The sequence below is a fragment of the Gemella taiwanensis genome (assembly GCF_054054385.1).
The window spans coordinates 1-57,671 of the sequence record NZ_JBSMTL010000001.1 but is presented as its reverse complement, the minus strand read 5'-3'; the positions used below and the strand labels follow the sequence as shown (position 1 = coordinate 57,671).

The following is a 57,671-nucleotide window of genomic DNA, read 5'->3' as shown; positions in this document are numbered from 1 at the left end:
ATAATGACAATCCTATAACCCAAAACGCTGTTGTTACATCCAATTTGAACAACGCTATTGTAGCAAAAATAAAATAAACTATCCCCTGATACAGAGAAAAAATCGTATTATAATATTGATCTTTTACCATTCCAATATCATTATTTACAGTAGATAATAAATTTTTACTCTTTGTATCTAGTTTATTCTTAAGTAAACTACCCACAAGGGTTCTATGAATATTAAACCCAACTTTATTCAGATAAATAGTATCTAAAATCTGACGTAAATATTCACATATAAGCATTAGTATTATAATTACAGATAAATATATAATTTGATTGTAGAATAATTGCTCATTTTTAGTAGTAAGGGCATCGACAACATATTTAATTTGATATGAAAAATAAATATTAATCCCCGAGACTACTGTAATAAGAAATAAAACTACCGCAAATAAAAATTTTCTCATATTTCCCACTCCTAATTTGAGTCCTTCTATTTAAAAGTCCAGTTTTTATTTTATAAATAGCCTTTTAAAATCTAAATACAATAAAAAGAAATCAATTGCTCATAGAAGCTAATCAATTTCTTTCTTAATATTTGATATTCTAAAATAATTCAATCTATAGATTAACTTTCCACTCAACATAAAACCCAATTAACGTTTGTTAAATTATAGAAATTATATCAAATAAAAAATTGCTAGTCAATGTTATTTCTGAAAATTCAAGGTTGTTTTTAGAATTTATTAATTCTTAAATTAAATTCCAATTCAAATATAAAACTAAAAATTAACTTGAAACTAATCTTTTAACTGGAACTAAAAAATACATGTCTTCTCTTTTCTATACCTATATACATTTACAAAATTATTTCCTCATCAAAACCACTTTTTTGATATAATAACTTCAGTAAAACTATAGTAAATGAATTTTTTTAACATTCACTGTAACACTATATTTATCCTTTAAATTTATTATATTACGTATATTTATAAATTATTGATAATGACCATTTAATTTGATATAATCAAAATTGGAGAGAGAAGTTAGGGAGTGTAACACTTCCGATAAAGATGGTGGCTACTTCAATATGAAAGGGGATGGTGCTATGCTCGCATACACTAAAATCTTGACGAAAGGAGTAGCAAGTTGTCAGCTTACGAAATTGTACAGACGATTATTGGAATAAATCTATTGATTGTTTCAGTAGTTAGTGCATGTATTGTAGCATTAAAAAAAGACAATAAAAAATAACCATCTTTATGCTTTGGCAGGCTAGATGGTTATAAAATACCTAAACTAGAGCCACCGTCTTTAAAACGGCTCTCTCTTTTATGACTATATTTTAACATAGATGAAGTAGAAAAGCAAAAATTTTGAAATATTGATCTTTCTATAATTTTTCAAATTGTTTGCATATCAAATACTCTTATTCTAGAATTTTTCACCCATTAAAAATATTCCATACAAAAAAGCTAGGAAAAATTCCTAGCTTAACGTTCACATTTGAAATATAGGTAGTGAATCACCTTCCTTTATACTACTATATTTCTACTAGAAAATCAATTTTTTATATTTCGTTTTAGACCTTTTACTTCTTTAATACTCTCCTACAACCTTATATTTTCTCAGTATATATTTTAATTGTTCACCTGTAACATCTTCATATTTATAATCTATATTTTCAACTGCTAGATAATTCAATACTTTTCTAATACTAACATATCCTTTTTTAGCCACTACAATATGATCTAGCATTTCTATACCAACTACTTCACCAACTTCCATTAGATTTATCGTCGTTTTAATATCTTCTATAGAAGGTGTTGCATCTCCACTTGGGTGATTATGCACACAGACAATGCTTGAAGCACTATTTTTTATCGCTAGTTTAAATACTTCCCTTGGATGCACCACCGACATAGATAAACTACCTTTGAATACTTCTCTTTTTTCGATTATTTTACCTTTCGTATCAATATCTAATACTATGAAGACTTCTTGTGTTAAATTCTCTAAAGATGATTTTAGATAATTGGCTATTGACTGCGGGCTATCACACTTCACATCTAGGACATTCGTTGCATATATTCTTCTTGCAAACTCTATATTCGCCAGAATGTGTATCGCCTTTTCCTGACCTATCCCCTTATGTTTCATAAGTTCTGTTAAAGTTGTATCTCTTAACTTTGTAATGCCACCCATATCTTTCAGAATCATGTCGGAAAGCTCAATTACATTTTGATTTTTTGTCCCTGTTCTTAGTAATATTGCTAGAATCTCTTTATCGCTGAGAGCTAGAGCACCTAATTTTTTGAATTTCTCCCTCGGACGATCTTCCTCATTAAACTCTTTAATAGTATATGCTACCATAATAATCCCTCCCTTATTAATATTATTGTTAAATAACTAAGCGCTATGAATGGTACTAGTGGTAGTTTCGTTTTTCTTTTAACTTTTTTCAAAATAATTAACCAAATGGCGAAGAATCCTGCATATAAAAATGTGAAAATTAACAAATACACTCCTTCAAATAAGTTTAAATTTAAAGCTAATACACAAAAAACTTTTATATCGCCATAACCTAAACCACCTCTTGTAAAAATATATAGTATATGAAAGATAATAATAAGATAAATAAAATCTAAAAAATTGAATAAATAATAGTGTATATATATAGAAGAAAAATTTAATATAATTAGAAGATAAAACAACTCATCATTAACTTCAAATGATTTTATATCTTCTATTCCTAAAAAAATGAGAATAATAAATATACTAACTTCAAGATAACTAATAAAAACAAAATGATTTTGGAAAATAATAAATAATACTATAGTAATAAAAGTAAAAATTTCGTATAAAAATACATCTAATGGAATTTTTTGATTACAGTAACTACATCGTCCTTTTTTATATAAATAGCTAAAAATGGGAATTAAGTCCATACCCCTTAATTCTTTCTGACAACTAGAACAACAACTTCGTCTAAATAGGAACTCTCTCTTATTCTCACTATCTACTAAACACTTAATGGCACTAGCAAAAATTAGACTTAATATGATAATAAAAATATAACTTTCCATAAGTATCTCCCCCTACTGTATAACCCTTCAATTATATTCTATCACAATTATATATACAGAACTACATTTATCATTGTTGTATATATAATCACCTAATAATATTTTCTCATTTTTCCTATACAAAGAATTAACTTATATTACAATAGGATTTTATTTCTATTCAAATTATTTTCAATATATTTTAAACTTTTTTCATCTTATACTAATAATAAACTAATATCATGATGATATCTATTTTCAAAAGAATTTACATTTTTTCATTTTTGTAGTATAATATTGTTTATAGTTTTCCGAAGGCAAGATTTCTGCCTTAAGGAAAGTAGTTTTATATTCTTATTCTACACTATTATTTTTAGAGAAGGTGATTAAATGATTTTTAAAAAATTTTTGAGAAAAAGTCAAGAAGAGTTAGAAGCTGCGAATCAGCTTTCTCTTCAAGAAATTAACAATACAGTTGATGTTCCAAAAGAAGGAAGCTTTTTAAAGAAAGTCCTGGCTTATAGTGGACCGGGAGCATTAGTAGCAGTCGGTTATATGGATCCTGGTAACTGGATTACCTCTATCGCTGGTGGTGCTCAATATGCGTATAGCTTACTATTCGTTATACTTATATCGAATCTTATCGCGATGTTGCTTCAATCAATGTCTGTAAGATTAGGTATTGTAACTGGTATGGACCTAGCTCAAGCAACTAGAAAACATACTGGTAAGAAACTAGGTGTTGTCCTTTGGATTATTACCGAACTAGCTATTATGGCTACTGATATTGCAGAAATTATCGGAAGTGCCGTAGCTTTAAAATTGTTATTCGGTATTCCATTACTATTAGGAGTTATAATAACTATCTTCGATGTATTTTTACTATTATTATTAGCGCATTTTGGATTTAGAAAAATTGAGGCAATTGTGGCTGCACTTATTTTTACAATTCTTATAATATTCTTCTATGAAGTTTTATTATCTAATCCTAATACCGGAGAATTAATTAAAGGATTTATTCCAAACAAAGAAGTAATTAGTAATAAAGGCGCATTATTTATCGCCCTTGGTATCGTAGGTGCAACAGTTATGCCACATAATTTATACCTACATTCTTCTATTGTTCAAGCAAGACGATACGATAGAAAAGATAATAAAGTTAAAAGAGAAGCAATTCGATTTTCTACAATAGATTCTAATATTCAACTTACTATTGCATTCGTAGTAAACTGTCTACTATTAGTTCTTGGGGCAGCATTATTCCATGGTCATGGTGACAGCCTTGGACGTTTTACAGATTTATACAATGCTTTACAAGATAGTAATATTGTTGGATCTATTGCTTCGCCACTTCTTAGTATATTATTCGCAGTTGCTCTTTTAGCATCTGGACAAAATTCTACTATTACTGGTACATTATCAGGGCAAATAGTTATGGAAGGTTTCATTCATTTAAGGCTTCCTATGAGGCTTAGAAGAATGTTAACACGTGTAATTGCAGTATTACCTGTTGTTATCTGTTTAATAGTTTTCGGAGATAGCGAACAAGCAATAGAGAGCTTACTAATTTATACACAAGTATTCTTAAGTATTGCTCTTCCAATATCAATTATCCCACTAACACTTTATACATCAAATAAAAAACTTATGGGAGAATTTGTTATTAAACCATGGATGAAGATTCTTGCATGGATCTGTACAGTAATATTAATAATCTTAAATTTCTGGTTAATAATATCAACATTCATATAAACTAATTGGACTGATTTTTGTCAGTCCAATTTTTTATTTTCCAGTATATAAATTAAATTCACACTTTCTTTACTTTAAATAAACAAAAAAACAGCTCTTATGAGCTGCTTTTTTATTTATTTAATGAAATTATTTAACAGGTAATACTGCTCCATTCCATTTTTCTTTAATGAATTTTTGAGTATCTTCAGATTTTAAAGCTGCAACAAGTTTTTTAACAACAAGTTTGTCTTTATCACCTTCACGAACAACGACGATGTTAGCATATGGGTTATCATCTGTAGCTTTTTCTACTAAAACTGGTTCAGTTGCTGCATTTAATCCTGCGTCAACAGCAAAGTTAGCGTTGATTGAAACTAGGTCACCTTCACCATTTTGGTAGAATTTAACCATTAATGCTGGATCATTTTCGTAGCTAAATTGTAATTTTTTAGGGTTTTCAGCGATATCATCAAAAGTAGCTGTTACTGGATCTACACCATCTTTAACTTTTACTAATCCTTCAGAAGCTAGTAATTTAATTACGCGTCCCCATTCAGATTTGTTGTTACTTACTAATACTTTGGCACCTTCTTTAAGGTCTTTAACGTTTTTAACTTTTTTAGAGTATAATCCGATTGGCTCTAAGTGAATTGCACCAGCATCTTCAATTTTGTATCCATTTTCTTTAATAGCATTTTTTAAGAATGGTACGTGTTGGAAGTAGTTAATGTCGATATCTTTATCGTTTAACGTTTTGTTTGGTACGTAGTAGTCTTGGTATGTAACGATGTCTAATTTGATTCCTTCTTTTTCAAGTTGAGGAGCAACGTGCTCTAATAATACAGCGTGAGGTACGTTAGTAGCTCCAACTTTTACTGTTACAGGTTTACTAGGATCTAGTTTATCAACATCGATACCTTTTTTCTCAGTTTTTGATGCGCTAGAGCATCCAATTAATACGATTCCAAGTATAAAACTTGTTACTAAAAATAATAATTTCTTCATTATATAATTTTCTCCTTTTGATTTTTTTATTATTAATATTTAGGTTTTGTGAATTTTATGTAAAAAAAATCACCCCTACTCTCCTAAGAGAATAAGGGCGAAAACTAATTTCACGGTACCACCTTACTTTTTCGTAAAATACGAACTTTACCACTACATCGTCTATGCATCTAGAATATATCCGAGATAGTGTGCGTTTGTAACGTAACGCCTACGAAAAAAGCTTGTGTTTTAAAACTCACTTTTTTTACCATTCAAACCATTTTCCTCTATCATCTGCATTGTGTGCTTTCACCCATCCACACTCTCTGTAAAAGTTCCTATAAAGTACTTATTTGAATATTGGTAATTTTTAACTTGACTCTATGTTATCATTCAGAATTAAAAATGTCAACACTTTTTTTGAATTTTTTTAAAAAGTTTTTTGAAAATTCATGAATATTTACTTTTTCATTTACATAATAAAAAATTTTTAATTAAGGTTGTTAGTTTTCAACCATTTCTCTATTGCTTCTACAGTTTTGTCTCTAAATTTTGGAGCTTCGTACATATGATCCGAACCTTGTAATATTGTTAATGTAGAGTCTTTATATTTTTTTGCTGTTGCTTTTGCTATATTTGGGTGTACCATTTTATCTTCACTTCCAGTTATTACTAATACAGGCTCAGTTACTATTTCAAAATCAATATATGCACCTTTTTGCTTATCTAAAAAAGGTAATGCCATTTGGAAGTATGTAAATCCAGATTCTGGAACTAATTTAGAAAATTCTCTTTCCTTATCCGCTTCATCTTGATTATTCATACAATAATCATAGAAGGCATGTTTATAAGGTGGCATAGATTTTTTCCAGAACCCCCAACGTAGAAAATGTTTATAGAAACAAATTACCATACTTGGGTAAAAAGCGAAAATTCCTGCCGCTGGTGCAGTCCCCATTAAAATAAGCCCCTTAGTTTTTGTCTTCATAGCAACTTTCTGTGCAAGAAGCCCTCCTAACGAGTGCCCTAATACAATCGGAGCTTCATCTAGCGTTTCTATTAAATCTACAATATCATCAGCAAATTCATCTAAACTAACATCTGCTACCTTTTTTTCGACTTCTTCATAAGGTAAATCATGATATCTTAATGTTGGAGTATATACATTTAAACCTAATTTTTGCAGATCATCTGAGAATTCTCCCCACACAGTTCCATCACACCATGTACCATGTATCAATACTATATTCGTCATAAAAATTCCTCCTATCAATATTTAGTATTCTTTTTTTCACACTAATTATATAACTTATCATTTTATTTATCAATTGATAATGTAAAAAGAGCAGAATAAAAAACCGGTAAAAATTTTTTCTTCTACTCTTAGTACCATCACTTGAAAAATATCAAGGGATGATTTTCCTTTGGAGGGCTAATTTTAAAATTGTTCGTTCATTTCAAGAACTGTTTTTTCAATATTATCTGAATATGAAATTGCTGAAATAATAGACACACCATCGACATTTGTTTTCATAACATCTTTAATATGTTGTGTCTGAATACCACCGATTGCCACTAATGGCATCTGAGGTAATAATTTTCTCATTAATTCTAGTCCTTCATATCCTATCGCACCACCTGCATCATCTTTTGATTGTGTGACGTATACAGGTCCTACACCAACATAATCTACATATTCAACTTTTGATTGTTTAAGTTCTTCTTCATTTCCTATAGAAAGACCGATTATTTTATTTGACATCAGTTTTCTAATCTCATCAACACCAAGGTCATCTTGTCCTACATGAACCCCATCAGCATCTATTTCTAATGCCAACTCTATATCATCATTTACAATAAATGGCACATTGTATTTTTTACAAAGATTTTTAAGTTTTATTGCTAATTCCAGTTTTTCTTCACCTTCTAAAACACCTTTACCTTTTTCTCGAAATTGAAATAAAGTTATACCACCTTTTAAAGCATCTTCAACAACTGTATATAAATCCTTACCTAAGCAAGTAGTCGTTCCACAAATAAAATATAATTTTAAAAGTTCTTTATTAAACATCTTATTTCACCTTTTTAAATGTTTCTATATCTTTATCAGTAACTTCATATAACGCATTAATAAATTCAACTTTAAACGTTCCTGGTAGATGTCCATTAGGACGCTTTTCTGCCATTTCCCCGGCAATATTATACGCTAACATTGCTGTTTCTAAAGATTTTAATTCTTGTCCTTTTTCTAGTCCTATAAAACTCGCTAGAACTGCTCCTAATAAGCACCCTGTTCCAATAACTTTCGGCATCATTGCACTTCCGTTATGGATAGTTACTACCTCACCGTTAACAGCAATAGCATCAACTTCCCCAGTTACTACTATAGGAATATTAAATTTCTCATTTGCTGCTAAGGCAATTTCATCAATATTATCTACCCCTGCACTGTCTACTCCCTTAGAAGCTACATTTATTCCAACTAAAGAAGCAATCTCTCCAGCATTTCCTCTTATAGCTGCTAGTTTATAATTGTTTATTAAATCATCTGATACTTTTTTTCTATATGCTCCGGCTCCACATGCTACAGGGTCTAATACTGCAGGAACATTATACTTCTCAGCAATTTTCAATGCTTCTTGGTATAATTTCCAAGTTTCATCAGTTAATGTACCTATATTTATTAATAATCCTCCAGCATATTTTAATAAATCTTCTAGATCTTCTGGATACTCACTCATCGCTGGTGATGCTCCTAATGCTACTAATCCATTTGCTGTGAAATTTTTTACTACATCATTAGTGATGCAAATCACTAATGGTGCTTTCTCTTTTAATAATTTTAAACTTGTCATATTTATAAATCTCCTTTAAATGCTATATGATTTACAGGTCCGTTTCCATGACCTATTTCTGGTGTATGTTTAATCGCTGCAGTAATAAATTTTTTTCCAATATCTACAGCTTCAACTATACTTTTGCCTTTTGCTAATTCAGCGGTAATAACTGCTGAGAATGTACATCCTGTTCCGTGAGTGTGATTAGTTTTAAATCTCTCACTAGTCCACACTTTCTTAGTTCCATCATTTAAGAATAAATAATCTTTCGCTTCTCCTGTTAGATGTCCACCTTTTATAACTACAGACTTACATCCAACTTCATCAATAATGAATTTTCCTGCACGATTCACATCATCTTCAGTTACTATTTTAAAATCAACTATTTCTTCTGCTTCAGGCACATTCGGTGTAATAATAGTAGCTAGTGGTAGTATCTCTTCTTTTAGATGTTTCCTAGCAACATCATCTATCAATTTATCTCCACTTGTCGCAACCATTACTGGATCAACAACATATGGGATATCTTTTGGTAAATATTTTTTAATCAGCTTCATCATATCAGCATTTGCTATCATTCCAGTTTTTATACTATTAGGTGTTATATCATCAAAGACACTTTTTAATTGCGCTTCTAGTATATCTAAGTCTAAGTTTCTAATCATTTGAACACCTAGAGTGTTTTGTGCAACAACACTAGTAACTACTGCCATTCCGTACACTTCACGAGCTTGGAAACTTTTTAAATCGGCCATAATTCCAGCTCCACCAGTTGGATCTGTTCCTGCAATAGTTAAAGCAATATTAAGTTTACTCATATCCTACACCTCAAATCCCCAATGTTCTTGTGTATAAGCCATATTAAAGAAACGTCGTTCATGTTCACAACTTTCTAAAAAGTTTTTAATTAATCGTTGTTTCCCTTCTTCACTCATGAATTCAGCTTCACGATTAATTATTTTATGATACTCAGAAAGTACTTCGTCAACTAAACCATCCGCATAAAACTCTACCCAGAATTTTAATGGATGATCATCTGCTAAATTGTGATTAGCTAAAATTTTTCTCGCAACCATTTGATAAATCCATGGACACGGTGCCATGGCACTAAGTGTTTCTGCCATTCCAAATGCAAAAGCATTATAATACATATGTTTAATATAGTGGTCTGCAGATGGATACCACTCTCCACCTTTTATTATTTCTTGATAGTCTCTTCCCACATAATCTGCTAAATTTTTATGTGCTGCAATTTCTTCATTCAATACAAAATTAATTTGACCTAAGAAAAAGTTTTTCTCAACTTTATCATTACTTTTAGCTAAAAGCATTGCATAAATATCACTAAAATTTTCTAAGTATAAAGCATCAGCTTTTAAATAATGTTCCACTGCTTCCTTAGATAAATCAGCACGAATCAGACCTTGAATAAAGCCATCATTATATATCTTATCAACAATTGGCAATGCCTTCTCTTCCATAATTTCAGTAATTTGTTTCATAGGTGATCCCCCTTAATATAATTAAATATAGTATAAAATATTACCACTTTAGGAAAAGAAAAAAATCCCCTACTAACGCAGGAGATTCATGGAATTTATATGAGTAATAGTGTATTATTCTATTTAATAGGACAATTCTATTTTATATCATTTCACATTTCCTCCGCTAGTATTATCTAGATCAGGTCAAAGGGTCTAACTTTGTTATCTCAGCCAAACGGCTCCCCCAGTGATTATATTTCATTAACTTTTTAAATCGTAACACATAAAATTACAAATGTCAATAAATTGGTTTAAGGGCTTACAACCCTTTAAAAAATACTATATTCTATTAACACAAAAAACTTTTAATAATAATATTTTTATATTTTATAAAGTTGATAAATATATAAAATATGTCGAAATCGTGAATTTACTATGAAACTTTGTAGGAAATTTTGTCTATTTCAGACTATACATGAGATTAATTATCATTTTAATCTTTATTTTTCATATCTTTTGTAATATAATAGTGTTAAAGATTTAAATAATAATCAACAACTTATATATAAAGGAGATCTTTACCAACTATGAAAAATACAACATTATTAAAAGTTTTGTCAGCAACTGCAATTTTTTCTGCTGTTGCAGCAATTGAAGCATACGATCAAGATAGTTTCGCATTCGCAGCAGAAGAAACTCCAGTTGTAGCAAATACAACAACTTCTACTACGAATTCATCGAACACTGCAAAACCTACTGCAACAACAGCTACTCCAGCTGCAAGCTCTACTACAGCACCTGCTACAACATCAGCTACAGCAACACCTGTAACACCTAAAGCTGAAGAACCAGCTACTGTAGCTCAAGATGTTAAAGCTTTAAAAGATGGAGAATATAAGATTACCACTGAAGCCCTAAAATTCCATGAAGAAGGTAGCCCTTCTATGGCTGCAGCTGCAATCGACAATGAAAAAACAAAATTAATTGTAAAAAATGGAGAATACTCTGTAAATGTTTCATTTAAACCTATCACATTTGGTGGTCTTACTGGGTACTTAGGAGATTTAAAATACTATGATGGAGATAAGACTCATGCAAATCGTAAAGAAATTAAAGATCCTGAGTATAAAGACTCAACAATAGTTGAAAATTATAGTACTAATGAGACTGATAACTTCATAAATGCATACAAAGAAAAATTCCCTAATCGTACTGTTTATCCAAAAACTGTTAATTACCATGTAGATAAAAATAAAATCGATTCAAACAATAAACTAGAAACATATACTGAAGTATTTGTTCCTGTTATGGCTTCAATTAACCAAGCTTTTGGAACTCAAAAAATGATTTTAAAATTTGACTTATCATCTTTAGCTAGAAAAAAAGTAACTGCTAACAACTATGAAGCGGCAACTTACGAAAATCCTAATAAAGACGTTGAATACAAAGGAACTATTAAAAAAGACTTCCCTATCCACGTTCAAGGACATTTAAGAAATGCTAACAACAATGATGAAGAATCATTATACGGTTCTGCATTAGATAGCTATGTTAAAGTTGAAAAAGTTGGAGATAAGTACAAATATACTCTAAGATTCAAAAAAGGTCTTGCTGATGTAGGTGGAGAATTCTATCCATTCGAATTACATAAAGTAGCATACCAAGGTAAAGATGTTCCATTAACTACTTTAGCTACAAACGGAAATTCTTCAGTAAAAGAAGGATCTATCATTACTGATAAACTATTAGAAAAAATTCAATTAGACGGTACTGCTCCATATCCAAATGGTGCTCTTATGTCTCACTTTGTTACATTAAAACTATACTATGAAACAGCTACTGACTATAAGGAAAGACCTGTAAAATTAGAAGATGTAGTTGCACCTGCTAAACCTAAACCAGTTAAGCCTGCACCAACTACACCAAAAGAAGAACCAAAACCAGCTACACCAACAGCTGCTGACCACAATGTTGATGCTGATAAAGTTCCTAACACTTTCCCTACTACAGTAAAAGCTGAATTAAATGGTAGAACAACTGGTACTGCTTCAATCTATGAAAATGCATTTGTTAAAGATGTAAAAGTTGAAAAAGTTGGGGATAAATATCAATATACTATCCAAGTTAAAGAAGGGAAATCTACTAACTTCTTATTACGTAATAAGCCATTCACAGTTTCTAAACTTACTTATAAAGGGACTGAAATTAACTTTACTGAAGTTGATGCAGCAACTAAATTAAAAGAAGGGAAAATCTTAACTGATTCTCTTCTGGACAAGATCCAAGTTGATGCTGTATTAAATGTACAAACAAAAGGTGGAGCTAAACCTAGATTCGAAGATAGAGCTGCTGAAAGTACAATAGCACTAGACTTCCCTAAAGTAGAAAAACCTAAAGAAGTTACACCTGCTAAACCTTCAGTACCTGATCATGAAGTAGCTGCTGATAAAGTTCCTACTACATTCCCAGCTACTGTTAAAGGCGAATTAAATGGACGAACAACTGATTCAAGTTCAATCTACGAAGATGCATTTGTTAAAGATGTAAAAGTTGAAAAAGTTGGAGATAAATATCAATACACTATTCAAGTAAAAGAAGGTAAATCTTCTACTTACTTATTACGTAACAAACCATTTACTGTTTCTAAACTTACTTATAAAGGAACTGAAATTAACTTTACTGAAGTTGACGCAGCAACTAAACTAAAAGAAGGAAAAATCTTAACTGATACTCTTCTAGATAAAATTCAAGTAGATACTGTAATCAGTGTTCAAACTAGAGGTGGAGCTAAACCTAGATATGAAGAAAGAAATGCTGAAAATACTATTTCTTTAGACTTCCCTGCTGCAGAAAAAGTTAAAGAAGAAACTGCAAATAACTTAGTTCCAGCTATAATTAATAATGCTCATGAATCTAATAGAACTTCAATGGCAGATGGTGCATTAGTACATGAAAAAACTCGTGTTGAAAAAGTAAATAATAAGTACAACTACTATTTAACATTTAAAGACTTAGATATCAATACTCTAGTAGGAACTGTAGATACTTTAACTATTGATGGTACTGCAGCTGAAAGAACTGATCTTGGTGGTGAAGGTCATGAAAAAGTATTCCACTTCACAAGTGATGAAAAATTAACTGAAAAAACTATTACATTCTCAGTATCAGTAAACGGAAAACCATTAAAAGGTCATTCAAATGTTGCAGCAACACTTAAATTCAATTGGGATGGTGCTACTCCACTAACAGCTGATCAAGTAACATCATTACACAAAGATGAAACTACAAAAGCTCAAGCTGAAAAAGAAAGACTTGAAAGAGAAAAAGCTGAAGCTGATCGTCTTGAAAAAGAAAGATTAGAAAAAGAAGCTGCTGCTAAAGCTGAAAAAGAAAAACTTGAAAAAGAAAAAGCTCAAAAAGCTGAAGCCGATCGTCTTGAAAAAGAAAGATTAGAAAAAGAAGCTGCTGCTAAAGCTGAAAAAGAAAAACTTGAAAAAGAAAAAGCTCAAAAAGCTGAAGCTGACCGTCTTGAAAAAGAAAGATTAGAGAAAGAAGCTGCTGCTAAAGCTCAAGCTGAAAAAGAAAGACTTGAAAAAGAGAAAGCTCAAAAAGCTGAAAAAGAAAGACTTGAAAAAGAAAAAGCTCAAAAAGCTGAAGCTGATCGCCTTGAAAAAGAAAGATTAGAGAAAGAAGCTGCTGCTAAAGCTCAAGCTGAAAAAGAAAGACTTGAAAAAGAAAAAGCTCAAAAAGCTGAAGCTGATCGTCTTGAAAAAGAAAGATTAGAAAAAGAAGCTGCTGCTAAAGCTCAAGCTGAAAAAGAAAGACTTGAAAAAGAAAAAGCTCAAAAAGCTGAAGCTGATCGTCTTGAAAAAGAAAGATTAGAAAAAGAAGCTGCTGCTAAAGCTGAAATAGAAAAAGCAAAATTAGAAGAGCTTAAAAAAGTAGCCTTAGCTAATATCGCTACTGACAAAGATGTAAACAAAGAAGAAGCATCAAAACTTAAAGAAATAGTTAATTCTGCATCTCTTAAAGATACATTAGTTGCTAAAGTTGTAGAAAATGGTTCATCAGAAGAAATCAAAGTTTCATTTGATAACTCTACTGTAAAAGCATCTAACTTCTCAGTTGAAAAAGCTGATAAAGAAACTGTTGCAAAAGTTGAAGAACTTGTTAAAAAAGCAGGTGAAAATCTAAGTGTTGTTAAAACAATAGACTTACACTTCACAGATTCTAAAGGAACTACAATCAATAAACAAGGAGAAACTCGTGCAGTTACAATAGCTGTTGTAGCTAATGAAGATGAAAAATTAGAAGTTTACTATGTAAATAGTAATAAATTAGAAAAAGTACCAAGTGTTTATAAAGATGGAAAACTTACATTCTTCACTAACCACTTCAGTTTATACACAATTGTAAAATCAAAAACTGTGGCTTCTGATCAGAATACACCTGTTCCTGTAACACCTGTACCTTCTGAAAACAAACCATCAGATAAACTAAGTACTCAAACTAAACCAAATAGTGGAGAAACTCCAGTTCAACCTGAAGCTCCAGCATTAAGCGAAAAACCAAAAGCAGAAAAAGGTGATGCTCTTGTTCAACCTGAATTACCAGAATTCAATATCAATGATTTAAACAAAGAGCAAAAAGCAAAAGAACAAGCACAACCATCAACACAAGATATCTTTGGACAAAATGAACACAAAGAAGATAAAAAAGCTGAGGCTGAAAAAACTGCTGTTCAAAAAACTTCACAAACTGTAGCTAAAGGACTTAAAGCATTAGCTAATACTGGAGTAAGTTCAACAACAACTGTTGGTTTAGGTGCACTAGTATTATTATCTGCTCTAGTTCTACGCAGAAAAAATAACAAATAAAATAAAAAAACTCTTATACAAAGGGATAAATTATCCCTTTGTATAAAGTCATGTATAAAGAAATATAAGGAGAAAGCAAAATAAGATGAAAGCAAATAAATTATTAAAAGTTCTATCTGCAGCAACCATCATCTCAACCCTTGCTGTGGTCGAGAACTCTACACAAAGCAACGCTACATTTGCTATAGAAAATAATGCCGTTGGAGCAAAAGATATAAAAAATCTTCCTGACGGAGAATATGATATTACTGTTGAAGCTCTTAAATTCTACGGAGCAGATGGTGAACCATCTATGGCTGCCGCTGGTTTAGATAACTCTAAAATTAAATTAATTGTTCAAAATGGTCAATATTTTGTAAATGTATCGTTTCAACCGATTACATTTGGTGGTTTAAACGGTTACTTAGGAGATTTAAAATACTATAATGGTCCTAAAACTCATGCAAATCGTAACAGTATTCAAAATAATGAATTTAGTCCTGCTACTATAGTTGAATATTATAGTACTGATGAAACTGATAACTTTATAGAAACATATAAAAAGAAATTCCCTGAACGTACTGCTTATCCAAAAACACTTTCATATAGCGTGGATAAAAACAAAATCGATTCAAATAACAAATTAGAAACTTATACTGAAGTTTACGTTCCAGTTATGGCTTCTTTTGGTGAAACATTTGGAACTCAAAGAATGATTCTAAAATTTGATTTAAGCAATGCATTAAATGCGGTAGCTGATACTCAACCAACTCCAGCTAAACCTGCTGAAACTAAACCTGTTACAAAACCTGAAACTCCTAAAAATACTCAGCCTTCAAATAAACCGGTGGAACCTACAACAAGTAAACCAGCTGATTCAGGAACTACAAAACCAGCTGAAACTGCTAAACCTACAGAGCCAGTTAAACCAGCTAAACCTGTAGTAACTACACCTACTCCAAAACCTACTCCTGCAGCTACTGCAACTTACTATAAAGGAGTAAAAGCTTCACTGCTAAATGCTTATCGTCCTGGTCAGAAATCTATGGGAGATGCAGCTTTAGAACATAGTAATGTAACTGTATATAAAGAAGGAAATACATATCACTACATCGTAAGATTCCACGACCTTTCAACTCAAGGTTTCACTGGTGGAATTTCTAAGTTCTGGGTTAACGGTACTGAATATCCTGTTAATCCAACTGGAGGATCAAACAATCAAGTAGAAGTTCACTTCACATCAACTGAAAAACTATCATCAGTTCCTGTTTCTGTATTTGTTCAAGCTATGGAAGAAATCATGCAAGGTGGTGGTACACAAAATGCTACTTTATCATTTGACTGGTCTAGTGTAACTGAACAACAAGGACAACCAATAACTGGTGGAAAACCAGGTAACAGTGGCTACACTCCTAAGCCATCTAATCCAGGTGGAAAACCAGGAAATCAACCTACTTCACCAATCTCTACACCAACTACACCACTTCCTGCTGCACCTCAAGGTCAAGGTTCTGAAGCACAAGTTACATACTTCGATAACGTTACTGCATCTCTATTAAACGCTTATGAATCAGGTCGTGCATCTATGGGGAATGCAGCATTAGATGGAATCACTGTATTCAAACATGGTGATACATATCACTACAAAGTTCGTTTCCACAATATTAAAGTAGGAACTCTTACAGACGGTATTACTCGTTTCTGGGTTAATGGAACTGAATACCCTGTTTATAGCACAGGTGGCGCTATGAACCAAGTGGAAGTCCACTTTACATCACACGAAAAATTAACTAACATTCCTGTTTCTGTATTCGTTCCAACAATGGAAAGCATTATGCCGGGTGCTGGTAAGAAAGATGCTATTCTTAACCTAAACTGGTCTAATGCCACAGAAAGACAAGGTACTGCAGTTATTGATGGTGGTCAACCAGGATCAAGTGCTAACGGTAATCCTGCTCTAACTCCAAAAGGTGGACGTCTAAACAACGGTAGACTTTCTAACACTGGTTTAGAAACATCTTCATCAATCCTTGCAGGAGCTCTTACTTTAATAAGTGCAGTTCTTGTTGGTAGAAGAAAACAAAAGTAATAAGATAATATCCGCTAAATTAGCTTACTATTATCGATTCCGTAAAAATTTACCCAAAAGTCCTAAATTTTAAAAAAGTGTATATGATACCTCATAGACGCAGTGGTTTATTGATATCTAAATTCACTTTATAAAAGCTTTTTAGATATCTAATAAACTGTGCGGGGGTGACTCGACAAAATCGATTTCTCCGAAATCACGATTTTTGAGTCACTCCCTCTTATTAAAAACTAAATAATATAAAAGAAAGTGAGTTTTTATAATGAAACGAGTTTTAAAACTGTTAACGATAGTTATTGCTACATTAACATTTATCATTACATCTAGTAATGTACCTTTCGTTAAAACTGTACACGCGGCTGATAGAGTATATAGCGTTCCTGTAGAGCTGTGGCACTCTGAAAACAGTGGTCGTCTTTCTATGGGAAATAATGCTCTAGCTACACATGCTACTGTAAATGTTCATGATAATAACACCTCTACTATTTCTATACAATTCACTCCGATGGATTTCAGTAATATGCACGGTCACTTATTATCACTTAGCATCTACTCATCTCCAATTTTTTCTGGTAGTCTAACTGCAGCTTCAGTAACAAGTACTTATAACGATACTAACTTAGATGGTGGTACTAGTACATATCCAGGAACTCTAAGCTTTAATTTTGGTGAAGCTAAACCTGACAAAGTCGGTGTTAGAGTTGCCGTTGATGCCATGAACCAAATTATGGGTGGAGATGCATCACAAAATGCTATTATTAAATTTAACTGGTCAGCAGCTAACCTAGTATCTGGTTCTGAAGATTCTTCTAAAGACAAAGAGAAAAAAGCTGAAGATAAGAAAAAAGAAGAAGAAAACAAAGATAAAAAAGATGAAAATAAAGCACCAGAAGGATTTGTTGCTAAAAAATTAGAAGATTACTTCAAAGATGATCAAAAAACAAAAAATCCTGGTCTTTATAACCTTGATATCACAGGTTCATATCTAAACCCTCTTACTGGAGTTACAGCTGATGGTGGTACTAAAAATACAGCTATCGGTGAAGGTATGGTACAAGGAGTTATCTCACCTATTAACGCAGGTGGAGACCTTAATGAGGCTCTTAAAAATCAAAAATCTAATGGTGAAAAACGTTGGTCTAAAGCTATGCTTCAACGTACAAAAGATGGTAAATTATACGCAACTGTGCGTGTTCACCTAATGAATTGGGTTCAACGTAGTAAAGAACAAGGTCCTTTCATTAAAGTTCTTCAAAAAGATGGAGAATTCAAACAAGTTGCTGCTACTGAAACAAAAGTTAACATTGAACAATATAAAGATAGCTATGTTGACTATAGATTCGAAGTACCAAATGAAAACTTCTTAGCTATGGTACAAATGTATGTAGAACCTATGAATCGTCCTGTTCGTTATTTCGTAGAAGTTAATACTGATACTATTAAAAACGGAAATGATGGTTTAGATATGGAAGCTATTAAAGAAACAAACTACGTACCTTACTATGTTGGCGGAGGTATCGGAGTTCTTGTAATAGTTGCCGGAGCTTTCTTTGCTCTTAAAAAAAGAAAAAATAATTAGGAGATAATTCATGAAAAGAAAACTATCCCTACTATTTACACTACTTCTGGCTAGTATCTTAGTACTTACTGCTTGTTCATCACAAAATAAAGCTGGTAACACAACTGGAACTGATCCTAATTTAGCTGATAAAGCATTTAATGAAACGATAGACCTAACTGGTGTAAATAAAGACAAAAAATCTGAAGAAGAAAATGGAAAACGTGTAGTAATGGACTCTGTAGCTCTAGCTCAAATTGCTAATGTTCTTGATATCAAATTAGCAGGTGTCCCTACTACAAAATTAGGTCGTATGCCTAAAAGATATGATAATACTGTTCAAATTGGGCTTCCTATGAATCCAAATATGGAAGTTATCAAATCTATTAATCCTTCTATCGTATATGCTCCAGATAGTTTACAAGACTGGATAAAAGAAGGATTCGAAAAAAATAAAATACCTTATAAATTTGTAGATGTTCGTAGTGTTAACGGATTATATACAGTAACAGAAAATCTTGCAAAAGAATTTGGTAAAACAGAAAAATTCAAAGAATTAAAAAAAGAACATGATGAGTTCTTCGCTAAATTCAATGAAAAAATTGCTAATAAGAAGAAACCAAAAGTTCTTGTTCTTATGGGCTTACCGGGAAGTTACTTAGCTGCTACAGAGAAATCTTATGTTGGTAACCTTGTAAAATTAGCCGGTGGTGAAAATATCATTAAAGGTACTGAAGAGTTTAAAAATCTAAACATAGAAACTGCTTTAAATGATAAACCAGACTTTATTTTACGTACTGCTCATGCTATGCCTGATAATGTAAATGAAATGTTTAAAAAAGAATTTGAAAACAATAAGAGTTGGTCTCACTTTGATGCGGTAAAAAATAATAAAGTTGTCGATTTAGATAGCTCAATGTTTGGTATGACAGCTACATACGATTACCAAAAAGGATTAGAAAGTCTATACAGTATTTTCTATAGTAACTAATACTTAAAAGTCCTAAAATTTAACATGGTTCATATGAGGACTCATAGACGCAGTGGTTTATTGATATCTAAATTCGCTTTATGAAAGCTTTTTAGATATCTAATAAACTGTGCGGGGGTGACTCGACAAAATCGATTTCTACGAAATCACGATTTTTGAGTCACTCCCTTTTTATATAATTCAAATTAAAAACAACATATGATATACTAAACATATAAACTATATAAGGAGGTTCTTAATGTTTAAAAACAAAAAAGCAATCACTTTTTCTGTTCTTATTTTACTCTTATTAAGTACAATATTTTTTGCAGCGAACAGTGGTAGTATAAAAGCTAGTGTCGGGCAATTAGCTGTTGGTATTTTTACCGGTGAATATGCTAATGTTAATGCCATTATCGACGTTCGTTTCCCAAGAATTATCATCACTATTTTGGTTGGTGCTGCTCTTGGAGTTAGTGGTTTATTATTACAAACAGTATTAAAGAACCCGCTTGTCGATCCTAGTATTATTGGTGTTTCTAGTGGAGCCAACCTATTTTTATACTTAGGATTAGGAATATTTCCACAATTTATGATATTTAAGTCTGTATTTTCTATCATCGGTGGTGTCCTTGGTTTCTTAATCATTTATTACTTAGCTGGTAGAACAAAAAACAATGTTAAAATTATTTTAATCGGTATTGCGATAAGTTATTTCTTCACAGGAATACTGAGTTCTATACAGTACTTGAATGCAGCTAACTCTACTACGTCATCTACATTCAAAACTGTTGGTTTGGGAACTAAAAACTGGGATGATGTTTCGTTATTACTAAGTTGGATTCCTGTATTACTAATTATCAGTTTCTTCTTAGCAAAACTATGTAATATCTTCGCCTTAGATGATAATATTATTAGTTCACTAGGAATTAATATTAATGTGATTCGTTTATTAATTTCATTTGTTGCGGTAGCTCTTGCTTCTGTTTCTACAGCGGTAGCTGGTGTTATGGTCTTCTTAGCTCTTATTACACCTCATATCGCTAAGATAATAATTGGAAGAAATCATATTTATACTATTCCATTTAGTGCTTTACTTGGAGCATTTATTCTACTATTATTCGATACAATCGGTCGTGTTATTTTCGCACCAATTGAAATACCTGCTGATTTAATAATGATGATTATCGGTGGACCTGCATTTATTATTTTGGTTAAGAAAGGAGTAAGTTAATGGAAAATATTATAGAGATTAATAACCTTACGTTTAAGTACAATAATAAAAATGCTCTTTTCGAAAATCTTAATGTAGATATTGAAAAAGGTAAAATTACTACCCTACTTGGTAAAAATGGTTGTGGTAAAAGTACACTTATAAAAATATTAGCAAAAAATTTAAACTATAATTCTGGAAGTATAAAAATTGAAGGTAAGGAACTGAATTCATATTCATTAAAAGAACTTGCGAGTATTCTTGCAATTGTTTATCAAAAAAATGAAACTCCAAGAGAAATTACTGTTTATGATATGGTTAGTTTCGCTCGACTTCCTTATCAAAATATTTTCTTTTATAAACCTAACGCTAGTGATGTTGAAAAAATTGAATTTGCTCTTGAAAAAACTAATCTAAAAGCCTATAGAGATAAACGTGTAGATGAGTTATCAGGTGGTCAACTTCAACGTGTTTACATCGCAATGGCGTTAGCACAAAGCACCGATATTATTATATTAGACGAACCTACAACCTTCCTTGATATAAAATATCAAAAATCTATAATGCAACTTGTTAGAGATCTTAATAAATCTTTAGGAATTACTATTATCATGGTACTACATGATATAAATCAAGCACTAGCATACAGTGATAATATTATTGCTCTTCTTGATGGGAAAGTTATAAAAAATGATAAAGCTGAGAACTTCTTTGATGAAGAGCTTCTAAACAAACTTTATGATTCTGATATTAAAATAGAAGATGGAAAAGTAATTAGTTGGTAATTAATAAAGTTAATAATATGAAAAATTTGAAATTAATCGCTATATCAGAATATTATTATTTTGATATAGCGATAATTTTATATCTGTAACGGTTGTTAATGTTATTTCAGAAGCCTTTAAATACTGTTATATCAACGTTTATGAGGATTTAGCCTTCAAAAGGTAGAGCGGAAGCTAGAGTAGTTAATAAATTAATTCAGCAATCTTATCTAAATAAATGCTGACTGCTTCTAGCTTTCTTTGAGGTGCTAACTCTGCGTAAGTATCCATAGTAGTTGACATTGACTTATGCCTCATTCTGACTTGGAGTTCTTTCCAATTTGTGCCTGCATTAAGCAACATTGAATCATGAGTGTGTCGGAACAAATGGAAACCATAATCTGGTGATCCTAGACTTACTAATTGAAAATAATAAAATAAGAATGTCCAGTTTTGATAAAATAAAAATGTATAAATAGGTTATAATAGTGCATATTATCGGTTTCACTACCAGATTTGTCACAGCATTTATTCGACAAACCTCATTGAGTCTCTTAATAAAGAAATCAAACGTCAAACGAAAAAGAAGGTTTTTCCTAACAAGGAGTCTCTGGAACGTTACTTAATTACTTTGTTTGAAGATTATAATTTCAAGCAAAGCCAACGAATTCATAAAGGGTTTGACCAATATTATGACACACTCGAAAACTTATTTGATTAATACTCCGTAACTCTACTTGAGTGTTTAAACATACTTATTGACAGTATCAACATGATACGAGTAGGTATTTCTTGTGAGTAATTTTCATCAAAAAATTTCATAGATAAGTCGTATATATAATCATAGTAAAGTAGTAAAAATAGTTGTTATCCTAGTTGATTAAAAAAATCTCTAATTTCCTCATCTTTTATAAAATAATATATAATTTTCCCCTCTCTTCTAGTGTCCAAGATGTTTTCATTGGCTAGTTTACGAAGATGGTGGGATGCAGATGCCATACTGAGATCTAGTAAACAGGCTATATCACAGACACAGAGTTCTTCAACAGCAAGGAGATAAAAAATGATATTTATCTGTTTATTATCGGTAAACTTTGTTAAAATGCGAAGTGATTTTTGGACTTTTTCCTTTTCAAGGTAGTTCATTGCGGTTGTAACATTTTGTTGATTTATAATATTCACTTGGCAGATACTATCTTTTTTCATAATATTTTCTCCTATCCTAACATAGTCCATAGCATGTCAAAACTGTTATTTTCAATCAGAATATATATCCCCAATCCTAAATAAACAACGGCAATAAACCATCTGCTATATTTTTCCAAAGTTTCTCCAACAGATGGGATTTGTGCCAGTTTTTGGGCAGAGAAAACCAAGAGATAAATCATGACTAGAAATGTAAATAAAGCTACTATCAAATCCGCTAAATTTAATGTAATAAAATATGGGACAAAGATACCAATATTATCAGCACCACAACTTACAAAAGTAATCATAGCGACTAGAAAAATCAAGTTTTTATTATCTTTGCGCAACCCTTCTTTGGCAATAGCTTCTCCATCAGAATCTCCTAAAAGCAAAACTTTGAGACCTAAGAAAATTGGAATCAAACCGAGCAAACCTAAAATCTCTTTACTAGGAATATAATGTAAGACAAATGCAAAAAGCAAACTTAGCAATATTAGACTAACAGAGCCTAGAAATTGTCCTAAATAGATGTTAATGATGTCTTTTCTGCTTTTTCTTTTGGCAAAAAATAACATTAGGATAATAAGTAAGTCTACGGCTGTCCCTGCATACAGGATTATTGAAGTAACAACATTTTGAATCATAAAACACCTCATTCAAATATATTTTTGAATATATTCTAACATTAAACTTTGTAGATATCAACTTCAACTTCACCAAAATATAGATAAGAGTTAGTGTACCAAATATTAAAAAGTCCTGCCATCGAAATGATAGCAGGGCTTAACTTCAATATCCAACTGATATATTTATCTAAAAAAGGTAGAGTTTTTATTGATTTATAGTACGATGTAATGAGTTTCAAAAAGTCAAAAATCATTTAAAATCAATATTTTGACGTCTATTGATGTGTACTGAAACCCTTACTTAACCTCTAAAAAATAGAAAATAACATCTCTTCTAAAACTACTAAAATTAATGTTTTAACATATTCATTATTATCTTCTTACAGATTGTATAATCATTGATTTTAGTGCTAAATAATTGTAAAATATAATTAGTACAAATAAATAATTAAATAATTACAAAGGAGTTTTTTATGGAAATACTAACTACCCTAGGTATATTTGTCATAATTGTAATACTTGGTTCATTTTTAAATAATCTTTTTCCACGTATTCCCGCGGCTTTATTCCAAATAATACTTGGTGCTGCTGTAACATTTATTCCTAATCTCCCACTTCATTTTGAGTTTGAATCAGAAATGTTTATGATGTTAATTATTGCTCCATTATTGTTTACAGACGGTTTCAACACGTCCTTAAAGAATATCTGGCTATATAAACGACCAATTATATATATGGCAATATTTTTAGTTCTTGTGACGGTAATTGTTGTCGGTAGTATAATTCATTTATTGCTTCCAATGATTCCTTGGGCAGCCTGTTTTGTTTTAGCCGCTATCTTATCACCTACAGATGCTGTTGCTGTTAAATCAATAACTAAAGGAATGAAACTACCTAAGGGACTTATGGCTATATTAGAAGGTGAATCACTTCTTAATGATGCTTCTGGTCTTGTATCATTTAACATAGCTCTAGCAGCTGTTCTTACTAACACGTTTTCTGTCACAAATGCAGGATATAAATTTTTAGTAGTTGCTGGCGGTGGAGCAATCTTTGGACTTATTATTGGGATAGCTTTCTCTTATATTAAGTTTATATTCTCAACAAAGTTTGCTGATGAATCTAATATTTTAGTTATTTTTCAATTAATAACACCAGTTATAGTATTCTATTTTGCAGAACATATTGGTGTCTCTGGTATCGTAGCTGTAGTAATTACAGCTCTAGTTTACAACTACCAAAGAAGTCTTCACTTACTTTCTGCTATAAATAGTGATGCTGCAGTAACTATAGATAGTACTCAACAAATAGCAAGTTATGTTCTTAATGGATTCGTATTTACATTTTTAGGATATTTACTCCCTGAGATATATCATACAATGTTTAACTATAGAGAGATTGATATTGTATATGGCTTCATTGTTTCATTAGTTATTGTTTTAGGTCTAATGATAGTCAGATTTGGATTTGTATATTTCAACTACGTATCATTCCAACCTCATCATTTCACAACTGCTAGAAAAACAGCAAAAATAATATTAAATAGAAAATTTGAGAAAGATGACTACTCTAGATTTAGCTATTCTTTAATTGCTAGTTTATGCGGTATTCACGGTACAGTAACACTTGCTACAGCACTTATGATTCCAGTTGTAACTGCTACTGGGGATACCTTTCCACTTAGAAATACCATCCTATTCATTGCGAGTAATGTCGTGTTACTAAGTATTGTTATCGGTACAATCGCCCTTCCTCTTGTTGTTAAAGGAGAAGATGAAGAAAAAGAATATACTCAATACTCTCTTCGTGAAAAAATCCTAGAAGGAACACTTGAGGAACTAAAACAACGTGATATTTCTAAGAAATCTATCGAAGAAAAAGTTGCTTATGCTATCGAACTAAAAAGTTTACACGAACTAAAAGCATACTTTAGAGACATGCAGACTGGGAAATTTGAGAATGCAAATGAAGCATTGTTATTACACAAAAAAATAATGAAAGCACAAGACAAAGCTCTCCCCGAAATACTTAAGGACAATCCTAACATGGAGCAAATCTTAGAAATTTCTAAAATTATGCAACTTAGAAAATCTTTATTGTTCACATATTCGATATCAAAAAACTTATTACTCAATTTAAGAATATATGTAAAAGAATCTAATCTAAAACGTCGTTTAACTCGTCATTTTGTAGCTAAAGATCTAACTCCTGAATTTTATGAAAAACTTAAAGAAAAAGTTCCAAAAAGAAGAAAAGGAAACTTCGCAAGTAAATTAGATGAAATTAAACAAAGAGCCGAAGCTTCTTCGAATCAAATCCAAGCTATTATTGATTGCTCTCCTACTGTAAGAGACGCTCTTCTTAAGATAGCTTATGACGTCATTGAAGAAAAATGTTCTGATGAAAATACTGCAGAATTCGTTAAAGACGTATACAGATACTACTCATTCACCTTATTTGAAGTATTTTTAGAAGACATTGATTTTGAAGAAGAACTTAAAGAACTTCAAATGGAAGCAGTTCGACTTTTAAAATATAGAGTATTAACGATGAGAAAATTAAATTATATTTCTCTAGAAGATACCTACACCACTCTTCGTAACTTAAACTTTGGTGAATCGATGATTTTCCCTCGTGAAACTGAAGAAGAATAAAATAAAAAACTGACCTCAAGTTAGATTATTATCTGAACTCTGGGGTCAGTTTTATTTTAGGTTATTTTTTAAATTCTACAACGAAATCATAAGCATGTTCTGTTTTTGCTCCGAAGTAAAAATCACTTACTTTGTATCCTCGTTTTTCCACTCTAGCAATTTTATCTTTTATAACTTCTTTTACTTGTTCTTTACTGGCGTCTTTTGGAAGTTGTATAGTAGTATCTTTATCTACATCTAATGCTCCAGCTATTCCTGGTAAAGTTTTTAAGTTGAAGTAAATATTAATATTTACATTTTCTTGTGCTTCTGTTGATCTTTTTGCCCTTCTTTGTGTTGCAGGTGCTTTTCTAAAACCTGAATTATTAGCTGATGCAGATTTAGATTCTTTTGTGAATTCTACAACATAATCATAGCTATCTCCACCTTCAACGATTTGATCTAAGTCAGTAGTTGAAACAACTTTAAAACCTTGTTTTTTCAATTTTTCAATTTGGGCTTTTGTTTTTTCTTCAATAGCTCGTTTTAATTCTTCTTTAGGTGTATTGCCAGGGAAAGTAAGCATATTCTCTCCACCTAATTCTCCTAATGCCCCCGCAATATCTTTAAGAGCTGTTAGATTATAATAGATGTTTATTTTTTTAGTTTTATTAGATAAATCTCTTTTTACAACTTTTTTAGTTCTAACTTGAACTTCTGGAGCGATTCTGAAGCCTGTAGTTCCTGTTTTCTCTTTAGTGAAAGTAACTACATAATTAAAGTTCTTCACATTAGTATCTTGCTCAAATACTATTTCTTCTTTTACTTTATATCCATGTTTAGCTAATTCTTGAGCCTTAGCTTGAATTTTTGCTTTAACTAATTCTTTCACTTCATCTTCAGTTGCTGAATTTGAAATAGCTACTGTATTATTTTCTCCTGGATCAGATAAAAATCCATTAATATCTGGCATTCCATCATAATTATAACTTATGTTTACCGTACCTTCTGGTTGATTTGCCGCACGTGCTACTCTTCTTGCTCTAACTTGAACTTGAGGAGCATTTCTGAAACTAGAAGTTCCCTCTGAAGTTGAAGCAGGTTGTGTTGAAGTTGCTGGTGAAGTTGGTCTTTCTTCAGTGGCAGGCTGTGTCGGAGTTGTTGATGTAGCTTCACCTGACCCATGACCTATTGCTGTACTTCCATTGTCAATAGTAGTACCTTCATTACGGCCATTTGTTAAATTTTCTTTATTATAGTTTGGTGCTGGTAATTCTTCACCTGGAACATTAATTTCATCAATTTTAGTTTGATATTCATCCGTAGCATCTACAGCTGCATCATGATTTTTAGCATTATTTATCGCTTCTAATCCTGCTTCTTTTAATTCTTTTAATTTAGCTTCTAACTTAGCTTTTTCTGCTTCATCTTTAACTTTTTCTATTTCACTATGTTTTGAAGCTGCAATTTTTTCAATAATTTCTTTTCCATCTTTTTTGGCTTCCTCAAGTTTTTCATCTTTAGGTGCTACTTCTTCAGACGGAGTATCATCTTTTGGTGTTGCAGCTGGCTCTTCCACTTTTGGTGCTGAAGACGCTGGTGCCTCTGCTTTTGGTGTCGGAGTCGTTGGTTCTTCTGCTTTTGGTGCTGGAGCTGTTGGTTCTTCCGCTTTTGGTGCTGGTGTCGTTGGCTCTTCTGCTTTTGGTGCTGGTGCCGCTGGTGCCTCTGCTTTTGGTGCTGGAGCTGATGGCTCTTCCGCTTTTGGTGTTGAAACCACAGGTTTCTCTACCTTAGGTGCTGGAGCTACTGGTTCCTCTGCTTTTGGCGCCGGAGACGCTGGTTTCTCTGCTTTCGGTGCTGACGTTGCTGGCTCTTCCGCTTTTGGTGCTGGTGTCGTTGGCTCTTCTGCTTTTGGTGCTGGTACCACTGGTTTCTCTGCTTTTGGTGCTGGTACCACTGGTTTTTCCGCTTTTGGTGCTGGAGCTGCTGGTCCCTCTGCTTTTGGTGATGAAACCACAGGTTTCTCTGCTTTTGGCGCTGGTGTCGCTGGCTCTTCTGCTTTTGGTGCTGGAACCACTGGTTTCTCGGCTTTCGGTGCTGGAGCTACTGGTTCCTCTGCTTTTGGCGCCGGAGACGCTGGTTTCTCTGCTTTCGGTGCTGACGTTGCTGGCTCTTCCGCTTTTGGTGCTGGTACCACTGGTTTCTCGGCTTTCGGTGATGGTGTCGCTGGTTTCTCTGCTTTTGTCACTGATGGCGTTGGTTCCTCCGCTTTTGGTGCTGGTACCACAGGTTCCTCTGCTTTTGGTGTTGATAACACAGGTTTCTCTACCTTAGGTGCTGGTGTCACTGCTTCCTCTGCTTTTGGTGCTGAAACCACTGGTTTCTCGGCTTTTGGTGATGACGCTGCTGGTTCCTCTGCTTTCGGTGCTACAGCTGGCTCTTCCGCTTTTGGTGCTTTTGGTTCTGAAGCCTCTGGTTTCTCGTTTTTTTGAGTTGAATTCTTTTCTACTAGCTCATATACTTTGTATACAACTTTTGCTTCAATCACATTTCCATTTATTTCATTATTGTATAAAACTGTTTTTTGTACTAATTCTCTTACAGCACTTGTATTTGGTAGTACTCTTCCTTTATTACTTTCTTTTGAAATAGAAGCATTATTGTTATTTATACTTACATCTGGTTGAACTATCTTAGATACTTGACCTTTTTTTAAGTTACCCAAATTATAAGTATAATTTTTTCCGTTAATTTTTGCATATACAATAGCTTCATAAGTATCTCTCTGTGCAGTCACATGAAATACTATATCACCGTTGACTTCTTCTGAAGTAATAGTAAGGTCTTGTGTTGTTTTATTACTACTTGTTTCTGAAATATTACCTACTTTATTCTCAGCAAATACAGCTAGTGGATTCGCTAATGTAAATAATAGTACACTGGCAGTAGCTACCTTTGATATTTTTTTCATTTAATTTCCTCCTAAATTGTTGGTTGTTTTTTATAAAAATGAAGGTCACTTCCTCTTCCATTATTCTCCTATTTTTCTTATTTGTCAAGTATATATCACCCAAATATTTGAAAATTTATTTTCAGAAATAACTTTCATTTTTCATCTTATCATCATTATAAAATTTTTAATTTATAATAGATTCCTTTCATTTTAATTTAAATTGTATTTTATTAGTAACTTATCAATCTTAATATATATATTCAAATCAATTTTTTTGACAAATCCTTTATTTCATGGTTTAATATACCCCATAAGGGTATATTAGGAGGTATAATAATGTTTTTCTTATTCACAAAAGTAGATAGTATTTCTACTATCGAGCTAGAACAAAAGCTTAAAGAAAATATTCAATTAATAGATGTAAGAACACCTGGAGAATTTCGAAGAGGACATATAAAAAATGCAAAAAATGTTCCACTTAATGAAATTGGTCAATTTACACCAATAACAGATAAAAAAGTATATGTCATTTGTCACTCTGGAGCTAGAAGTAAACTTGCTGCAAAAAAACTAAAAAAGAAAGGCTACGATGTTGTAAATATTAGAGGCGGTATGCATGCATGGAAAGGCAAAATAGTCTAAAATTACTAATATTGAAAGGAACAAGATATGAAAAATAATATTTCAATGCAAGATTTTTATAAAAAGTATAATAATGAGGAACTTACGATTCTCGATGTAAGAGAAAGCCACGAGTACGAAGCAGGACATATCCCTTCTTCTCAAAATTTTCCTCTGAGTAGTCTAGGTATAGAATTCACAAAATTAGATAAAAGTCAAAAATACTATGTGATTTGTCAAGCGGGTGGACGTTCAGCTAAAGCATATGATTTTTTAGAAGCTCAAGGATTCAATGTAACAAATATCGAAGGTGGTATGAATAGTTGGCCTGGAGAAAAAAATTAAGTATTAAACAATAAAAACAACCAATTTTTTCTATACTAAATTCTCATTAGTATAAAATTAATACATCATCAAAAAAGCCTTGTACCTAAGATTATTTAGGAACAAGACTTTTTATTATTTCTTTAAACTACTTATTTTTTACTATATATTTTATAGCTTTCTCTATTTTTTCTTTCTGCTCTACAGGATTTTCTAAAGGATTATTAATGCATTCCATAAGATTTTCTGTTATTAGTAACTCAATAACACGATCAACACTTGAACGAACCGCACTTAATTGAGTTATTATATCAATGCAATCTCTCTCGTCTTCTATCATTTTTTGAATCCCTCTAAGTTGTCCTTCAGAACGTTTAAGGCGCGTAATATACTTCGATTTTGCCATATTTATTTTCCTCAGTAGATTTTTTTTCATTATACCGTGAAAAATTTATTTTGTCAAAATTTAAAAAATTTGTATGTTTTTATATTGAAAATTCCTAAAAATCTAATTCCAATTATTCTTTCAAAATAATAAATCTGATTCTAAGATTTCCTTATATACTCAGTGTATTAGCAATTAATTTTCAAGGTAAATTTACTACCCTTTCCATACTCACTTTCTACTAATATGTCTCCATTAATTTGTAAGGCTAATTGCTTCGCTATTGCCAAACCTAAGCCATAACCACCAGTTTTCAAATTTCTTGATGCTTCAACACGATATAATCTTTTGAAAATATTATCAATATCTTCTTCTTTTATACCGCAACCTTCATCAATTATAGAAATAGATAATTCTTGATTTTTTATTTCAGTTACTATTTCTATTTTTGTCCCACTTGGTGAATATTTAAATGCATTACCTATTAAATTCACGATAATTCTTTGCATTTTATTGTAATTACTTACTATTTTGGCATTCTCAGGAATAACTTTAATATAGATATCTCTTTTTTCTTTTTCTGCTCGCAACTTAAACTCTGACATACAGTCAATCAATAATTTATCTAAAAATATGGTTTCATTTTTATCATCTTCACTAGTATCTTTTACACTTAATGTTAAATAATTTAATTCTTCAACAAGTTTATTCAATCTTGTTGTTTGTCGACAAATCGTTTCTAGATAATATTTATATTCTTCTGCCTTTATTATTCCATCTAACATTCCTTCCGCAGTTGATTGAATTGAAGTTATAGGAGTTTTTATATCATGAGATAACTGGGCTATCATAAGAGATTTTTCTTTTTCACTTTCTTCCAATGATTCAAAACTTTCTTTTAAATGTTTTGCCATTTCATTGAATGATAATGATAATTCTCTAAACTCAGTAGGACCTTCTACAGTATTGCTAATATCAAAATTTTTCTCACTTATACTAATCGTTTGTCTTTTTAGTACACGTAATGACTTAAATACACCTTTTAGTAATATAATACTAATTGTAGCTCCAATTAGTCCTGCAATTATTGTAATCACAACTATAAAATATGTATCTTTTTTTTCAATTAACATTAAATTTGAAGCCCAAAAAACAGCCATAATAGTTATTAAAAATGATAAAATATATCCAACAATAATATAATCTTTTAATTTCATACTATATTTCCTTTCCATTTTTAAACTTGTTTTTCCATTTTGTATCCTAGACCCCATACAGTTTTTATACTCGGTGTTTTTTCTGTTGAATATTTTGTTAAAATTCTTCTTAAAGAGTGTATATGCACATTTAGAGTGTTTGCATCTTCTACATATTCATCTTGCCAAATTTTTTCATACAATTCTGTTTTAGAAAAAACATGCTCTGGATTATTAGCCAGTAGCCATAATAATTCAAAAGATTTCACGGTTAGTTCTAATTGTCTATCATTTACCATAGCAATTCTACTATTATAGTTAATTTTTAAATCACCTAAAGTTGAAATATTTTCACTACTATTTTTTTCAATTCTACGTAGTATATTTCTAACTCTTAAAACTAATTCTCTTGGACTAAATGGTTTTACTATATAGTCATCCGCCCCCAAACTTAAAGCGTAAATTTTATCTGGTTCTGTTGTTTTCGCTGTTATAAATAAAAATGGTTGCTCAGAATCTAAATACTGTACTTCGCTAATTAAATCATAACCATCCATATTTGGCATCATTATATCAGTAATTATTAAAGAATATTTATTTTTCTTGTATTTCTCTAAAGCTTCTTTACCATCATTAGCGATATCAACATCATATCCACCTTGCTCTAAATATCGTTTATTTATCTCCGTTATTTCTATTTCATCATCTACTAATAAAATTTTATTAACCATATTTAACTCCTCTTATCAAAATAGTACTATACAATAAAAGTATAGCACTATTTCGATAAAATCTACAAGTTTATTTTATTTATTAATTATTTTTTCTTCTGAATCCTAATAGACCTAAGAAGCTTGCGATGACTAATGCTAGTATTCCAGTATTTGATGAATTTGTTGAACTCATTGTTCCTTCAGGTGCCGCACTTGTTTTTGGTAGCATACCTTTTTTCATCATGCCATTACTCATATGAGTATTCATAGTCATATTATCTTGCATCATATCTTTATTCATATGAGAATCCATAGTCATATTATCTTGCATCATATCTTTATTCATACTAGATTTCATAGACATATTGTCAGATTTACTCATATTCATTATTTTTCCACTTACATTTGAATCCATTGAACCAGTAGCTGTATTATTTTGCATCATATCTTCACCTGGTTTCATATCCATTTGCATAGTTTCTTTATGTAGATTTACAGTCACTTCTTTTGTTGCTACTACGTTTGTTAAATCCGCTTTTCCGTCTTTTTCACCGTACACTTTGATTGTTGCTTTGTAACTTTGTGTTCCATTTGCTTTTAATAAGTCTAATAATTCTTTATCTGATTTTCCTTTTGTTCCTTCTAGGTCTACTTCATAGAAGTATAATCCTTTTCCTAATTTTTCTAATGGTAATAATGCTGGATTTTTCGCTGATCCGTTGTCTGACCATGGTGCTTTGTCTGATGATTTCAAGATTAATCTTGTTAACATTCCATCTCCACCGAAGAATTCGTAAGGAATTACTTGGTTAACTCCCGCTGTGAATGGCCCTGGGAAGTTCGCTTTATCTAAATATTTAGCTGGTACATCTACTGTATCTTTTGTATTGTCCATTACTGCTTTTTTAACTTCGTTGACAGTTGTTAATCCATTTAGATTTACATTTACATCTTTTGTTGCTACTACATTTGTTAGATCTGCTTTTCCGTCTTTTTCACCGTATACTTTAATTATTGCTTTGTAGCTTTGTGTTCCATTTGCTTTTAATAAATCTAGTAATTCTTTATCTGATTTTCCTTTTGTTCCTTCTAGGTCTACTTCATAGAAGTATAATCCTTTTCCTAGTTTTTCTAATGGTAATAACGCTGGATTTTTCGCTGATCCGTTGTCTGACCATGGTGCTTTGTCTGATGATTTCAAGATTAATCTTGTTAACATTCCATCTCCACCGAAGAATTCATAAGGAATTACTTGGTTAACTCCCGCTGTGAATGGTCCTGGGAAGTTTGCTTTATCTAAATATTTAGCTGGTACATCTACTGTATCTTTTGTATTGTCCATTACTGCTTTTTTAACTTCGTTCACAGTTGTTAATCCATTTAGATTTACATTTACATCTTTTGTTGCTACTACATTTGTTAGATCTGCTTTTCCGTCTTTTTCACCGTATACTTTAATTGTTGCTTTGTAGCTTTGTGTTCCATTTGCTTTTAATAAATCTAGTAATTCTTTATCTGATTTTCCTTTTGTTCCTTCTAGGTCTACTTCATAGAAGTATAATCCTTTTCCTAATTTTTCTAATGGTAATAACGCTGGATTTTTCGCTGATCCGTTGTCTGACCATGGTGCTTTGTCTGATGATTTCAAGATTAATCTTGTTAACATTCCATCTCCACCGAAGAATTCATAAGGAATTACTTGGTTAACTCCCGCTGTGAATGGCCCTGGGAAGTTTGCTTTATCTAGATATTTAGCTGGTACATCGACTGTATCTTTTGTATTATCCATTACTGCTTTTTTAACTTCAACTGGAGTTGTTTGTGGTTCTGCTACATCTTTTGCCTGTTTTATTAAATTATTCACATCAGCTTCTTTAGAGTCAACACTCACTTCTTTTTCTGCTTTTACTTCAGATTGCTTTTCAGCACTTACAACATCTTTTGCTTCAACTGGTTTTGTTTCTTTTTCTACAGTATTTTCTTTGTTTTCAATTGCTTTAGATTCAACAGCTGTATCAGTTTGTTTATTATCATTTTGAACTACAGGAGCTTTATCTTGTAAATCACTTGCGTGAGCTTCTCCACCTCCTACAATTACAAAAATACCACTTGCAATTGCTGCTGATACTACTCCAACACTAACTTTTCTTATTGCCCATTTCGTAAAATTTTCTGATTTAATAAAGTTGTTTTTCATTTGTATTTCTCTCCTCTTGCCTTAATACTTTATTATCAAAACTTTTTGTTTGATGAATACAGTATACCTTATAGATATTAACTAACTATTAGTAAAAGTTAAAATATTTCTTAAATAGTTATTATTAAAATATTATCTTTAAAATATATTAATATATATGGTCTATCTTAGATTTCTGACAATTTCGAAAAAAGTTTTTAATTTTTTTAATAAAAAGTGTTGACAAAGAAAAAATCTTATGTTAATATTTCTTTAACAGTTTTAAAAGCGAAGAAGTGAAGAGCGATATTACTTATTTATTAGAGACCTTTTGGTTGGTGAAAAAAAGGATTTGGGTGTATTGTAAATGGTCACAGAGCTGAACTAATGACTATTAATGAGTTAGTTCCGGTTGATTACCGTTAATAATCATTGAGGTAAGATTAAATTTATTTTAAGATTATAAAATTGGGTGGTAACACGGTCATTTCGTCCCTTGTGTTACTACCCTTTTGTCGTATTTAAGACTGAGTAAAAATTATTTTTATAAATTAATATAGTATAACATTGATAAGATGAGTAGAAAAAAGGAGTTAAACCAGAGAATCTCGGTAGCTGAAAAGAGATTAATGAATTTTTTTGAAGATGGTCTTTGAGTTTTAATTATCGAGCAGTAGTTAGATAATTACGCATAAAATAGCGTTAAAATTTTAATGAGGTGGAAAACTAAAAAATTCAATTCACAATTTTAGATTTTCCATAAAATAAGGTGGTACCACGTATGAAACGCACGTCCTTAGACAATATTTTTAATATTGTTTAAGGGCGTTTTTATTTTTATAATTCAATATACAAAAAAGAGAAAATTTCAGGAGGAAAGAAATAATGACAAAAATTTCAAGTTTAGGATACCCACGTTTAGGGGAAAAAAGAGAATGGAAAAAATTAATTGAAGGATATTGGGCTCGTACAGTTCGTCAAAACGAATTACTTGAAGAAGCAGGAAAACTTCGTCGTCTTTATATCGAAAAACAATTCAATGCTGGTTTAGATTTCATCCCAGTTGGTGATTTCTCACTATATGACCACATTTTAGATTTATCTGTACAATTCAATGTTATTCCACAACGTTTTGAAGGAAGAGAAGTTGATGTAGACTTATTCTTCGATATCGCTCGTGGTAACAAAGATAACGTTGCATCTGCACTTAAAAAATGGTTTAACACTAACTACCACTACATCGTACCGGAATGGGAAAATGTTAACCCTAAATTAAACAACACTCGTCTATTAGACTTATACAAAGAAGCTAAAGAAATCGTAGGAGATAAAGCTAAACCAGTTATCACAGGTCCAATCACATACGTAGCTTTATCGAGCGGTCTTGCTGAAGGTGAATTTGAAAAAGCTGTAGATAAATTATTACCATTATACACTCAGGTATTCAAAGAATTAGCTGAAGCTGGTGCTTCTTACATCCAAGTAGATGAGCCAATTTTCGTTACTGATGAAGGTAAAAACTATGTAGAATTAGCTCACAAAGTGTACAACCACTTCAACAACGAAGTAGATGCTAAATTCATCTTCCAAACTTACTTCGAAGCTTTAGTAGAAGCTGAAAAACTTGCTGATTTACCTGTAGCATTCGGATTAGACTTCGTTCACGGTAGAGAAGAAAACTTAGCTAATGTAAAAGCTGGTCTATTCAAAGATAAAGAAGTATTCGCAGGTGTTGTCGATGGACGTAACGTATGGAGCAACGATTTCGAAGATAGTTCTGCATTATTAGAGGAAATCAAAGCTAATGTTGCTGAATTAGTAATCCAACCATCTTGTTCATTACTACACGTACCAGTAACAACTAAAAATGAAACTGAATTAGAAGAAACTTTACTTAATGGTTTAGCATTCGCTGATCAAAAATTAGAAGAACTTAACTTACTAGCTAACAAACTAGATGGCAAAGAAGAAGCTGCGTACCAAAAACACGTAGAAGACTTCAACAAATTACAAAATGCTGACTTCAGAAATCTTGAATTAGAATCAAGTGAAAATGTTCGTTCAACTCGTCCATCTGACTACAAAGTTCGTCGTGAAATTCAAAACAAAAAATATAATTTACCATTATTACCAACTACTACAATCGGATCATTCCCTCAATCTAAACAAGTACGTTTACAACGTGCACTATGGAAAAAAGGTGAATTATCTAATGAAGCTTATGAAAAATTCATCGAAGAGGAAATCGCTCGTTGGATTAAAATTCAAGAAGACCTTGATATCGATGTATTAGTTCACGGTGAATTTGAACGTACAGACATGGTTGAATTCTTCGGTCAACGTTTCGCTGGATTCGCATCAACTAAATTCGGTTGGGTTCAATCATACGGTTCTCGTGGGGTTAAACCACCAATCATCTACGGAGATGTAAAACACGTTGAAGCTGTAACAGTTAAAGAAACTGCTTATGCACAAAGCTTAACTAATCGTCCTGTTAAAGGTATGTTAACTGGACCAGTTACAATTCTAAACTGGTCATTCGAAAGAACTGATATTTCTAAAGCAGAAATTTTCAACCAAATCGCTATCGCACTTAAAAATGAAATTGAACTTTTAGAAAAAGCTGGAATTACAATTATCCAAGTTGATGAACCAGCTATCCGTGAAGGATTACCTCTAAGAGACAGTAAAAAAGAAAAATATCTTGAAGAAGCAGTATTCTCATTCCGTTTAGCTACTTCATCAGTTCAAGATGATACACAAATCCACACACACATGTGTTATTCTAACTTCGATGAAATTATCGATTCTATCCGTGCATTAGATGCTGACGTTATTTCTATCGAAACTAGTAGAAGTCACGGAGAATTAATCTCTGCTTTCGAGACTGCAATCTACCCATTAGGTATCGGTCTTGGAGTTTACGATATCCACTCTCCTCGTGTACCAACAAAAGAAGAAGTACGTATTAACATCTTACGTCCACTACAAAAACTATCTACAGAACAATTCTGGATTAACCCTGACTGTGGATTAAAAACACGTGCTGAAAAAGAAACTATCGAAGCTTTAGAAGTTTTAGTTGAAGTTACTAAAGAAATCAGAAATGAACTTGCCGCTAAATAGGAGGTTCATATGAGAAATTTATTAGAGAGATTAGAACAAAATGTACTCGTAGCTGATGGAGCTATGGGTACAGCTCTCTATAGTAATGGATTGGAAAGTTGTCATGAATATAATAATATCTCTAATCCAGATTCTGTGGAGAAAATTCATAAAGCTTATATCGAAGCTGGAGCGGATATAATTCAAACAAACACTTATGCGGCAAAAAAATGCCAACTTAAGACGTATGGCTATGACGATAAATTCGAAGAAATTAACATTCGTGCTGCTGAAATAGCACGCAAGGCTGCTGGAGAAGATACTATTGTTTTCGGAACAATCGGAGCTATTCGAGGTCTTCGTGAATGTGAACTTTCATTAGAAACTATTGTAAAAGAAACAATTGATCAAGTAAAAGTTCTACTATCAACAAATAAAATAGATGCGTTGCTATTTGAAACTTATTATGATCAAGAAGAAATTCGCGCTGTATTAACTGAAGCAAGAAAAATAACTGACTTACCTATTATCACTAATATTTCATTATTAGAAGCAGGTATTACTCAAAACGGAGAAAAAGTAACTGATGCTTTAAGTGCACTTGTTAATCTAGGTGCTGATATCGTTGGTTTAAACTGTCATCTAGGTCCTTATCATATGATTAAAAGTTTAAAGCAAGTACCTTTATTTGCACAAAGTTACCTATCTGCTTATCCTAATGCCAGTTTATTACAACTGACACAAACAATTAATGGTAATGAATATCGTTTCAGAAAAAATTCATCTTACTTTGAACAGAGTGCTAAACTTCTTGTTGAAGAAGGTGTAAGATTAATCGGTGGATGCTGTGGTACTACTCCAGAACATATTCGTGCTATTAAAAAAGGAATAAAAGGTCTTAAACCAGTTAAAAGAAAAGTAATAACACCGCTACCTGCAGAAGAAGAACTAGTCAGAGTAGCAAATAATAAACCAACAATTGTTGATAAAGTCAAAAAACAAGTAACTATAATTGCCGAATTAGATCCACCAAAACATTTAAATGTTGATAAATTTATTGAAGGGGCTAAAGCAATAGACAAGAAAAACATTGAAGCTATTACACTAGCAGATAATTCTCTTGCTAGTACTCGTATTTGTAACTTGTCTGCTGCAACTTTACTTAAAGAACATATTACTACCCCTACACTACTTCATTTAACATGTCGTGATCATAATCTTATCGGACTACAATCTCGTTTAATGGGATTTGATCTTCTTGGAATTAATAACGTCCTTGCTCTTACTGGAGATCCAAGTAAACTTGGTGATTTCCCAGGGGCTACTAGTGTCTATGATATGACTAGTCTTAAATTAATTCCTTTTATTAAACAACTTAATGAAGGACTTGGATATAACGGAGCTTCACTGAAAAAGACTACAAACTTTACAGTAGCCGCTGCTTATAATCCAAATGTTCGTGACCTAAGTAAAACAAAACGTTTAGTTGAGAAAAAAATAAAAGCAGGTACTGACTACTTTATTACGCAACCTGTCTTTGAAGCTGAAAAAATTGAACAATTAGCAGAACTTGCCGCTGATTATCCAGATACACCATTCTTCGTTGGTATTATGCCAATTACTAGCTACAACAACGCTGTCTTCCTACACAATGAGGTACCTGGAATTAAATTATCAGAAGAATTCTTAGCTAAGTTAGAAGAAGTAAAAGATGATAAAGAACTTTGCCAAAAAGTTGCTTTAGAAGAAAGTAAAAAACTACTTGATGTTGCTTTAAAACACTTCAAGGGAATTTACTTAATCACACCATTTTTAAGATATGATCTAACATTAGAATTAATAGATTATGTTGAGGAAAATAAAGATAAATAAAAATTAAATGTGTATATAAAAATCACGGTGTTAGAATCATTCTAACACCGTGATTTACTATTTTTCTTCTATTTTATTTGTTTCCATATTTTTCAAAAAGTTCATCTAATGGTTTGTACATTACTTTATTTAAATCTTCGATTAAAAATTGAAGTTTTTGTTGAGCTTGTACAAAATCTAAAAATTTAGCATTTTCCATTAATTTTTGTTGGATTTCTTCTAATGCTGTTAAATCTTCTTCTGAAGGCTCATTTCCTGATTGAGCTGCTTCCATTAAATCTTTTTGTTTTAATACGAATTGTGTGTAAAGTTCATTAGCTTCTTCATCAGAATATAATCCTTCAGATGCCGCTAATGATGCTTTGTATTCATCAGATTCTCTTAATGCTCTTTCAAATTCATTTGCTTTATCATAAATATTTACCATAGTTATTTGCTCCTTTTATGTTGTAATTTTATTATAACATAGTTTTACCTTCTTTGACAATAAATCGTTTACACTTATTAAGGTTTCTATATTATATGGAGTTATAAGGAGCGACTTAAAAATCATGATTCCAGAGAAATCGATTTTGCACCCCCGCTTAGGACTTTTAGATCAGTCCTTTTATTCTTAACAAACCCCTATAATTTAGATTTGTTATAATTATATTATATATTAGATACTTTATGTTAACCTTATACTATAACTAAACTTGAATTAAAATACACAAAATAAAAAGGACCTATCCGAAGATAAGCCCCATTATTAATTTAAGAGTTCTCTATTATTATTAATACCACCAAAGTTTTTGGTATCTATGACCTATTTGTAGTGATAGATCTTTTTTATTTTGATCTGCTCCATTAATATATAATTTCCCTGCTTCATACATATCTACCATCTCATTCGGTACACTTGAAATTACTATGCTACCATTATTATCACTTTCTATTTGTGAGAATTTCACACTGTAATCTCCTGCAGGAAGATCATCAAAATACCAACGTAAAGTGTAAGTTTGTAAAGGAATTTCCCAATACAATTCACGATATACAAATTCATGTTCTCTTACAACTTTATTATCTTTTTTATCGATAATTTCTACTTTATATTTTGAATTATTTTTCTCATCGTATGATGAAATATAACCACGAACATAATTAAAACTTCGATTCGCTTTAAACGTTTGTTCTACTTCAGTATCTTTATTAACTCTAACTATTCCATCACGCAGATAATTATCTGTTGCATATATACTAATACCATTAATTACACGTGAGTCATAGTCTAAGTTCATTGAATATGATGGTCTTAAGAAACTATCACTACCTACTTGAAGTGCAAAAACTATTCCAAAAGCAATATAAAGTTTTTTCTTGTATTTATCAAATATTATAGTCTCATATCTTTCAGCAAATAAAATTAAACCTTTGGCTCCTAAAATAAAGATTATTGGCATCCATGCATATACATATCTAGGTTTTGCTTCCCAAATTAAATGGAACATGAATACTCCAAAAATAATAATTTGGAATAAGAAACAAGATGTTATATACTCTTTTCTACGTTTATAAATGTAATAAACCATTCCGAATAAGATTACTACATACATCATTTGAGAAATATAGATAAAGAAGCTATTGTCACTTCCATAGAAGAGTTGCCATAAGAATCCATCACCATCTCGTAATGCACGTGTACCATTCGTATAATTTATCGTACCATCACTCCAATTACCTCTTATTTTTAATACTACCATAAGAAGATTAAGGAAAATCGGTCTATGAGTTAGCCTATTAAAGAATAAACCTAAATCATCTGTCATTTTATTTTGACTAAGATATGTAAATTGGAAATCCTGCCAGTTATAACTTCCACCTTGAATACTCATTCCCATCATTACCCAGTGTAACATAGGAAATCTATAACCATCATCTTTCCAGAATCCATAGTGTGCCCAAAGCATATCGAATCCTTTTCCAAAGAAAACAAATGCAATTCCAAAGGTTACTAGTAATAATACTAAATTTTTGTACCATTTGAAAAATAGTAAGTACACAATTAATGCTGGTAAGATAATAATAATGTTAGATCTAAGATTCCAAGCAAATGCTACCAATATCGCTACAGCGACAATATGCTTGGTTCTAAAGATAAAACTCCCATCTGATGGAATAAGAACATATATTATTAAAGCTACCATAATTACCATCAAAGTATCAGAATAGTAGAATAAACTGTACATTTGAAATGGTATGTATAAAATCATTAAGCCAAGAATTATTGTTTGTTTTTGTTTTGTTAATAATTTTCCAGCTGTTTTATATGTTAAGAATATAGTAGCTGTTGTTACTAAGAAACAGAATATATGCAACATCCAAACTTCAGAAATATGTAGAAATGCTGCTATACGATATATCCAATAAAGAATAATAGTAGGTGTAATATTATTAGGATAAACTAAGAAGTATCTTTCTCCAGAAAACTTTCCATAGTTTAACATATAGTGTGCTTCATTTTCTATCTCTGCACCGTCTGAAAAATTTAAGGTATCCATCGATAATATTATTGCCTGAAATACTAAGTATACTAATATTATAATTCTATTATATTTTTTTAATCCTACTTCATCAGTTGCTAGAATTTTTTTTACTGCATAAATAAATAATATGAATACAACAGGAACTCCTAAGAGTAGCGCAAGTGGATTCAATATTCGTTCATATACAAACGGTGCTACATAAGCCCAAGTTAAAGCAACTGTGAAAAGCGCTATAAACGCATATGAAAATACATTATGAAGTATTCGCCTCATATTTATCTCCTATCCTTTCTATTAAGATGATTAGCAAACATAATCGGAGACATTGCTATCATTGTTTTGTTAACAAATGTATCACTTTCAAAATAATTTTTTCTTGATTTTATCAATTCTAAAATTTCTATTTCCTCGGACATATTTTCATGCATTCTTAACACATCAAAAAGTAAGTATCCGCATAGAAGATTTAAACTTTCTTCATATTTTTTGTTTTGTTTAAACTCTTCTATTTTATTTACTGCAATCATTATTCTTCTAGTAGAAGCGTCTATCATTGCATTGTTTCTCACTGATTTTTTTTCTAATAAGTCCTTATATCCAACTTTTCTAATTTGACTAACCTTTCCTGCTATGTCAAAAGTTTTTAGTTTGAAATATAAGTTCTCTAAAGCTAACATGTCTTCTTGAAATCTTAAATTATAGATATCTAAAAACTTTCTTTTAAACATGCAAGCAGTAATATTATAGTTTAAATCACTTTTTAATCTTTTTATTTCTTCTACTAAATATTCTTGACCAGATGAAATTTTTTCATCTAATATACTAGGATATCCATTTCTAGTTAACATAGCAATATCAAGATTATTTATAGAAATCTCATTATATAAAGTCTCTAAGTAATTTTGTTTTAATTTAGAGTTTTCTTCTACAAAAACTACATATTCTCCTTTAGCATAATCTAATGCACAGTTTTTCGCTGATGAATTAGAGCCTAGTTGTTTTTTTATATAATTTATTTTACTACTGTCGACTACAGCAACCGCTTCTTCTATTTCTGAACTAGAAAGATCATCGACTACTATCACTTCGAAATCTTGGAAGCTTTGATTAAATAAATCATTAATTATTTCCTGTAATCTTTTTACACTTCTATAAGCGGCTAAGACTACAGTAATTTTCGTTTTATTTGTTGTTTTTATTTTTTTTATTAAAATTTCATTTCCCAAAAGCATTGTATCTAAAAAGATATCTTTTGTTCTATCTAATGTTCTAACCATAATCTATCCTCTATATTTTAAGGTTTTATCCTTTAATTATATCACAAAAAACACTATTTTTCATTTCCTATGAAAAAAGTAGAGATTAAGTAATATTACAAAACTACATTATATTGTAACTACTTAATCTCTACTGTAAATTATTTTCTATAAGAATAACTTAGAACGTTCTCTTTCTCTACTTAACTTAGCTGAACGTGCTTTTAGACTAACTAGAATCGCTCCACCTACAAGAACGATAATTAGATAGATAAATAATATTTTTATGTCACGGTGCACAGCTGGAGCATATACACCACCCACCGCTTCACGAAGTAATCCTATTGAATATGTGAACGGTACTTTCGGATATAATGTTTGGAAGAATTCTGAGGTCATTTGAATTGGGAATGTTCCTCCTGAACTTCCTAATTGCAGTACTAATAATACAATACAAACTGCTTTCCCTACATTTCCTAATATACATACTATTGTATAAATAATTGATGAGAATAGTAAAGATATTAATAATGCAAATATAACAAATCTAAATGGTGATGTCGCCTGTGTACCTAGAACATACATATCACCTAAAGTTATAATTAATGTCTGGAATAAAGAAATTATTACAAACAATAATCCTCTACCAAAATATTTTTGATATGGTTTATATTTATTTTCTTCATCTTCTACCTTAGTAGTTAATAATGATGACATTAATAATGATCCAACCCAAATAGATAAAACCGTATAAAATGGAGTCATTGCTGATCCGTAATTTTCTATATGATAAAGTTTATTCTCTTGAAGTTTTACTGGATTTGCGAAAAATTCTGCTTGTTGTTTATAATCGACTTTCAATAAATTAAACAATTGGTTTTTATCTACTTCTCCATCAGCTTTTTTTATTTCATCTGTTAGTTTTTGTATCTTACTTTTTGCTGTTGGCATATACGCTTGTAACGTTAATAATTTACTATGAGCATTACTTATTTTCGCTTCAGTTTCTGATAATTTTCTTTCTACAGCTGGAAGTTCTCCTTGAGCCTGTGCTATTATTCCACTCACTTTATCAATATTAACATCTGCCCTACTAAGAACCTGTGATATTAATGGAGAAACTTCATCATTTAACTTAGTATTCATATCTGTTGAAAGTTCATTTATTCTAGCTGATTTATTTACAAACTCTTCTTTCAAAGTATCTGTAATTTCATCGTAGTGATCCATCTTGTTATGAATATTAATATTTATCTCTTTTACTTTATTAATATCATTTTCTAGATTTGTCACTTTGGCTAGTTGATTATTAAATAATCTTTCATTAGATAGGTTATTAAAATATTCGAAAATATTCTTTACAAGTTGTAGTCTTTCTCCACTAGCTTGGAGTCTACTATCTAAAGCTTTTTGTCTAGCTTTAATTTCTTCTGTTCTATCTGGTTTTTGTTGAATTTCTTTTGCTATAATATTTGCTTCTTTTGATACTTCTTCAACTACAGTCAAGTGATTGCTAATAATAGGTAACATTCTATCATTAAATCCTTGAATATTATTAATTGTTACACCTGCTTTATCAGCTAGCATAATACTATTAGTTGCTGCCCTATCTATTTCAGGTAGTGTGTTTTGAACTGTATTTAATATATTATAACCATGCTCTACTTTTCCTATTAATTCATTTAAACTAGATTCATATGTAGAAAAGTTTTCATTCAATTTTAAAATTTCTTGTTTAGCTTTTTCTATTGATGGTAAATTTTCTTCGTATTTAATACCGGCTTCATGTAGTTTTTCAAAAATTACTCCATTTGCCGTCTCAACGAAACTCTTGCTAATATTATTAGCAATTGCTGAAGCTCCACTATTAGTTATTTTTGGACTAATAGCATTAATCTTCTCATTTACCGTGTACTCAATTGTTGCCCTTTGAGGTTCTGTTCTACTAACAGAGGTCATATCTTTACTAAAGTTTTTTGGAACTACTATACTTGCATAATAGTCGCCTATTCTTACTCCATCCTCAGCTTCTTGTTTATTAGATACAAACTGCCAATCAAGATTTTTATTGTTTTTCAATCCTTCAACTAAACTATTACCTAAGTTTAGCTCTTTACCATCGACAGTAGCCCCATCATCTTCAGATGTAACAGCAACTTTAATATTATTTGTATGACCATATGGATCCCATGAAGATAAAATGTTTGGCCACGCATACATTGATGGTAAAAATATTAAACCTACTATAATTATCCACGTATTAGTTTTTCTAAATACTTCTTTTATATCCTTTCGAAAAATCTCTATAATATTTTTCAACTTTTAATCTCCTCTCTATAAATTAATTAACAAAAACAATTAGAGATATTTATATCCCTAATTGTTAACTTAAATATTATATCACGAAAAACTTTCTATTAAAAGTAATTACATTCCTAGTATTACTATTCTATATATAACACTACATTATCCTTACTCGAATTTTTTAAATCTATAATTCTTTGGTTACTACTCCCTCTAAATCTTAAACTTAGATCTTTTTGAAAAATCATAAATGGTCCATCTACCAATACATCACATAAACTTAATAATTCTTTTTTGTCCTCGCTACCATTTAAGAGTTGTTCATATGTGTAACCACTATATACCCAGATATCTTTTGTTGAACCAAATTCATCCCTAACTCTTTTCGCTAAAGATTTAGCTACTTGAGTATTAAGAAACGGTTCTCCTCCCAAAATCGTTAATCCTTGTACATATGAATTGCTTAGATCTTGTATGATTTGATCTTCTATTTCTTTTGTATATAATTGTCCAGCATTAAAGTTTTGGATACTTTCATTAAAACACTCTTTGCAAGCGAATAGACAACCACTTAGATATATAGAGCATCTTACTCCCTCACCATCAACGAATTGAAATGGTTTATAATCAGCATATTTTTTCTTAGAATATGCTTCAGCTACCCAAGTGTCATCAGCCTCTTTAAATGTTCTCATCATACACTTATTAGTAACATTTTTCTTAGTAGCACTATATTCTGAATTATCTATCGTACTAATAATTGTTCTTAATTTTTCTTCTCTAGACAAAATCCTCACCCCTTATGTTTTAATAATATCACTTTTAACAATCAATTACAATTTATCTCCTAAAATTACAAAAATACTATTTTCAAATTATCTAAACTGTTTTATAATTAGTATAATTTAAAAATTTAATTAATTGAGATGTAATACTTACCTTAGCATATTATTAAGTTAACTATTACAATATATTTTTTATAAATATTACGAGGTACCTTTATGAAAGTATTAATAACTGGTTTTGATAAGTTTGGTGGCGAGAGTATTAATCCTTCTAGTTTATGTGTTAATAGCTTACCAGATGTAATAGATAATATAGAAATAAAAAAAATTACCCTACCTACAGTCTTCAAAGATAGCTCACAGGTTTTAGAAGAAAATATAGACTCATTTTCTCCTAATATAGTTATCTGTGTTGGTCAAGCTGGTGGAAGAAGTAAAATTACACCTGAACGTATCGCTATTAATATTGATGATGCTAGAATTCCAGATAATACTGGAAATAGTCCTATTGATGAATCTATACGAAAAGATGGGGAAAATGCGTATTTTTCTACACTACCAATAAAAGCAATTGTTGATGAATTGAATAAAAACAATATCCCTTCTGCTATTTCTAATACTGCTGGTACTTTTGTTTGTAATCATATTATGTATGAGGCTTTATACATAACTTCAAAAAAATATCCAAATATTAAAGCTGGATTTATTCATATCCCTTATATTGAAGAACAAATTAAAGATAAACCTAATATGCCTTATATGAAAAAAGAATATATCATCACTGCTTTAGAATTAATAATAAAAACTGCTGTGAATTATTATGATAAAGAAGATACAAAAGTAACAGGTGGTTTAGAACATTAATTAATGCTAAATTTCTACTCAATACAAACAGAGTCAAATTTTTATAAACAGTAAGAAAACACTGAAAAGAAAGGTGATGGCCAAAAAATTCTAAAATTTAACAAAATTTATAGGAAAACTCATAGACGCAGTGGTTTATTGATATCTGAATTCGCTTTAAAAAAGCTTTTCAGACATCTAATAAACTGTGCGGGGGTGACTCTACAAAATCTTGTTTGAAATCATGATTTTTGAGTCACTCCCTTTCTTTTTTATATTGACAAAATAGTATACCAGGTATATAATATATTAGCTTTATTATTTTAGGTGGTGAATTTATGTTAAAAGATGCGTTAGGTTATAAACTTATTACACTCTTAGAAAATATGAGAAATTATACAAAACAACCTTTATCTGAGATTGGTATTACACATGGACATTTCATTACTCTTATTTACGTTTCAGAAAATGAAGGTGTTACTCAAGCTCAACTTGCTGAAATACATAGAAAAGATAGAAATATTGTTGGGCGTAATATCGATGCACTGGAAAAACAGAACTTTGTTATTAGAAAACGTGGAGTAAAAGATAGACGTTCTTATACTTTACATTTAACTGAAGTAGGAAAAGAAGTTTTATCAACGTACTCTCATCTGTTAAACACAGCTGAAAAAGAAGTTCTTAAAAACTTAACTGAAGAAGAAATTACTATTTTCTTCTCTTTATTGAATAAAATAACTTAAGGAGGAAATTATATGGAAAAAGCACAAAATTATATAGAAAATCCACTAGGAACAAAACCACTAAAAAAATTACTTATATCATTTGCATGGCCTGCTATTACAGCGAATATTATTAATGCGATGTATAGTGTAATTGACCAGATTTTTATAGGGCAAGGTGTTGGTTACTTAGGTAACGCAGCAACAAATGTCGCTTTCCCTCTTACTACTATTTGCTTAGCTATAGGATTAATGATAGGAATTGGTGCAGCATCTAATTTTAATCTTGAATTAGGAAGAGGAAATCCTGAAAAAGCTAAGTCCGTAGTTGGTACTGCAGTATCTTCATTATTTATTATAGGTATCATTATCACAATTCTAGTACATATATTTTTAAAACCTCTTATGTACGCATTCGGGTCTACAGATGAAATTTTAGAATATGCAATGACATTTGCTGGAATTACTTCTTTAGGTATTCCGTTCTTACTAATTTCTATTAGTACTAACCCTATTGTTCGTTCAGATAATAGTCCAAAATACTCAATGTTTGCTATAATTTTTGGTGCTGTTCTTAACACTATTCTTAATCCAATTTTTATTTTTGGATTTGGTTGGGGAATCGCTGGTTCAGCTTGGGCTACAGTGATAAGTCAATTTTTATCTGCAATGATTCTTGTATTTTATTTCCCAAGATTTAAAAGTGTTAAATTTAATAAACAAGATTTCATACCTAAACTACCTTTATTAAAAGTAGCAGCAGGATTTGGTATGCCATCATTTGTTTTCCAAGGATCTAATATGATTGCACAAATCGTAACAAACAATTTATTAAATATTCACGGTACTAATTCTGTGTACGGGAATGATATTCCTATAGCTGTAGCTGGAATCGTAGCTAAAATTTATATAATATTTATAGCTATTATTATTGGATTAATTCAAGGAGCTCAACCAATTTTTGGATATAATTACGGAGCTAAAAAGTACGAAAGAGTTCGTACTACAATGAGATATACCATGAAGTATGCAATGATTATCTCAATTACATTCTTCTTAATCTTCGAGATTTTTCCTAAACAAATTATTAGTCTATTTGGTAATGGTAATGAACTTTACTTTGAGTTTGCAGTTAAGTATATGAGATTCTTCTTGTTATTTACATTTATCAATGGTATTCATATTTCAAGCTCTACTTTCTTCTCTGCAATAGGAAAACCAAAAATTGGAGTTACTATTGCCTTAACTAAGCAACTTATAGTGCTAATACCAATGTTATTTATTCTTTCATATTTCTTTGGGATTGAGGGAGTAATCTATGCTACTCCAGTAACCGACCTTTGTGCAATTTCAGTTTCACTATTCTTTTTGATTAGAGAATTTAAAATGATGCCTAAACATAATGTTACTAAATAGAAGAAAGCAATCTAGTGATTAAAATCACTGGATTGCTTTTTATTATTTATTATCTTTTAGCTACATATTTTAATTCATCTTTATGTTTAGCTTCAAAATCACTCATCTCATTATCTGGAATTTGACGTAAGTACAGATTAGATCTGATTGTTTCATCTTCCTCACGGCAAGTAGATAATACTAAGTATTTATCTGTAGCTTTAAGTTGAACACTATCATTTTTAGTTGTAGCATCTTTTTTTACATTAGTTAATTGGTTTAAGAAATCTTCATCACTTTCAAAATCTAAACGATAGAATGAAGTTGTTTCTGGTACGATTGTTAAGAATGCTGCTTCATAGTAGTATTTTCTCTCTGGAGTTTCAATTACTACGTATTTGTGTTTATCCATATATTCTTGTTTATCATAGTAGTTAACATCGTTGAACATACGGTGATCCCCAACTTTACTTCCACGAGCGTGTCCGAATAACCAAGTTAATCTATCGTGGAAATCTTTTTTGTTGTCCATATCCATAAATACAGTACCAAGGTAAGGTACATTCCCACCTTCGAATGTTTTATTTAAGTATGTTTCATTGTCATTAGTTTGTACTACAGGTTCATCTAAATCTGTTCCTGGTGCATAAACATATGCTACAGTTTCATTATTCGTCTTAGTTAAATCTGCAAAACGTTTTGATAAATAATCTTTATCTTCTTTACTTACTTTATAAGTTGAATCTGATGAACTTGAATTCGAACTTTTATCACTACTACATCCAGCTACAAACACAGCTGATGCTACTAAAGCGATTGTTAAAAGTAAAATAGAGAAAATCTTTTTAAAATTAAATATTTTTTTCATTATATTTTTCCTCTCTATTGAAATTTTAATAACTGTTTAATATTATACAATATCTTATAAAGTATTGCTATTAATTTTATTTTTAATATTTATATATTTTATCTTACTACAACTGCTGTTCCTGTAGCAGTAACTAAAAGCATATTATTACCGTCGCCTCCTAGAGCATCAAAATCAATTCTAACTCCAATAACAGCGTTGGCTCCCATGGCAGCTGCACGAGCTTCTAACTCTTTTAAAGCTTCAGCTCTCGCTTGAATAATTTCATCTTCATACCCTTTAACTCTTCCACCAAAAAGGTTTCGAATTCCTGCTCCTATATCTTTGATAACATTAATTCCAGCTACTACTTCACCTGTAGTTAAACCTTTATATTCTACTACTTCCATTCCTGGAATATAGTTTGTCGTTGCAATTATCATAATACTTCACTCCTGTATTATTTATTAGTCTACTAAGATATCTACTACTTCTTCTAATGTAGCTCCTAAGAAGTATGAATTAATATCAATTTGTTCTAAAACTTTTTGAACATCTTCTTTTTGGTATTTTACACCTACTAATTTTTTAGCGATATCTTCAACATCCATTACTCCGAAGAAGTCTCCGTAGAATTTGATATTGGTAATAACCCCTTGTTCTACCATGATATTAGCTTCAATTTTACCAGTTTTAAGTCTTCTATTACGTTTAATATTGAAGTCAGGATTTTTACCATATACCCAGTCCCAAGAGTTATTTTTTTCTTCTTGGATAGCTAAGATTGCAGCTTCATCTTCTTCAGTTGCAACAAAATCAGTCATTTCGTATTTTTCACTCATATATTTTTTAAGTGCAGCAACGAAATCTTGAACTGTCATATCTTGATTTGGAAGGTGATCTTTAATGTTTGTAACACGTGAACGTACAGATTTAATACCTTTTGATTCAATTTTATCTTTAGAAACTTTTAAAGCATCTGCTAAAACTGAAGTATTAACATCAAACATTAAGCAACCATGGTGCATAATACGACCATTGCGTACATATTGTGCGTTACCACAGAATTTTTGTCCATCAATTTCTAGGTCATTACGTCCAGTAAATTCTGCTTTAACTCCTAATGAATCTAACGCATCAAGTACAGGTTGTGAGAATGATTTGAAGTCGAATTCTTCTCCGCTTCTTCCATTAGAGATAATTGTATAGTTTAAATTATTTAAATCGTGATAAACTGCACCACCACCACTTACACGACGAACAATTTTAATTCCATTATCATCACAGAATTTTTGGTTTACTTCTTCAGTTGTGTTTTGGTTTTTACCTACAACGATACATGGTGAATTAATCCATAACATAAATACATCATCTTTTTCTGCAAGTTCATTAAAAGCATATAACTCTAATGCTGTATTGTATCGTGGATCATTACTTTTTGATTCTATATATATCATATTAATCTCCTTAATAATTAACTATTTCTTTATCTTTTATTATATCATCTTTTCCTAACTAAAACACTAAATTTTTATTCAAAATGATATTTTTTATACTAATTCAAACAAACTTTCTCTAGATTATGGTATAATTATAAACAACTATTAAAATTATTTTAAAGGAGTTACCATTTTATGACGAAAATTATTTTAACTGGAGATAGACCTACTGGTAAACTTCACTTAGGGCACTATGTTGGCTCTTTAAAAAATCGTATAGCTTTACAAAATGAAGATGATACTGAAGTATTTATAATGATCGCCGATCAACAAGCACTTACTGACAATGCTGATAATCCTGGGAAAGTTATTGAAAATATAACAGAAGTTGCACTTGATTACCTTGCTGTAGGAATTGATCCTAGTAAGACAACTATTTTCATTCAATCACAAATTCCTCAACTTGCTGAATTATACATGTATTATATGAATCTAGTTTCAGTTTCAAGATTACACCGTAACCCTACTGTTAAACAAGAAATTAATGATAAGAAATTTGGTGAAAGTATCCCTGCCGGATTCTTCACATATCCTGTAAGTCAAGCTGCTGATATTACAGCGTTCAAAGCAACTCACGTACCTGTAGGAGAAGATCAAAAACCAATGCTTGAACAAACTCGTGAAATTGTACGTGATTTTAATAGAACTTACAACAAAGAAGTTCTTGTATTACCAGAAATTGTTTTACCACCAAAAAATCATGCTCGACTTGTTGGTATCGATGGACAAGGTAAGATGAGTAAAAGTTTAAATAATGGTATTTACTTAGGTGACAGTGAAGAAAACATTAAAGCTAAAATCATGAAGATGTACACTGATCCAAATCACATCAAGATTGAAGATCCAGGTCAAGTAGAAGGAAATGTAGTATTTACATACCTTGATATTTTTGATTCTCGTACTGATGAAGTTGCAGAGCTTAAAGAACACTACTCTCGTGGTGGACTTGGTGATATGAAACTTAAACGTCGTTTAAATGATGTAATGCAAGATTACCTACGTCCTATCAGAGAACGTCGTGAAGAATTTGCAAAAGACAAAGCAGAAGTTTATAGAATGCTTAAAGCTGGAAGTGAAAAGGCTGAAAGAGTTGCAGCTGCTACTTTAGATGAAGTAAAAGATGCAATGGGTATTAATTATTTCAAATAATAAAATTAATTTTTGGGGCTGATCCAAAAATCATAAAATTTAACAAAGTGTCTATGAGAACTCATAGACGCAGTGGTTTATTGATATCTAAAGTCGCTTTATAAAAGCTTTTTAGATATCTAATAAACTGTGCGGGGGTGACTCGACAAAATCGATTTCTACGAAATCACGATTTTTGAGTCACTCCCTCTTAGTTATTTAACTTACTATAAAAATAAGGAGGCCATATGGCAAAGAGAAAAAGACAACAATTTTCATTATTTTCAATTATTTCTATCGCTATAGTTGTTCTAGCTGCATTAGCTATAACTTACTATACTAATAAATCATCAAATAAAAATTCAAATACTACAACATTTACAAGTGTTTCAAAAATACCTGATGATGTATTAAACTCTTTATCTGCTCCAAAGGAAAGTGAAGCAACTGATAATAATAAATATAAGGTATTAAACAACAATAATCCGTATTTTGCTAAAGAAGATCTTTCTACAACATCTTTTGAAAATTACAGTCCACTTGATAAACTTGGTCGTGTTGGCCAAGCAAACGGAATTATCGGTATTGATTTAATGCCGACAGATAAACGTGAAGAGATTGCTCACGTTCGTCCTAGCGGATGGCAAAGTAACCGTGGAACTCACGTGTATGATAGATCACATCTTATCGCTTTCCAACTTGCTGGAGAAAATGATAATGATAGAAACTTAATGACTGGTACAAGATTTATGAATCTTAATATGATTCCTTTTGAAAATGAAGTTGCTGACTACGTTAAAAAGACCAAAAAACATGTTCGTTACCGTGTAACTCCAGTATTCAAAGGTGATGATCTTGTAGCACAAGGGGTAATAATGGAAGCAATGTCTGTTGAAGATAACGGTAAGAGTGTAAAATATAATGTATTTTTACCAAACTTCCAAAAAGGAGTAACTATAGACTACAAAACAGGAAAATACACTGTGAAATAAAACTAAGACTTCGAACAAAATCTGTTCGAAGTCTTTTCTTAATCTTTTTTTATAAATTTTTCAGCAATAGCTAAACTAATTACTAACAGTAATATCGCAGCAGCCCAGATTAAAACACTTTTAGGATCGTCATGTTGAACAATAATCAATCTTATAATTGCGGTGATTCCAATATAGATAAAATATCTAAGTGGGAAATGATAATTATTTTTAAAGTATTTAACTATTAAAGCAACAAACTCAAAATATAAGAAAAATACTAATATTCCTTCTACAAAACGTTGATAATTACCTTGATCGGATAAAAATTTTGTACCTTCAAAAAATATTTCCTTAGCTTCCATTATTAAACCAAATGATAATAGTACCCCTATAATCAACAATCCGATATTCATAATCCAAAGAAAAATATCAGATATAATCTTACTAAATTTTTCCATTTTTCACCTCTCTAATTTTCTACATGACATATTATATCATAATCCTCTTTAATATAGGAATAAGACTGCTTAAGTTAATTCATTTATATATTTTTCAATTTTTCTTATGTTATAATATTAAAAAGGAGATTTTTATGATTACACTAAAAAAGATAAAAGAAAAACATTTAAATGACTTATATAACGTCATTTACTCATCAGAAACTCCAGAATGGAGTAAATATAACGCCCCCTACTTTAATGATTTTAAGTTAATTGATTTAGATACCTTCCTACTTAAAAATCATCATGAATATTATTTAAGTGATCGTGTACTAGGAATATTCTTAAATGATAAACCTATTGGAATTGTTACTCATTATTGGGAATGCTTTGCAACTCGTTGGCTAGAGATTGGAATAGTAATATATGATCAGCATACATGGTCAAAAGGAATAGGCTATACAGCATTAAATGAATGGATTAAAATCTGTTTTAACAAATTCCCTGATATTCAACACATTGGACTTACTACATGGAGTGGTAATCTACGAATGATGAGATTATCTGAAAAACTCGGTCTTATGTGTGAAGCTAGAATTAGAAAGGTTAGATATTATAATGGTGTTTATTATGATTCTGTAAAATATGGAATACTGCGAGAAGAATTCTTTAACATAATATATAACTAACTCAAAATAAGTAATATACTACATTTTATAAAACCAATACTATTCTTTGCTATATTTACAAGAGGTTCTTATAAAATAAAATTTCAATAGCAAACATATTAGTATTCTATTCTTGAAAAAAATATAATGTAGAGTTAGAATATTATTATATATTTTTTAGTCTCATGATTTAGGAGGAATAATAATGAGTGAACATTTAGAACAACAATCTCGTCGAGGTGCGGAATTAGTTGTAGATACTTTAATAAACGAAGGAGTTAAACACGTTTTTGCTATACCTGGTGCAAAGATAGATGCTGTATTCGACGCACTTGTCGATCGTGGACCTGAACTTGTAGTTGTACGTCACGAACAAAATGCGGCATTTATGGCTCAAGCTGTTGGACGTCTGACGGGAAAACCTGGTGTCGCTTTAGTTACTTCAGGACCTGGTGTTAGTAACCTTGCTACTGGACTTATTACTGCAAACTCTGAAGGGGACCCTGTTGTCGCAATCGGAGGTCAAGTTAAGCGTTCTGATTTATTAAAACAAACGCACCAAAGTATGGATAATGTTAGCCTGCTTCGTCCAGTAACTAAATCAGCTGTTGAAGTTGGTCATCAAGATAGTATTTCTGAAGCCATTACTAATGCATTTAGAAAAGCTAAAGAACCTAAAAAAGGAGCTACATTCGTATCACTACCTGAAGACGTTATTAATGAAAAAACTTCTGTAAAAGCTATCAAACGACTTAGAGAACCTGTATTAGGGATTGCAGATCCAAAACATGTTAGTGACTTAGTTGAAAAAATAGAAAATGCTGAACTTCCAGTTCTTTTACTAGGAATGAATGCATCAACTAAAGAAGCAACAGAAGCTATTCGTTTATTAGTCGCTAAAACAGGTATACCTGTTGTCGAAATGTTCCAAGCTGCTGGAGTAATCTCTCGTGGTTTAGTTCAACATTTTTATGGACGTGTTGGATTATTTAGAAATCAACCTGGAGATAGATTATTACATAAAGCAGATTTAATAATCTCTATCGGATATGATCCAATTGAATATGATCCAGTATATTGGAATACAAATAAAAATGCTACTCTAGTTCACATTGATGATACCATTGCTGTTATTGACCGTGATTATCAACCTGATATTGAACTTATCGGTGATATTTCAGAAACATTAAAATGTATTTACAATGGAAATCCTAAAGTAAGAATTTCCGAAGAAAACCTAGCTTACTTAAAAGAACTTCAAGAAGAAATAGTAAAACGTGATGAACCTCCTAAATCAAAAATCGAAGGACGTCTTCACCCACTAGAAATTATTCAACAAACTCAAAATGCAGTATCTGACGATACTATTGTAACTTGTGATATTGGATCTCATGGGATTTGGTTGGCTAGACATTTCCGCTCTTACGAACCTCGTCACCTACTATTCTCTAACGGTATGCAAACTTTAGGAGTAGCTTTACCATGGGCAATTGCATCAGGATTACTTTATCCTAATAAAAAAACTTTATCAATTTCTGGAGATGGAGGATTCTTATTCTCAGCAATGGAACTTGAAACTGCCGTTAGATTAAAATCACCAATCATTCACGTAGTATGGAATGATTCATCTTATAATATGGTTGCCTTCCAACAAGAAATGAAATACGGTCGCGATTCTGCGGTACATCTTGGTCAAGTAGATATCAAAAAACATGCTGAGTCTTATGGAGCTGTAGGAATGCGTGCAACTACAAAAGAAGAACTAGCAAAATGCTTAGAAGAAGCTTTCAAAATTGAAGGTCCTGTCGTTATCGATGTTCCTGTTGACTATAGTGATAACATCAAACTTGGTGAAACTCTTCAAGGCAGCTACTTAAACTAGTTTTAAAAAGCTACTAGTTTTTATTAAATATGATTCAAGTTTCCCTTGTTTCTAAAATATAAGCCATAAAAGGAGATTTATTATGTTATATCAATATAGCACTATGGCTGCACTAATGGGTGGAGCATTTAGTGGAACTACTACTGTAGAAAAATTACTAGAAAATGGTGATTTTGGTATTGGTACTTTTGAAGGTGTCGATGGAGAAATGATTATACTAAATGGAGAAGTTTATAAAACTGATAGTAATGGATTCTCTACTTTACAACCTAAAGAAGCAACTTCACCTTTTTCAAACGTCACTAAATTTTCTACAAATTTTAAGAAGATCACTACTACAAATTTTGAGAATTTAAACAATGATATTAGTGAATATTTAAATCCAAATTATTTCTATGCAATAAAAATTACTGGTGTATTTGATAAAATTGATACTCGTTCACCTAAAAAACATGAAAAACCTTATCCTACTCTTCTAGAAATATTAGAAACACAAAGTATATTTAATTACAAAAATAGTAAAGGTACAATAGTTGGTTTCTTTTCTCCTGAATATACTCAAGGAGTTGGTGTAGGAGGATTCCATCTTCATTATATTAGTGATGATCGTACTCAAGGCGGACATATATTTAACTTCGATATTAAAGATGCTACAATTGAAGTATCTAAACCATTAAACTTCACACTAGAATTACCCCAAAGTGAAGAATATAAAGATGTAAATATTAATTTAAAAACATTACATAAAGAAGTTCATGAAGCTGAAAGTTCTCGCTAAAACTCATGGGGCTGACCCAAAAGTTCTAAATTTTAACAAGGTGTATATGAAAACTCATAGACGCAGTGGTTTATTGATATCTAAATTCGCTTTAAAAAAGCTTTTTAGATATCTAATAAACTGTGCGGGGGTGACTCGACAAAATCAATTTTGATGTGTACCCAAAATTCTGGACACATATATATTTAGTTTAGACAAGTGGATGTTATCCTGTATTGTACAGGAGGCATCCATTTTGTTTTTGATTGAATTCTCTTGTTGTTGTAATAATTTATATATTCAGATACAGCTT

48 protein-coding genes, 1 pseudogene, 1 riboswitch and 2 other annotated features (1 of these 52 running past the window's edge) are annotated in these 57,671 nt (G+C 31.1%); of the genes and pseudogenes, 22 read left to right on the top strand and 27 right to left on the bottom strand.

Features of this window, described 5'->3' with window-relative positions; all coding sequences use genetic code 11:
• A protein-coding gene (locus ACWOA3_RS00245; RefSeq protein WP_172497802.1) for an ATP-binding cassette domain-containing protein crosses the window boundary here: on the bottom strand, positions 1-451 show its start. It extends 1,121 nt beyond the left edge of the window; the window shows 451 of its 1,572 coding nt (coding positions 1-451); its start codon is at positions 449-451; the stop codon falls past the left edge of the window.
• 682 nt (positions 452-1,133) lie between these two features.
• On the opposite strand from ACWOA3_RS00245, the gene ACWOA3_RS00240 reads away from it, so the two are divergent.
• Entirely contained in the window at positions 1,134-1,238 is a 105-nt protein-coding gene (locus ACWOA3_RS00240) for a putative holin-like toxin (RefSeq protein WP_081450717.1), read from the top strand.
• A gap of 345 nt (positions 1,239-1,583) precedes the next feature.
• On the opposite strand, the gene radC is transcribed toward ACWOA3_RS00240, so the two are convergent.
• Positions 1,584-2,357 (bottom strand): RadC family protein, encoded by a 774-nt coding sequence (gene radC / locus ACWOA3_RS00235; protein ID WP_003146716.1) that lies wholly within the window; start codon positions 2,355-2,357, stop codon positions 1,584-1,586.
• Positions 2,351-3,070, bottom strand: coding sequence for a prepilin peptidase (locus tag ACWOA3_RS00230; protein WP_003146717.1), 720 nt, complete (start codon positions 3,068-3,070; stop codon positions 2,351-2,353). The genes radC and ACWOA3_RS00230 overlap by 7 nt, the downstream gene beginning before the upstream one ends.
• Before the next feature lie 369 nt (positions 3,071-3,439).
• On the opposite strand from ACWOA3_RS00230, the gene ACWOA3_RS00225 reads away from it, so the two are divergent.
• On the top strand, positions 3,440-4,801 hold the full coding sequence (locus tag ACWOA3_RS00225; protein ID WP_456883749.1) for an Nramp family divalent metal transporter: 1,362 nt from the start codon (positions 3,440-3,442) through the stop codon (positions 4,799-4,801).
• Between the two features lie 129 nt (positions 4,802-4,930).
• Here ACWOA3_RS00225 and ACWOA3_RS00220 read toward each other — a convergent pair whose 3' ends face one another.
• The 6 genes from ACWOA3_RS00220 to tenA all read right to left on the bottom strand — a co-directional run bounded on the left by ACWOA3_RS00220 (position 4,931) and on the right by tenA (position 10,109).
• Positions 4,931-5,788: a MetQ/NlpA family ABC transporter substrate-binding protein gene (locus ACWOA3_RS00220; protein ID WP_003146719.1), complete on the bottom strand. Its 858-nt coding sequence runs from the start codon at positions 5,786-5,788 to the stop codon at positions 4,931-4,933.
• A gap of 472 nt (positions 5,789-6,260) precedes the next feature.
• Positions 6,261-7,025: an alpha/beta fold hydrolase gene (locus ACWOA3_RS00215; RefSeq protein WP_456883748.1), complete on the bottom strand. Its 765-nt coding sequence runs from the start codon at positions 7,023-7,025 to the stop codon at positions 6,261-6,263.
• A gap of 183 nt (positions 7,026-7,208) precedes the next feature.
• Positions 7,209-7,841, bottom strand: a complete 633-nt coding sequence (gene thiE, locus ACWOA3_RS00210; RefSeq protein WP_456883747.1) for a thiamine phosphate synthase — start codon at positions 7,839-7,841, stop codon at positions 7,209-7,211.
• Position 7,842: 1 nt separating this feature from the next.
• Positions 7,843-8,625 carry a hydroxyethylthiazole kinase gene (gene thiM, locus ACWOA3_RS00205; RefSeq protein WP_456883746.1) on the bottom strand — a complete coding sequence of 261 codons (783 nt, stop codon included), beginning with the start codon at positions 8,623-8,625 and terminating at the stop codon, positions 7,843-7,845.
• A gap of 2 nt (positions 8,626-8,627) precedes the next feature.
• Complete coding sequence (thiD, locus tag ACWOA3_RS00200; protein ID WP_003146723.1) at positions 8,628-9,425, bottom strand: bifunctional hydroxymethylpyrimidine kinase/phosphomethylpyrimidine kinase; 798 nt, start codon at positions 9,423-9,425, stop codon at positions 8,628-8,630.
• Between the two features lie 3 nt (positions 9,426-9,428).
• Positions 9,429-10,109 carry a thiaminase II gene (tenA, locus tag ACWOA3_RS00195; protein WP_456883745.1) on the bottom strand — a complete coding sequence of 227 codons (681 nt, stop codon included), beginning with the start codon at positions 10,107-10,109 and terminating at the stop codon, positions 9,429-9,431.
• Positions 10,110-10,249: 140 nt separating this feature from the next.
• Positions 10,250-10,347, bottom strand: a riboswitch (TPP riboswitch).
• A 331-nt stretch (positions 10,348-10,678) separates the two neighbouring features.
• On the opposite strand from tenA, the gene ACWOA3_RS00190 reads away from it, so the two are divergent.
• From ACWOA3_RS00190 to ACWOA3_RS00165, 6 genes are all read left to right on the top strand, one after another.
• Positions 10,679-14,968, top strand: a complete 4,290-nt coding sequence (locus ACWOA3_RS00190; protein WP_456883744.1) for a peptidase — start codon at positions 10,679-10,681, stop codon at positions 14,966-14,968.
• A gap of 85 nt (positions 14,969-15,053) precedes the next feature.
• Positions 15,054-17,036 carry a hypothetical protein gene (locus ACWOA3_RS00185; RefSeq protein WP_456883743.1) on the top strand — a complete coding sequence of 661 codons (1,983 nt, stop codon included), beginning with the start codon at positions 15,054-15,056 and terminating at the stop codon, positions 17,034-17,036.
• 262 nt (positions 17,037-17,298) lie between these two features.
• Complete coding sequence (locus tag ACWOA3_RS00180) at positions 17,299-18,615, top strand: heme-binding Shp domain-containing protein (protein ID WP_456883742.1); 1,317 nt, start codon at positions 17,299-17,301, stop codon at positions 18,613-18,615.
• 10 nt (positions 18,616-18,625) lie between these two features.
• On the top strand, positions 18,626-19,585 hold the full coding sequence (gene isdE, locus ACWOA3_RS00175; protein WP_003146730.1) for a heme ABC transporter substrate-binding protein IsdE: 960 nt from the start codon (positions 18,626-18,628) through the stop codon (positions 19,583-19,585).
• A gap of 238 nt (positions 19,586-19,823) precedes the next feature.
• Positions 19,824-20,798, top strand: a complete 975-nt coding sequence (locus tag ACWOA3_RS00170; protein ID WP_003146731.1) for a FecCD family ABC transporter permease — start codon at positions 19,824-19,826, stop codon at positions 20,796-20,798.
• Positions 20,798-21,562, top strand: a complete 765-nt coding sequence (locus ACWOA3_RS00165; protein WP_456883741.1) for an ABC transporter ATP-binding protein — start codon at positions 20,798-20,800, stop codon at positions 21,560-21,562. Before ACWOA3_RS00170 ends, ACWOA3_RS00165 begins: the two co-directional genes overlap by 1 nt.
• Positions 21,563-21,745: 183 nt before the next feature.
• Here the strand turns inward: ACWOA3_RS00165 and ACWOA3_RS00160 are convergent, their stop codons facing one another.
• Positions 21,746-22,018, bottom strand: coding sequence for a tyrosine-type recombinase/integrase (locus ACWOA3_RS00160; protein WP_456883915.1), 273 nt, complete (start codon positions 22,016-22,018; stop codon positions 21,746-21,748).
• Between the two features lie 16 nt (positions 22,019-22,034).
• Here ACWOA3_RS00160 and ACWOA3_RS00155 point away from each other — a divergent pair.
• A pseudogene (locus tag ACWOA3_RS00155) lies at positions 22,035-22,262 on the top strand (transposase); the annotation flags it as partial.
• Between the two features lie 146 nt (positions 22,263-22,408).
• Here the strand turns inward: ACWOA3_RS00155 and cadX are convergent.
• Both cadX and ACWOA3_RS00145 read right to left on the bottom strand, forming a co-directional pair.
• Positions 22,409-22,747, bottom strand: a complete 339-nt coding sequence (gene cadX / locus ACWOA3_RS00150; protein WP_003146735.1) for a Cd(II)/Zn(II)-sensing metalloregulatory transcriptional regulator CadX — start codon at positions 22,745-22,747, stop codon at positions 22,409-22,411.
• 11 nt (positions 22,748-22,758) lie between these two features.
• Positions 22,759-23,373, bottom strand: a complete 615-nt coding sequence (locus tag ACWOA3_RS00145) for a CadD family cadmium resistance transporter (RefSeq protein ID WP_456883740.1) — start codon at positions 23,371-23,373, stop codon at positions 22,759-22,761.
• 455 nt (positions 23,374-23,828) lie between these two features.
• Here ACWOA3_RS00145 and ACWOA3_RS00140 point away from each other — a divergent pair, with 455 nt between their 5' ends.
• Positions 23,829-26,009 carry a cation:proton antiporter domain-containing protein gene (locus ACWOA3_RS00140; protein WP_456883739.1) on the top strand — a complete coding sequence of 727 codons (2,181 nt, stop codon included), beginning with the start codon at positions 23,829-23,831 and terminating at the stop codon, positions 26,007-26,009.
• A 61-nt stretch (positions 26,010-26,070) separates the two neighbouring features.
• Here ACWOA3_RS00140 and ACWOA3_RS00135 read toward each other — a convergent pair whose 3' ends face one another.
• Complete coding sequence (locus tag ACWOA3_RS00135) at positions 26,071-28,959, bottom strand: hypothetical protein (RefSeq protein ID WP_456883738.1); 2,889 nt, start codon at positions 28,957-28,959, stop codon at positions 26,071-26,073.
• A gap of 318 nt (positions 28,960-29,277) precedes the next feature.
• Between ACWOA3_RS00135 and ACWOA3_RS00130 the strand changes: the two genes are divergently transcribed.
• Together ACWOA3_RS00130 and ACWOA3_RS00125 are read left to right on the top strand one after the other, a co-directional pair.
• The gene (locus ACWOA3_RS00130) at positions 29,278-29,583 is read left to right on the top strand and encodes a rhodanese-like domain-containing protein (protein ID WP_442566334.1); all 306 of its coding nucleotides are present in this window, start codon (positions 29,278-29,280) and stop codon (positions 29,581-29,583) included.
• A 27-nt stretch (positions 29,584-29,610) separates the two neighbouring features.
• A complete protein-coding gene (locus ACWOA3_RS00125) occupies positions 29,611-29,907 on the top strand; it encodes a rhodanese-like domain-containing protein (protein ID WP_003146743.1) in 297 nt (98 codons plus the stop codon).
• Positions 29,908-30,034: 127 nt separating this feature from the next.
• Here the strand turns inward: ACWOA3_RS00125 and ACWOA3_RS00120 are convergent, their stop codons facing one another.
• From ACWOA3_RS00120 to ACWOA3_RS00105, 4 genes are all read right to left on the bottom strand, one after another.
• Positions 30,035-30,292 (bottom strand): metal-sensitive transcriptional regulator, encoded by a 258-nt coding sequence (locus tag ACWOA3_RS00120; protein WP_003146744.1) that lies wholly within the window; start codon positions 30,290-30,292, stop codon positions 30,035-30,037.
• Positions 30,293-30,459: 167 nt separating this feature from the next.
• Complete coding sequence (locus ACWOA3_RS00115) at positions 30,460-31,488, bottom strand: HAMP domain-containing sensor histidine kinase (RefSeq protein ID WP_456883737.1); 1,029 nt, start codon at positions 31,486-31,488, stop codon at positions 30,460-30,462.
• A 20-nt stretch (positions 31,489-31,508) separates the two neighbouring features.
• Positions 31,509-32,198, bottom strand: coding sequence for a response regulator transcription factor (locus tag ACWOA3_RS00110; protein ID WP_456883736.1), 690 nt, complete (start codon positions 32,196-32,198; stop codon positions 31,509-31,511).
• A gap of 82 nt (positions 32,199-32,280) precedes the next feature.
• Positions 32,281-34,377, bottom strand: a complete 2,097-nt coding sequence (locus tag ACWOA3_RS00105) for an SSURE domain-containing protein (RefSeq protein ID WP_456883735.1) — start codon at positions 34,375-34,377, stop codon at positions 32,281-32,283.
• Between the two features lie 261 nt (positions 34,378-34,638).
• Positions 34,639-34,856 (top strand) — a binding site (T-box leader).
• A gap of 58 nt (positions 34,857-34,914) precedes the next feature.
• Positions 34,915-35,157 (top strand) — a binding site (T-box leader).
• Between the two features lie 84 nt (positions 35,158-35,241).
• Here ACWOA3_RS00105 and metE point away from each other — a divergent pair.
• Both metE and ACWOA3_RS00095 read left to right on the top strand, forming a co-directional pair.
• Positions 35,242-37,482 (top strand): 5-methyltetrahydropteroyltriglutamate--homocysteine S-methyltransferase, encoded by a 2,241-nt coding sequence (gene metE / locus ACWOA3_RS00100; RefSeq protein WP_456883734.1) that lies wholly within the window; start codon positions 35,242-35,244, stop codon positions 37,480-37,482.
• Between the two features lie 9 nt (positions 37,483-37,491).
• Entirely contained in the window at positions 37,492-39,333 is a 1,842-nt protein-coding gene (locus tag ACWOA3_RS00095) for a bifunctional homocysteine S-methyltransferase/methylenetetrahydrofolate reductase (protein ID WP_003146750.1), read from the top strand.
• A gap of 73 nt (positions 39,334-39,406) precedes the next feature.
• Here ACWOA3_RS00095 and ACWOA3_RS00090 read toward each other — a convergent pair whose 3' ends face one another.
• The 5 genes from ACWOA3_RS00090 to nrdG form a co-directional block, all read right to left on the bottom strand.
• Positions 39,407-39,760, bottom strand: a complete 354-nt coding sequence (locus ACWOA3_RS00090) for a YlbF family regulator (RefSeq protein ID WP_003146751.1) — start codon at positions 39,758-39,760, stop codon at positions 39,407-39,409.
• 346 nt (positions 39,761-40,106) lie between these two features.
• A complete protein-coding gene (locus ACWOA3_RS00085; protein ID WP_003146752.1) occupies positions 40,107-42,131 on the bottom strand; it encodes a glycosyltransferase family protein in 2,025 nt (674 codons plus the stop codon).
• Between the two features lie 2 nt (positions 42,132-42,133).
• Positions 42,134-43,135, bottom strand: a complete 1,002-nt coding sequence (locus tag ACWOA3_RS00080; protein WP_442566340.1) for a glycosyltransferase — start codon at positions 43,133-43,135, stop codon at positions 42,134-42,136.
• Between the two features lie 147 nt (positions 43,136-43,282).
• Complete coding sequence (locus ACWOA3_RS00075) at positions 43,283-45,433, bottom strand: YhgE/Pip family protein (RefSeq protein WP_456883733.1); 2,151 nt, start codon at positions 45,431-45,433, stop codon at positions 43,283-43,285.
• Positions 45,434-45,558: 125 nt separating this feature from the next.
• Positions 45,559-46,206 (bottom strand): anaerobic ribonucleoside-triphosphate reductase activating protein, encoded by a 648-nt coding sequence (gene nrdG, locus ACWOA3_RS00070; protein WP_456883732.1) that lies wholly within the window; start codon positions 46,204-46,206, stop codon positions 45,559-45,561.
• Between the two features lie 213 nt (positions 46,207-46,419).
• Between nrdG and pcp the strand changes: the two genes are divergently transcribed.
• The 3 genes from pcp (at position 46,420) to ACWOA3_RS00055 (ending at position 49,184) form a co-directional block, all read left to right on the top strand.
• Positions 46,420-47,067 carry a pyroglutamyl-peptidase I gene (pcp, locus tag ACWOA3_RS00065; protein WP_456883731.1) on the top strand — a complete coding sequence of 216 codons (648 nt, stop codon included), beginning with the start codon at positions 46,420-46,422 and terminating at the stop codon, positions 47,065-47,067.
• Between the two features lie 317 nt (positions 47,068-47,384).
• Entirely contained in the window at positions 47,385-47,789 is a 405-nt protein-coding gene (locus tag ACWOA3_RS00060) for a MarR family winged helix-turn-helix transcriptional regulator (RefSeq protein ID WP_456883730.1), read from the top strand.
• Between the two features lie 12 nt (positions 47,790-47,801).
• Positions 47,802-49,184 (top strand): MATE family efflux transporter, encoded by a 1,383-nt coding sequence (locus tag ACWOA3_RS00055; protein WP_456883729.1) that lies wholly within the window; start codon positions 47,802-47,804, stop codon positions 49,182-49,184.
• 49 nt (positions 49,185-49,233) lie between these two features.
• Here ACWOA3_RS00055 and srtB read toward each other — a convergent pair whose 3' ends face one another.
• From srtB to ACWOA3_RS00040, 3 genes are all read right to left on the bottom strand, one after another.
• Entirely contained in the window at positions 49,234-50,031 is a 798-nt protein-coding gene (gene srtB / locus ACWOA3_RS00050) for a class B sortase, LPKTxAVK-specific (protein WP_442566345.1), read from the bottom strand.
• A gap of 98 nt (positions 50,032-50,129) precedes the next feature.
• Positions 50,130-50,453, bottom strand: coding sequence for a heavy metal-binding domain-containing protein (locus ACWOA3_RS00045; RefSeq protein ID WP_003146762.1), 324 nt, complete (start codon positions 50,451-50,453; stop codon positions 50,130-50,132).
• Positions 50,454-50,477: 24 nt separating this feature from the next.
• A complete protein-coding gene (locus ACWOA3_RS00040; protein WP_003146763.1) occupies positions 50,478-51,467 on the bottom strand; it encodes a lipoate--protein ligase in 990 nt (329 codons plus the stop codon).
• A gap of 177 nt (positions 51,468-51,644) precedes the next feature.
• Between ACWOA3_RS00040 and trpS the strand changes: the two genes are divergently transcribed.
• Positions 51,645-52,658, top strand: coding sequence for a tryptophan--tRNA ligase (trpS, locus tag ACWOA3_RS00035; RefSeq protein ID WP_442566346.1), 1,014 nt, complete (start codon positions 51,645-51,647; stop codon positions 52,656-52,658).
• Positions 52,659-52,885: 227 nt separating this feature from the next.
• Positions 52,886-53,629, top strand: a complete 744-nt coding sequence (locus tag ACWOA3_RS00030; protein ID WP_456883728.1) for a DNA/RNA non-specific endonuclease — start codon at positions 52,886-52,888, stop codon at positions 53,627-53,629.
• 38 nt (positions 53,630-53,667) lie between these two features.
• Here the strand turns inward: ACWOA3_RS00030 and psiE are convergent, their stop codons facing one another.
• The gene (gene psiE / locus ACWOA3_RS00025) at positions 53,668-54,069 is read right to left on the bottom strand and encodes a phosphate-starvation-inducible protein PsiE (protein WP_003146767.1); all 402 of its coding nucleotides are present in this window, start codon (positions 54,067-54,069) and stop codon (positions 53,668-53,670) included.
• A 134-nt stretch (positions 54,070-54,203) separates the two neighbouring features.
• Here psiE and ACWOA3_RS00020 point away from each other — a divergent pair, with 134 nt between their 5' ends.
• The 3 genes from ACWOA3_RS00020 to budA all read left to right on the top strand — a co-directional run bounded on the left by ACWOA3_RS00020 (position 54,204) and on the right by budA (position 57,379).
• The gene (locus ACWOA3_RS00020; RefSeq protein WP_456883727.1) at positions 54,204-54,740 is read left to right on the top strand and encodes a GNAT family N-acetyltransferase; all 537 of its coding nucleotides are present in this window, start codon (positions 54,204-54,206) and stop codon (positions 54,738-54,740) included.
• A 184-nt stretch (positions 54,741-54,924) separates the two neighbouring features.
• Complete coding sequence (gene alsS, locus ACWOA3_RS00015; protein ID WP_456883726.1) at positions 54,925-56,601, top strand: acetolactate synthase AlsS; 1,677 nt, start codon at positions 54,925-54,927, stop codon at positions 56,599-56,601.
• Between the two features lie 82 nt (positions 56,602-56,683).
• Positions 56,684-57,379: an acetolactate decarboxylase gene (budA, locus tag ACWOA3_RS00010; RefSeq protein ID WP_456883725.1), complete on the top strand. Its 696-nt coding sequence runs from the start codon at positions 56,684-56,686 to the stop codon at positions 57,377-57,379.
• A 185-nt stretch (positions 57,380-57,564) separates the two neighbouring features.
• Here budA and ACWOA3_RS00005 read toward each other — a convergent pair.
• On the bottom strand, positions 57,565-57,671 hold a 107-nt coding region (locus ACWOA3_RS00005; RefSeq protein WP_456883914.1), incomplete at its 5' end, for an IS3 family transposase.

What these genes read in the sequence shown, in the direction of transcription:
- radC (WP_003146716.1), bottom strand. Translation starts at nt 2,357, where the DNA reads ATGGTAGCATATACTATTAAAGAGTTTAATGAGGAAGATCGTCCGAGG.
- ACWOA3_RS00230 (WP_003146717.1), bottom strand. Translation starts at nt 3,070, where the DNA reads ATGGAAAGTTATATTTTTATTATCATATTAAGTCTAATTTTTGCTAGT.
- ACWOA3_RS00225 (WP_456883749.1), top strand. Translation starts at nt 3,440, where the DNA reads ATGATTTTTAAAAAATTTTTGAGAAAAAGTCAAGAAGAGTTAGAAGCT.
- ACWOA3_RS00220 (WP_003146719.1), bottom strand. Translation starts at nt 5,788, where the DNA reads ATGAAGAAATTATTATTTTTAGTAACAAGTTTTATACTTGGAATCGTA.
- ACWOA3_RS00215 (WP_456883748.1), bottom strand. Translation starts at nt 7,025, where the DNA reads ATGACGAATATAGTATTGATACATGGTACATGGTGTGATGGAACTGTG.
- thiE (WP_456883747.1), bottom strand. Translation starts at nt 7,841, where the DNA reads ATGTTTAATAAAGAACTTTTAAAATTATATTTTATTTGTGGAACGACT.
- thiM (WP_456883746.1), bottom strand. Translation starts at nt 8,625, where the DNA reads ATGACAAGTTTAAAATTATTAAAAGAGAAAGCACCATTAGTGATTTGC.
- thiD (WP_003146723.1), bottom strand. Translation starts at nt 9,425, where the DNA reads ATGAGTAAACTTAATATTGCTTTAACTATTGCAGGAACAGATCCAACT.
- tenA (WP_456883745.1), bottom strand. Translation starts at nt 10,109, where the DNA reads ATGAAACAAATTACTGAAATTATGGAAGAGAAGGCATTGCCAATTGTT.
- ACWOA3_RS00190 (WP_456883744.1), top strand. Translation starts at nt 10,679, where the DNA reads ATGAAAAATACAACATTATTAAAAGTTTTGTCAGCAACTGCAATTTTT.
- ACWOA3_RS00185 (WP_456883743.1), top strand. Translation starts at nt 15,054, where the DNA reads ATGAAAGCAAATAAATTATTAAAAGTTCTATCTGCAGCAACCATCATC.
- ACWOA3_RS00180 (WP_456883742.1), top strand. Translation starts at nt 17,299, where the DNA reads ATGAAACGAGTTTTAAAACTGTTAACGATAGTTATTGCTACATTAACA.
- isdE (WP_003146730.1), top strand. Translation starts at nt 18,626, where the DNA reads ATGAAAAGAAAACTATCCCTACTATTTACACTACTTCTGGCTAGTATC.
- ACWOA3_RS00170 (WP_003146731.1), top strand. Translation starts at nt 19,824, where the DNA reads ATGTTTAAAAACAAAAAAGCAATCACTTTTTCTGTTCTTATTTTACTC.
- ACWOA3_RS00165 (WP_456883741.1), top strand. Translation starts at nt 20,798, where the DNA reads ATGGAAAATATTATAGAGATTAATAACCTTACGTTTAAGTACAATAAT.
- cadX (WP_003146735.1), bottom strand. Translation starts at nt 22,747, where the DNA reads ATGAAAAAAGATAGTATCTGCCAAGTGAATATTATAAATCAACAAAAT.
- ACWOA3_RS00145 (WP_456883740.1), bottom strand. Translation starts at nt 23,373, where the DNA reads ATGATTCAAAATGTTGTTACTTCAATAATCCTGTATGCAGGGACAGCC.
- ACWOA3_RS00140 (WP_456883739.1), top strand. Translation starts at nt 23,829, where the DNA reads ATGGAAATACTAACTACCCTAGGTATATTTGTCATAATTGTAATACTT.
- ACWOA3_RS00135 (WP_456883738.1), bottom strand. Translation starts at nt 28,959, where the DNA reads ATGAAAAAAATATCAAAGGTAGCTACTGCCAGTGTACTATTATTTACA.
- ACWOA3_RS00130 (WP_442566334.1), top strand. Translation starts at nt 29,278, where the DNA reads ATGTTTTTCTTATTCACAAAAGTAGATAGTATTTCTACTATCGAGCTA.
- ACWOA3_RS00125 (WP_003146743.1), top strand. Translation starts at nt 29,611, where the DNA reads ATGAAAAATAATATTTCAATGCAAGATTTTTATAAAAAGTATAATAAT.
- ACWOA3_RS00120 (WP_003146744.1), bottom strand. Translation starts at nt 30,292, where the DNA reads ATGGCAAAATCGAAGTATATTACGCGCCTTAAACGTTCTGAAGGACAA.
- ACWOA3_RS00115 (WP_456883737.1), bottom strand. Translation starts at nt 31,488, where the DNA reads ATGAAATTAAAAGATTATATTATTGTTGGATATATTTTATCATTTTTA.
- ACWOA3_RS00110 (WP_456883736.1), bottom strand. Translation starts at nt 32,198, where the DNA reads ATGGTTAATAAAATTTTATTAGTAGATGATGAAATAGAAATAACGGAG.
- ACWOA3_RS00105 (WP_456883735.1), bottom strand. Translation starts at nt 34,377, where the DNA reads ATGAAAAACAACTTTATTAAATCAGAAAATTTTACGAAATGGGCAATA.
- metE (WP_456883734.1), top strand. Translation starts at nt 35,242, where the DNA reads ATGACAAAAATTTCAAGTTTAGGATACCCACGTTTAGGGGAAAAAAGA.
- ACWOA3_RS00095 (WP_003146750.1), top strand. Translation starts at nt 37,492, where the DNA reads ATGAGAAATTTATTAGAGAGATTAGAACAAAATGTACTCGTAGCTGAT.
- ACWOA3_RS00090 (WP_003146751.1), bottom strand. Translation starts at nt 39,760, where the DNA reads ATGGTAAATATTTATGATAAAGCAAATGAATTTGAAAGAGCATTAAGA.
- ACWOA3_RS00085 (WP_003146752.1), bottom strand. Translation starts at nt 42,131, where the DNA reads ATGAGGCGAATACTTCATAATGTATTTTCATATGCGTTTATAGCGCTT.
- ACWOA3_RS00080 (WP_442566340.1), bottom strand. Translation starts at nt 43,135, where the DNA reads ATGGTTAGAACATTAGATAGAACAAAAGATATCTTTTTAGATACAATG.
- pcp (WP_456883731.1), top strand. Translation starts at nt 46,420, where the DNA reads ATGAAAGTATTAATAACTGGTTTTGATAAGTTTGGTGGCGAGAGTATT.
- ACWOA3_RS00060 (WP_456883730.1), top strand. Translation starts at nt 47,385, where the DNA reads ATGTTAAAAGATGCGTTAGGTTATAAACTTATTACACTCTTAGAAAAT.
- ACWOA3_RS00055 (WP_456883729.1), top strand. Translation starts at nt 47,802, where the DNA reads ATGGAAAAAGCACAAAATTATATAGAAAATCCACTAGGAACAAAACCA.
- srtB (WP_442566345.1), bottom strand. Translation starts at nt 50,031, where the DNA reads ATGAAAAAAATATTTAATTTTAAAAAGATTTTCTCTATTTTACTTTTA.
- ACWOA3_RS00045 (WP_003146762.1), bottom strand. Translation starts at nt 50,453, where the DNA reads ATGATAATTGCAACGACAAACTATATTCCAGGAATGGAAGTAGTAGAA.
- ACWOA3_RS00040 (WP_003146763.1), bottom strand. Translation starts at nt 51,467, where the DNA reads ATGATATATATAGAATCAAAAAGTAATGATCCACGATACAATACAGCA.
- trpS (WP_442566346.1), top strand. Translation starts at nt 51,645, where the DNA reads ATGACGAAAATTATTTTAACTGGAGATAGACCTACTGGTAAACTTCAC.
- ACWOA3_RS00030 (WP_456883728.1), top strand. Translation starts at nt 52,886, where the DNA reads ATGGCAAAGAGAAAAAGACAACAATTTTCATTATTTTCAATTATTTCT.
- psiE (WP_003146767.1), bottom strand. Translation starts at nt 54,069, where the DNA reads ATGGAAAAATTTAGTAAGATTATATCTGATATTTTTCTTTGGATTATG.
- ACWOA3_RS00020 (WP_456883727.1), top strand. Translation starts at nt 54,204, where the DNA reads ATGATTACACTAAAAAAGATAAAAGAAAAACATTTAAATGACTTATAT.
- alsS (WP_456883726.1), top strand. Translation starts at nt 54,925, where the DNA reads ATGAGTGAACATTTAGAACAACAATCTCGTCGAGGTGCGGAATTAGTT.
- budA (WP_456883725.1), top strand. Translation starts at nt 56,684, where the DNA reads ATGTTATATCAATATAGCACTATGGCTGCACTAATGGGTGGAGCATTT.